At 38.0% G+C, this 57,671-nt stretch carries 59 protein-coding genes and 1 pseudogene (1 of these 60 running past the window's edge); 11 read left to right on the forward strand and 49 right to left on the reverse strand.

The window, feature by feature from the left end; all coding sequences use genetic code 11:
* Positions 1-6: 6 nt before the first annotated feature.
* Positions 7-1,718, reverse strand: a pseudogene (locus N178_RS16980) (high affinity choline transporter 1).
* 630 nt (positions 1,719-2,348) lie between these two features.
* Between N178_RS16980 and betB the strand changes: the two are divergent.
* Entirely contained in the window at positions 2,349-3,836 is a 1,488-nt protein-coding gene (gene betB / locus N178_RS16985; RefSeq protein WP_193377161.1) for a betaine-aldehyde dehydrogenase, read from the forward strand.
* A gap of 24 nt (positions 3,837-3,860) precedes the next feature.
* The gene (locus N178_RS16990; RefSeq protein ID WP_045293741.1) at positions 3,861-5,063 is read left to right on the forward strand and encodes an iron-containing alcohol dehydrogenase; all 1,203 of its coding nucleotides are present in this window, start codon (positions 3,861-3,863) and stop codon (positions 5,061-5,063) included.
* Between the two features lie 42 nt (positions 5,064-5,105).
* Here N178_RS16990 and cudC read toward each other — a convergent pair whose 3' ends face one another.
* The 15 genes from cudC to N178_RS17065 form a co-directional block, all read right to left on the reverse strand.
* Complete coding sequence (gene cudC / locus N178_RS16995; protein ID WP_045293743.1) at positions 5,106-5,660, reverse strand: choline uptake/conversion transcriptional regulator CudC; 555 nt, start codon at positions 5,658-5,660, stop codon at positions 5,106-5,108.
* 226 nt (positions 5,661-5,886) lie between these two features.
* The gene (gene csrA / locus N178_RS17000; protein WP_029714345.1) at positions 5,887-6,117 is read right to left on the reverse strand and encodes a carbon storage regulator CsrA; all 231 of its coding nucleotides are present in this window, start codon (positions 6,115-6,117) and stop codon (positions 5,887-5,889) included.
* 24 nt (positions 6,118-6,141) lie between these two features.
* A complete protein-coding gene (gene fliW / locus N178_RS17005; RefSeq protein WP_045293745.1) occupies positions 6,142-6,564 on the reverse strand; it encodes a flagellar assembly protein FliW in 423 nt (140 codons plus the stop codon).
* Positions 6,565-6,643: 79 nt separating this feature from the next.
* Positions 6,644-7,525 carry a flagellar hook-associated protein FlgL gene (gene flgL / locus N178_RS17010; protein WP_045293746.1) on the reverse strand — a complete coding sequence of 294 codons (882 nt, stop codon included), beginning with the start codon at positions 7,523-7,525 and terminating at the stop codon, positions 6,644-6,646.
* A 2-nt stretch (positions 7,526-7,527) separates the two neighbouring features.
* Positions 7,528-9,039 (reverse strand): flagellar hook-associated protein FlgK, encoded by a 1,512-nt coding sequence (gene flgK / locus N178_RS17015; protein ID WP_045293748.1) that lies wholly within the window; start codon positions 9,037-9,039, stop codon positions 7,528-7,530.
* 18 nt (positions 9,040-9,057) lie between these two features.
* Complete coding sequence (locus N178_RS17020; RefSeq protein ID WP_237758516.1) at positions 9,058-9,519, reverse strand: flagellar protein FlgN; 462 nt, start codon at positions 9,517-9,519, stop codon at positions 9,058-9,060.
* Between the two features lie 21 nt (positions 9,520-9,540).
* Complete coding sequence (gene flgM / locus N178_RS17025; RefSeq protein WP_014457790.1) at positions 9,541-9,795, reverse strand: flagellar biosynthesis anti-sigma factor FlgM; 255 nt, start codon at positions 9,793-9,795, stop codon at positions 9,541-9,543.
* Positions 9,796-9,954: 159 nt separating this feature from the next.
* Entirely contained in the window at positions 9,955-10,368 is a 414-nt protein-coding gene (locus tag N178_RS17030; protein ID WP_045293751.1) for a TIGR03826 family flagellar region protein, read from the reverse strand.
* A 61-nt stretch (positions 10,369-10,429) separates the two neighbouring features.
* Positions 10,430-11,122 (reverse strand): ComF family protein, encoded by a 693-nt coding sequence (locus N178_RS17035; RefSeq protein ID WP_152640858.1) that lies wholly within the window; start codon positions 11,120-11,122, stop codon positions 10,430-10,432.
* Positions 11,119-12,627 (reverse strand): ATP-dependent helicase ComFA, encoded by a 1,509-nt coding sequence (locus N178_RS17040; protein ID WP_152640859.1) that lies wholly within the window; start codon positions 12,625-12,627, stop codon positions 11,119-11,121. Before N178_RS17040 ends, N178_RS17035 begins: the two co-directional genes overlap by 4 nt.
* Before the next feature lie 80 nt (positions 12,628-12,707).
* The gene (locus N178_RS17045; protein ID WP_045293755.1) at positions 12,708-13,553 is read right to left on the reverse strand and encodes a DegV family protein; all 846 of its coding nucleotides are present in this window, start codon (positions 13,551-13,553) and stop codon (positions 12,708-12,710) included.
* 106 nt (positions 13,554-13,659) lie between these two features.
* On the reverse strand, positions 13,660-14,097 hold the full coding sequence (locus tag N178_RS17050) for a YaaR family protein (protein WP_045293757.1): 438 nt from the start codon (positions 14,095-14,097) through the stop codon (positions 13,660-13,662).
* A gap of 120 nt (positions 14,098-14,217) precedes the next feature.
* Entirely contained in the window at positions 14,218-14,649 is a 432-nt protein-coding gene (gene fliS / locus N178_RS17055; RefSeq protein ID WP_080890212.1) for a flagellar export chaperone FliS, read from the reverse strand.
* 417 nt (positions 14,650-15,066) lie between these two features.
* Positions 15,067-15,750 (reverse strand): response regulator, encoded by a 684-nt coding sequence (locus N178_RS17060; protein ID WP_013059772.1) that lies wholly within the window; start codon positions 15,748-15,750, stop codon positions 15,067-15,069.
* Positions 15,751-15,827: 77 nt separating this feature from the next.
* Entirely contained in the window at positions 15,828-16,976 is a 1,149-nt protein-coding gene (locus N178_RS17065; RefSeq protein ID WP_013059773.1) for a sensor histidine kinase, read from the reverse strand.
* Positions 16,977-17,415: 439 nt separating this feature from the next.
* Between N178_RS17065 and N178_RS17070 the strand changes: the two genes are divergently transcribed.
* Together N178_RS17070 and N178_RS17075 are read left to right on the forward strand one after the other, a co-directional pair.
* The gene (locus N178_RS17070; protein ID WP_045293759.1) at positions 17,416-18,051 is read left to right on the forward strand and encodes a YigZ family protein; all 636 of its coding nucleotides are present in this window, start codon (positions 17,416-17,418) and stop codon (positions 18,049-18,051) included.
* A 195-nt stretch (positions 18,052-18,246) separates the two neighbouring features.
* Positions 18,247-19,245 (forward strand): LCP family protein, encoded by a 999-nt coding sequence (locus N178_RS17075; protein WP_045293761.1) that lies wholly within the window; start codon positions 18,247-18,249, stop codon positions 19,243-19,245.
* Between the two features lie 39 nt (positions 19,246-19,284).
* Here the strand turns inward: N178_RS17075 and N178_RS17080 are convergent, their stop codons facing one another.
* Entirely contained in the window at positions 19,285-20,337 is a 1,053-nt protein-coding gene (locus N178_RS17080; protein ID WP_013059776.1) for a glycosyltransferase family 4 protein, read from the reverse strand.
* A gap of 630 nt (positions 20,338-20,967) precedes the next feature.
* Between N178_RS17080 and N178_RS17085 the strand changes: the two genes are divergently transcribed.
* On the forward strand, positions 20,968-21,492 hold the full coding sequence (locus tag N178_RS17085; RefSeq protein WP_045293763.1) for an NfeD family membrane protein: 525 nt from the start codon (positions 20,968-20,970) through the stop codon (positions 21,490-21,492).
* Positions 21,493-21,521: 29 nt separating this feature from the next.
* Positions 21,522-23,051: a flotillin family protein gene (locus N178_RS17090; protein ID WP_045293765.1), complete on the forward strand. Its 1,530-nt coding sequence runs from the start codon at positions 21,522-21,524 to the stop codon at positions 23,049-23,051.
* 36 nt (positions 23,052-23,087) lie between these two features.
* Here N178_RS17090 and N178_RS17095 read toward each other — a convergent pair whose 3' ends face one another.
* From N178_RS17095 to galU, 3 genes are all read right to left on the reverse strand, one after another.
* Positions 23,088-23,795: a WecB/TagA/CpsF family glycosyltransferase gene (locus tag N178_RS17095; protein ID WP_045293767.1), complete on the reverse strand. Its 708-nt coding sequence runs from the start codon at positions 23,793-23,795 to the stop codon at positions 23,088-23,090.
* 67 nt (positions 23,796-23,862) lie between these two features.
* On the reverse strand, positions 23,863-25,146 hold the full coding sequence (locus N178_RS17100) for a nucleotide sugar dehydrogenase (RefSeq protein WP_045293769.1): 1,284 nt from the start codon (positions 25,144-25,146) through the stop codon (positions 23,863-23,865).
* 246 nt (positions 25,147-25,392) lie between these two features.
* Positions 25,393-26,277: a UTP--glucose-1-phosphate uridylyltransferase GalU gene (gene galU / locus N178_RS17105; protein WP_028412001.1), complete on the reverse strand. Its 885-nt coding sequence runs from the start codon at positions 26,275-26,277 to the stop codon at positions 25,393-25,395.
* 241 nt (positions 26,278-26,518) lie between these two features.
* On the opposite strand from galU, the gene N178_RS17110 reads away from it, so the two are divergent.
* From N178_RS17110 to N178_RS17120, 3 genes are all read left to right on the forward strand, one after another.
* Positions 26,519-28,081 (forward strand): hypothetical protein, encoded by a 1,563-nt coding sequence (locus N178_RS17110; RefSeq protein WP_045293771.1) that lies wholly within the window; start codon positions 26,519-26,521, stop codon positions 28,079-28,081.
* Entirely contained in the window at positions 28,074-30,704 is a 2,631-nt protein-coding gene (locus tag N178_RS17115) for a DEAD/DEAH box helicase (protein WP_045293772.1), read from the forward strand. Before N178_RS17110 ends, N178_RS17115 begins: the two co-directional genes overlap by 8 nt.
* A 297-nt stretch (positions 30,705-31,001) precedes the next feature.
* Positions 31,002-32,048 (forward strand): C40 family peptidase, encoded by a 1,047-nt coding sequence (locus N178_RS17120; RefSeq protein WP_045293773.1) that lies wholly within the window; start codon positions 31,002-31,004, stop codon positions 32,046-32,048.
* Between the two features lie 484 nt (positions 32,049-32,532).
* Here the strand turns inward: N178_RS17120 and ssb are convergent, their stop codons facing one another.
* The gene (gene ssb, locus N178_RS17125; RefSeq protein ID WP_045293774.1) at positions 32,533-32,895 is read right to left on the reverse strand and encodes a single-stranded DNA-binding protein; all 363 of its coding nucleotides are present in this window, start codon (positions 32,893-32,895) and stop codon (positions 32,533-32,535) included.
* A 96-nt stretch (positions 32,896-32,991) separates the two neighbouring features.
* On the opposite strand from ssb, the gene N178_RS17130 reads away from it, so the two are divergent.
* The gene (locus N178_RS17130; protein WP_045293775.1) at positions 32,992-33,429 is read left to right on the forward strand and encodes a YwpF-like family protein; all 438 of its coding nucleotides are present in this window, start codon (positions 32,992-32,994) and stop codon (positions 33,427-33,429) included.
* 523 nt (positions 33,430-33,952) lie between these two features.
* Positions 33,953-34,375 carry a helix-turn-helix domain-containing protein gene (locus N178_RS17135; RefSeq protein WP_045293776.1) on the forward strand — a complete coding sequence of 141 codons (423 nt, stop codon included), beginning with the start codon at positions 33,953-33,955 and terminating at the stop codon, positions 34,373-34,375.
* A 28-nt stretch (positions 34,376-34,403) separates the two neighbouring features.
* On the opposite strand, the gene fabZ is transcribed toward N178_RS17135, so the two are convergent.
* From fabZ to N178_RS17270, 28 genes are all read right to left on the reverse strand, one after another.
* Positions 34,404-34,838 carry a 3-hydroxyacyl-ACP dehydratase FabZ gene (gene fabZ / locus N178_RS17140; protein WP_013059788.1) on the reverse strand — a complete coding sequence of 145 codons (435 nt, stop codon included), beginning with the start codon at positions 34,836-34,838 and terminating at the stop codon, positions 34,404-34,406.
* 83 nt (positions 34,839-34,921) lie between these two features.
* Positions 34,922-35,743 (reverse strand): flagellar hook-basal body protein, encoded by an 822-nt coding sequence (locus N178_RS17145; protein ID WP_045293777.1) that lies wholly within the window; start codon positions 35,741-35,743, stop codon positions 34,922-34,924.
* A 23-nt stretch (positions 35,744-35,766) separates the two neighbouring features.
* Positions 35,767-36,591 (reverse strand): flagellar hook-basal body protein, encoded by an 825-nt coding sequence (locus tag N178_RS17150; protein ID WP_045293778.1) that lies wholly within the window; start codon positions 36,589-36,591, stop codon positions 35,767-35,769.
* Positions 36,592-36,705: 114 nt separating this feature from the next.
* Positions 36,706-37,707, reverse strand: a complete 1,002-nt coding sequence (gene mreB, locus N178_RS17155; protein ID WP_045293779.1) for a rod shape-determining protein — start codon at positions 37,705-37,707, stop codon at positions 36,706-36,708.
* Between the two features lie 187 nt (positions 37,708-37,894).
* Complete coding sequence (spoIIID, locus tag N178_RS17160; protein WP_013059792.1) at positions 37,895-38,158, reverse strand: sporulation transcriptional regulator SpoIIID; 264 nt, start codon at positions 38,156-38,158, stop codon at positions 37,895-37,897.
* Between the two features lie 275 nt (positions 38,159-38,433).
* The gene (locus tag N178_RS17165) at positions 38,434-39,264 is read right to left on the reverse strand and encodes a stage II sporulation protein SpoIIQ (RefSeq protein ID WP_045293780.1); all 831 of its coding nucleotides are present in this window, start codon (positions 39,262-39,264) and stop codon (positions 38,434-38,436) included.
* A 161-nt stretch (positions 39,265-39,425) separates the two neighbouring features.
* Entirely contained in the window at positions 39,426-40,448 is a 1,023-nt protein-coding gene (gene spoIID / locus N178_RS17170; protein WP_045293781.1) for a stage II sporulation protein D, read from the reverse strand.
* A 161-nt stretch (positions 40,449-40,609) separates the two neighbouring features.
* On the reverse strand, positions 40,610-41,914 hold the full coding sequence (gene murA / locus N178_RS17175) for a UDP-N-acetylglucosamine 1-carboxyvinyltransferase (RefSeq protein WP_028411990.1): 1,305 nt from the start codon (positions 41,912-41,914) through the stop codon (positions 40,610-40,612).
* A gap of 31 nt (positions 41,915-41,945) precedes the next feature.
* On the reverse strand, positions 41,946-42,281 hold the full coding sequence (locus N178_RS27615) for a YwmB family TATA-box binding protein (RefSeq protein WP_237758512.1): 336 nt from the start codon (positions 42,279-42,281) through the stop codon (positions 41,946-41,948).
* The gene (locus N178_RS27620) at positions 42,278-42,685 is read right to left on the reverse strand and encodes a hypothetical protein (protein WP_237758513.1); all 408 of its coding nucleotides are present in this window, start codon (positions 42,683-42,685) and stop codon (positions 42,278-42,280) included. The genes N178_RS27615 and N178_RS27620 overlap by 4 nt, the downstream gene beginning before the upstream one ends.
* A 160-nt stretch (positions 42,686-42,845) precedes the next feature.
* A complete protein-coding gene (locus N178_RS17185) occupies positions 42,846-43,082 on the reverse strand; it encodes a DUF1146 family protein (protein ID WP_013059797.1) in 237 nt (78 codons plus the stop codon).
* A gap of 275 nt (positions 43,083-43,357) precedes the next feature.
* A complete protein-coding gene (locus N178_RS17190; protein ID WP_045293782.1) occupies positions 43,358-43,762 on the reverse strand; it encodes a F0F1 ATP synthase subunit epsilon in 405 nt (134 codons plus the stop codon).
* A gap of 26 nt (positions 43,763-43,788) precedes the next feature.
* Positions 43,789-45,210 (reverse strand): F0F1 ATP synthase subunit beta, encoded by a 1,422-nt coding sequence (gene atpD, locus N178_RS17195; RefSeq protein ID WP_013059799.1) that lies wholly within the window; start codon positions 45,208-45,210, stop codon positions 43,789-43,791.
* Positions 45,211-45,246: 36 nt separating this feature from the next.
* Positions 45,247-46,104 (reverse strand): F0F1 ATP synthase subunit gamma, encoded by an 858-nt coding sequence (locus tag N178_RS17200; protein WP_013059800.1) that lies wholly within the window; start codon positions 46,102-46,104, stop codon positions 45,247-45,249.
* A gap of 105 nt (positions 46,105-46,209) precedes the next feature.
* Positions 46,210-47,718: a F0F1 ATP synthase subunit alpha gene (gene atpA / locus N178_RS17205; protein ID WP_045293783.1), complete on the reverse strand. Its 1,509-nt coding sequence runs from the start codon at positions 47,716-47,718 to the stop codon at positions 46,210-46,212.
* A 15-nt stretch (positions 47,719-47,733) separates the two neighbouring features.
* Positions 47,734-48,279 carry a F0F1 ATP synthase subunit delta gene (locus N178_RS17210; RefSeq protein ID WP_028411987.1) on the reverse strand — a complete coding sequence of 182 codons (546 nt, stop codon included), beginning with the start codon at positions 48,277-48,279 and terminating at the stop codon, positions 47,734-47,736.
* A complete protein-coding gene (locus N178_RS17215) occupies positions 48,276-48,794 on the reverse strand; it encodes a F0F1 ATP synthase subunit B (protein WP_013085463.1) in 519 nt (172 codons plus the stop codon). The genes N178_RS17210 and N178_RS17215 overlap by 4 nt, the downstream gene beginning before the upstream one ends.
* A gap of 102 nt (positions 48,795-48,896) precedes the next feature.
* The gene (gene atpE, locus N178_RS17220; RefSeq protein WP_013059804.1) at positions 48,897-49,109 is read right to left on the reverse strand and encodes a F0F1 ATP synthase subunit C; all 213 of its coding nucleotides are present in this window, start codon (positions 49,107-49,109) and stop codon (positions 48,897-48,899) included.
* A 90-nt stretch (positions 49,110-49,199) separates the two neighbouring features.
* A complete protein-coding gene (atpB, locus tag N178_RS17225; RefSeq protein WP_013059805.1) occupies positions 49,200-49,910 on the reverse strand; it encodes a F0F1 ATP synthase subunit A in 711 nt (236 codons plus the stop codon).
* A gap of 18 nt (positions 49,911-49,928) precedes the next feature.
* Positions 49,929-50,300 (reverse strand): ATP synthase subunit I, encoded by a 372-nt coding sequence (locus N178_RS17230; protein ID WP_013059806.1) that lies wholly within the window; start codon positions 50,298-50,300, stop codon positions 49,929-49,931.
* 6 nt (positions 50,301-50,306) lie between these two features.
* Positions 50,307-50,528, reverse strand: coding sequence for an AtpZ/AtpI family protein (locus tag N178_RS17235; RefSeq protein ID WP_013085464.1), 222 nt, complete (start codon positions 50,526-50,528; stop codon positions 50,307-50,309).
* Positions 50,529-50,826: 298 nt separating this feature from the next.
* The gene (locus N178_RS17240; protein ID WP_045293784.1) at positions 50,827-53,019 is read right to left on the reverse strand and encodes a S8 family serine peptidase; all 2,193 of its coding nucleotides are present in this window, start codon (positions 53,017-53,019) and stop codon (positions 50,827-50,829) included.
* Positions 53,020-53,086: 67 nt separating this feature from the next.
* Entirely contained in the window at positions 53,087-54,238 is a 1,152-nt protein-coding gene (gene wecB, locus N178_RS17245; protein ID WP_045293785.1) for a non-hydrolyzing UDP-N-acetylglucosamine 2-epimerase, read from the reverse strand.
* A 22-nt stretch (positions 54,239-54,260) separates the two neighbouring features.
* Positions 54,261-54,890 carry a uracil phosphoribosyltransferase gene (gene upp / locus N178_RS17250; protein WP_013059810.1) on the reverse strand — a complete coding sequence of 210 codons (630 nt, stop codon included), beginning with the start codon at positions 54,888-54,890 and terminating at the stop codon, positions 54,261-54,263.
* Positions 54,891-55,104: 214 nt separating this feature from the next.
* Complete coding sequence (locus tag N178_RS17255; RefSeq protein ID WP_013059811.1) at positions 55,105-56,349, reverse strand: serine hydroxymethyltransferase; 1,245 nt, start codon at positions 56,347-56,349, stop codon at positions 55,105-55,107.
* A gap of 117 nt (positions 56,350-56,466) precedes the next feature.
* The gene (locus tag N178_RS17260; protein ID WP_045293786.1) at positions 56,467-57,039 is read right to left on the reverse strand and encodes a TIGR01440 family protein; all 573 of its coding nucleotides are present in this window, start codon (positions 57,037-57,039) and stop codon (positions 56,467-56,469) included.
* Between the two features lie 14 nt (positions 57,040-57,053).
* Entirely contained in the window at positions 57,054-57,515 is a 462-nt protein-coding gene (gene rpiB, locus N178_RS17265; protein ID WP_045293787.1) for a ribose 5-phosphate isomerase B, read from the reverse strand.
* 80 nt (positions 57,516-57,595) lie between these two features.
* Positions 57,596-57,671: the 3' end of a low molecular weight protein arginine phosphatase gene (locus tag N178_RS17270; protein ID WP_045293788.1), read on the reverse strand. The gene runs 353 nt beyond the window's last position; the window shows 76 of its 429 coding nt (coding positions 354-429); the start codon falls outside the window, past its right edge; the stop codon is at positions 57,596-57,598.

Consider the following 57,671-nt stretch of genomic DNA (forward strand, 5'->3'; position numbering starts at 1 on the left):
TTTTGATTATTTCTCAACCGATATGTCACGATGAAGATTTCGAAGCGGCTGAGGAGGGCAAATACGTCGCGTTGCGTAAGAAACAATAAAAATAGTTAACAACCCGCCTACCATCGCAAATGTACGAAATGGAAACATGACCACCCCGTCTTCTATCATCGGATACGGAAGCAGCGCTTTTAAATGAAGCAGCGGTTCCCCTCCACCGATTCGAAGAACAAGAGACACAATGAACCCAGCCAAAGATCCGTACCAGTTCGCTCCTTTAAAGAACAAAGCGCAAACCAACTGTGGAAAAAGAATACAATACACTAGGTCCCCTGATAAATACCATAAGGAGTAGACACTCTCAGAGTTTAAAGCAATTAAAGTTGCTCCGGTTCCAATAATAATGATAGAACGTTTAATAACTTTATCTAACTGCGCCTGTGTCGCATTTGGTTTTACAATCGGACGATACACGTTCCAAGCTGCCATTCCCGAAGCTGAAAGTAGCGAAGCCGCTACTGCAGCCATGACGGCAGCAGCTAGTCCTCCAAGCGCAATCGCTCCTACTAAATCAGGCGTTAGATATTTAAATACGTATGTTAAAATCATAGACGCGCTTTCAGGGCTTGACGCTCCAAATGAAGACCAGTCTGCACTATAACCAATCATTCCTATTAAAGTTGGAGGCAAGGCAGCTAGAGCGCAAAAAATGCCGGCTGTAATAGATAGCCACATTGCTGCTTTTTCATTTTTAGCAGATAACACGCGCTGAAAATAAATTTGCCATGGAATACCGCCAAAAATAAGTAAAAATGTGCTATCCCACCATTGCCAATATGTATTTCCCCATTTCGGATCTTCCCAGCCTTTTAGTGGAGGAAATAAATGAAGAGAACCAGCCATACCTTCTGAATAAGTAGAAAAAACGGCTCCCACCCCTCCCGTATTCGAAAATGCAAAAGGAAGCACCAGAAATAGTCCTAAAAACATAATAGAAAGCTGTAAGATATCGGTATGTGCTACTGCCCACAAGCCGCCAATCACGGTGTATGCAATGGCAATAAGTGCGGAAAGAATGATGGAAATTGAAAAACTGAGGCCTAAAATCACACCGAATGTTGTTCCTAAAGCAGTTAAGATAGCTGCGCTCCAAAACAGCTCTCCTAGTATAGCTGGAAAATAAAGAACCGTAGCCATTTTCTTACCGAAACGAGATTCTAGAGGATCGAGCATTGTCATAAACTCAAACCTTCTCATCTTTCTAGCAAAAAAGATACCGCCTAAAATTAAGCTGATTGAATAACACCATGGCGCTTGCGTCCAAGTCAGCCCTGAGGAATAAACGGTTTCGGCCGTTCCAGCAATATACCCTCCACCTACCCAAGTAGCGGTCATTGTGAACATTGAAATCCATAGCGGCATAGATCTTCCCGCAACAAGCATATCATCTGATTTCCTTTTTTACTTGCAGCAGCTCGAGCACCAATAAAATAAATAACACCATACATAATGAACATTAAAATGAGGCCTGGCCAATAGAGATCTGGATTATAGAGAGAATAGATAAATGCGACAATCATAAAGATGGAAAATCCTATAATAGTTGTCCATAAGGGGGTTAGTAGACGGTTGTTCCTGTTTGATTTCCCTGAAAAGTCAGAAGTCTCATTCGACTTTTCAGGCCTGGCTTGTTGTGTGTCTGAACGAAATGGCTTTTTAGCATTTTGCATCGTCTCACATCCTTTAAATTGATAAAGAAATCTAAAGACATAATTGTCCTCTATTCCTTTTTCCTACCAGCATACAATTAAACCTAAAAATAGATTTTTTTAGAATAAACTATAAATAGTTGGATTATAAATACCAATACGAAGGGGAGAAATTGCGTTTATATAATTATATTAAAATAATTTAAATTGACTTATTTTATTATTTTGCTAAGAACTCATAATTGTTTTCATCTTCCCTCTAAACTCCTTTCTTAATTTCCACATTCAAAATCCTTTGTTTTTCAAGGTTTGTATGCAAGCAGATATCGTACTATGGTTAATATATCTGAATGTTTAGGATATTGTCAAAAAAGTTTAAGGGTTTTCATATAAAAAAAGAATAATATTCTCATAGCTTATACATAAAAAAACCTTTTGTATCAAGGGACATAGCAATCAGTATTTTTTAATTACTTTTTGTTAAATTTTTTCTTAATATCCGAATAATCAGCTCTTAATAGAGAAGAAGATTAATTTAAATTCAGAACATTTAAAGTTTTTTGATTTGACTAAATTAAATGGCCAATGCTATAATTTGAATTGTTAAGAACGTTAAATATAAATTTAACAAATTCTATTATTTGGAGGTCGATGCTATTGGAACAAACACTTACGCTTGAAAAAATGCACATAAACGGCCAATGGGTTGAAGCACGCAGCGGCGAGAAAAGAGAGATTATTAACCCCTTTAATCAGGAGGTTATCGCTGTTGTTACAGAAGGAAATCGTGCTGATGCCGTAGAAGCCATTGAATCAGCTAGAAAAGCTTTTGATGCAGGTGAATGGTCTAAATTTACAGCGGCCGAAAGAGGTTCTTTGCTATTTAAAGTAGCGGAAGAAATTCGCAATGATCGCGAGGAACTAGCAAAGCTTGAAACCTTAAATACCGGAAAAACCCTCGTTGAAAGCCTAGCAGACATGGATGGAATTGCTGACGTCTTTCAATACTATGCTGGATTAGCAGATAAAGATGGCGGACAGATGATTGAGTCACCTAATCCCGATTCTGTTAGCCGCGTTGTCCGCGAGCCTGTAGGCGTGTGCAGCCAAATTACTCCTTGGAATTACCCTTTATTGCAAGCCTCTTGGAAATTGGCTCCCGCACTTGCTGCTGGGAACACAATTGTTATTAAACCAAGCGAGATTACCCCTTTAACAACTATTCATATGATGAAAATTTTTGAAAGAGTTGGCTTTCCAGCAGGCGTCATTAACATTGTACTCGGCCCGGGTGCGACCGTTGGACAAGAAATGGCAGAAAGTCACTTAGTAGATTTAGTTTCCTTTACAGGTGGCGGTGTATCTGGACGTAAAGTCATGCAGGCTGCCGCAGGGAACTTTAAAAAAATCGCTCTTGAACTCGGTGGGAAAAATCCGAATATCGTCTTTGCTGACGCTGACTTTGACACTGCGGTTGACTATGCATTAAATGCGGTTTTCTTTCATGCTGGTCAAGTTTGTTCAGCTGGTGCGAGATTACTCGTTCAAGATGATATTCACGATAAATTTGTTTCAGCAGTTATTGAACAAGCCAAAAAAATTAAGCTAGGAGACGGTATGCACGAAGCCACTCAAATGGGACCCGTTATCTCAAAAGAACATCTAGCTAAAGTGGAACATTATATTGAGCTTGGGAAACAAGAAGGTGCTTCTCTTGTTTTAGGAGGCAAGCGTCCAACTCAGGACTCTTTACAAAAAGGCTTATTTATCGAACCAACTATTTTTACAAACTGTCATGGAGATATGAAGGTTGTCCAAGAAGAGTCATTCGGTCCGATTATGACAATTGAGCGCTTCAGCACTGAAGAAGAAGCAGTCGCACTTGCTAACGATACGATTTATGGATTAGCTGGAGCTGTTTGGACAAGTGATATGAATCGAGCTGAACGTGTAGTGAAAGCACTCCGTATGGGAACAACTTGGATTAACGATTATCATCCTTACTTCCCGCAGGCTCCTTGGGGAGGTTATAAGCAATCTGGGATTGGAAGAGAGCTTAGCCATATCGGTCTAGAAGAATATACGGAAATTAAACATATTTATACCAACACAAATCCACAGCCAATGCGCTGGTTTTAATAAAAATTAAGGGGGAATTTAAAGATGTTTATGCGATTTGAAAGAATGGAACGTTTAAAAAGTTTTGAGATGCCAACGGTTGTAAAACATGGAATTGGTGCTGTAAAACATACTGGAGAGGAAGTAAAAAACCTAGGTGTGTCTAAAGTTTTATTAGTAACAGATCCTGGTGTAAAAAAAGTAGGTTTAGCAGATCCTGTAATCGCTAGTTTAAAAGAAGCGGACGTAGACGTTATTCTATTTGACCAAGTAGAAGCCAACCCTTCTATTCACGTAGTAGCAGACGGCTCAAAAATGTACAAAGAAAATGGATGCAACGGACTAGTAGCTGTTGGAGGCGGAAGCTCAATGGATACGGCAAAAGCTATTGGTGTAGAAGTAGCTCATAATGCTCCCGTCTTAGATTATGAAGCAGCTGAAGGAAAAAAACCTTTAACAAAACGTATCCCTCCTTTAACAACAATCCCTACAACTGCGGGTACAGGAAGTGAAGTCACGCAATGGGCTGTCATTACGGATCCTGTTCGTGAGTTTAAATTTAATACAGGTGGACCTTTAATTGCTGCTCACTTAACAATTATTGATCCAGAACTGCACGTATCTATGCCTTCACATATTACGGCCGGTACAGGAATTGACGCATTAGCTCATGCAATTGAGTGTTATACATGCCACTTTGCGCAACCAATGACAGACTCTGTTGCTTTATTGGCTATTGAGTACGTTGGAAAATACTTACGACGTGCAGTTGCAAATGGACAGGATATCGAAGCACGCTATGGAATGGCGCATGCAGCTATGCTTGCTGGCCTTTCATATGGAAGTGAATCTGCAGGAGCAGCTCACGCGATGGCTCAAACATTAGGAGGCATTTATCCAATTGCCCATGGTCCTTGCGTAGCAGCAATGCTAGGTCCTGTAATGGAATATAACTGGATGGGTGAGCCTGAAAAATTTGCGCGCATAGCTCAAGCTTTAGGAGTTAATACACATGAATTAACGCTTGAAGAAGCAGCTCAAGCAGCTGTTCGTGAAGTATATCAATTAGTTAAAGATGTACAAATCCCTTCTTTAGAAGAACAAGGTGTTCCAAAAGAAGCGGTTTCTCGCTTAGCTCAAGAAGCATTTAATGATCCACAAACAGTTGGTAACCCTCGTGATTTAACTGTAAAAAGTTACGAATGGATTTATAACCGCTGTTTTGAAGCTGCACCATTAACCGTATAAAAATGATAAAAAGGCTGTTGATTTTTCAACAGCCTTTTTTATTTACTCTTTCGCTAATTCTTCATTTAAAATATCGATGATTCTTCGATCGTCAAAAACTTTTACTACTTTTTTTAAGAAATGATAATAATGTTTAGACTCTATAATCTGCGCTAAATTACGCTTTGCTTTTACTGCGATCTCCTCAGGTACATCTTTATCATTTAAAAGAGTCTGCAGCTTGTTTTCCGCTTCTTCGATTGCCTCTAAATTAACTGAAATTTCTCTTTGCCACTTCTTACAGAAAAATGAAAAAAAGGACTTAGAAAAATCTTTTTCTGCTTCATATAAGTCTTTTCGAACACCCTTTTTCCACACTTTGTGGACCATATCAATATTTTGCAGTGAACGAATAGATGTACTCATCGTTGGTTTACTCATACCTAATTCTTCACTCATTTGATCTAGTGTCACAGGTTCATCCATAAAATAAAGCATGCCATACAGCCTTCCTACTGAAGGTGTGACACCATATAAATCCATCGTATCAGCTAAAGCGCTGATAACCACATCTTCTGCTTCTTTTAATAAATCATGATACTCTTGAACATCACTCATTCACTCTTCTCCTCTTTTGTTAAATTTATTTGAATTATACTTAATAAATTTAATGATACACGATAAAAAGGAAAAAAACAGAAATTAAGTTCAATTTTTTGATAAAAAAGAAGCCTTCTCTTAAAGAGAAAGGCTTAAGACATAGTGGGGAATACTATATGTTTATCTTTCCCGATTTAGATATTATTTATACCGTATATTTTTGATTATTTTCAACCTAATCGTTTTATTTCTTTTTCGGTAATTGTTTCAGCATATCAATAGCATGTAATGTAATTTGAGAAGCACTTTTATTTTCGTTACGTATTTCTTCATAAATCTCTTGTCTATGAATATCTACAGACTTTGGAGCTTGAATTCCTAACTTTACTTGATCACCATTAACTGCAAGGACGGTCACTTCAATTTCATCACCTATTTTGATTGTTTCATGTAACTTTCGTGTTAAAACAAGCATGGACTCACTCCTTATCTATTCCTCTTACTCAAATAACCTGTGCTTCGTTTCGTAAGCTGTATTCATTAAAATCACTTGCTTAGCAAGCTGTTGCTTTGTATTAATAATAACAGGAGCCTGCAAATTAGCCGTTATCTTTTCCACAGAATCTGACATCGTAAGCAATACGTAAACAGCTGCATCTTCCGCTTGTTGTAATTGAAGCTTTTCGATTTCCTGAGGTTCTAGTTGGAAATCATAATCTAAAAAAAACTGAAATGGATCTGTGATAATAAAAGCTAATTCTTTGGTTTGAATAGACTGCAGAACTTGAAAAGCTTCGGCTTCCGGAAGTGGTAAAATAACAAATTCAGTTTCTTCCAAAAAACCTGGAATCCCTTGATTGAACGTCAGTGTTTGCTGATTATCTATTTCTATATCTCCATGATAGCTTGTGGAAATTTTCATCTCATCACACCTTTGCTAATTGATTTTTTTATTATCTTTTTTCATTGTAAAAAAGCCCCTTCTGTTTAGAAGGAGCTTTTTAACGCAAGAAATCTAGCAGCGTAGGCTGAATAATTTGAGCCCCTACTCCCAAAGCAGCACGATGCACGCTTTCTTGTACGGTTAAATCCGTAATGACTTTTTCAATATCTGCATCTTCATTATTTGAAAGCATCTTAGTAGCCGTAATCTCTTGTGAATCAAGGCGGTTTTCGATCAGCTCAAGCCGATTGCTCCTTGCTCCCAATTCAGATCGCTCCGCTAATAGCGTAGACAGCTGCGTGTCTACCTGTTTAGAAAGCTCTTTTAGTGAGTTTACATCGTTTTGTTCAAAAGCTGTTTGAACATTGTTCATTAAGTCGAATGCACCTTGTCCAAAAATGTTTTCAGGATGAATATTGACTCTCAGCTGGATACCTTTTGATACCTCAACCGAAAAAGGATCCAGGTTAATATTCGATTCTATCATACCGCTTGCATTCTCACTAATAGGCGGTGCTCCCACATTTACACCGTTAAAGATATAGTTTCCTGCCACCTGCGTATTGCCTACTTGCATATAATCCAGCTTTAACTGTTCAATTTCACGTGCAATCGCTTGGCGGTCATCACTTTCATTCGTACCGTTTAACCCTTGCACGACCAGCTCTTTAGTGCGCTGAAGAATGGAATTGACTTGTTCAAGTCCTGATTCTGAACTATCAAACCAAGACTGAGCTTCTGTTAAATTACGCTTATATTGATTTACTTCAGAAAGATTAGAACGATACGCCATTCCTTTCGTAGCCACTACCGGGTCATCCGAAGGACGAGTAATTTTCTTTCCCGTTGATAATTGGTTTTGAAGGGTTTCCAGCTTATTATAGCTATTGCTAATCTGTTTTAACGAATTAGCCGCTAACATTCCTTGTGTGACACGCATCTTTACCTTCCTCCAGTTCCAAGACCATTTACAATTTTATCAAGCATTTCATCAATCATAGTCACCATACGGGCACTAGCGTTATATGCATGCTGAAACTGAATCATATTGGTCATCTCTTCATCTAATGAAACTGCACTGGTAGACTGGCGCCTTTGCTCCACAGCTCCTTGGAGAGTTTCTGAATTACTTTTTAAGCGGTTGGCTTGTTGGGCATCTACTGACATTTGGCCAATAACAGATTGATAAAAGCCGTCTAGGGAAACAGCTTGATTCCCGGAATTAATAAGCACCTTTTGACGAAATTGAGACAATAGGTGAGCATTTTGCCCATCTCCTTGGCGATCAGTTCCAGCAGCACCAGAAGCAGCAGCAATATTGTTCGTGTTTTGTTTAATTTTATCAGCAATAACAATTCCAGTTGCAGCCCCTTCTTTCTGAAAAATCTCATTAAAAAAGGACACACCATTATCACCATCTAGCGTGATACCTTGTTGGTGCTTATCATTAAACCAGTTCACAAATTCATATGCCATTTCATCTAAATCATCAATCATTGAAGCGTAAACACCTGTTTTATCACCACTATTATCTATATATCCAGAAGCCTCAATTAACCCTTTAAGTTTTCCTTTAGGAAATGACTCAGGATTCCGTATCTCATCCCCTATATGAATTTCCGTCACATAGGAATCTTGATTTGTTGTCAAACTGATGGCATTTACTTGATGAGTTTTCCCATCTAAAAGAGTAATAGGCCCTTGAGACGTTTGAAGCTGAACCGTTACCACTCCTTCTGACGTTGCAGAAGCGTTCCCGCTGCTTTTTGTATACTCTAAAGAAACCGGCATAAATTTAGAAATTTCATCTAGCAGCCGATCTCTTTCATCGTACAAATCATTAGGCAAATAGCCATTCGGTTCTACGTTTTGTATTTGTTGGTTTACATTATTTATTTGCTCTAGCACCGAATTCACTTGTGTTACGGCTACGTCACGCTCGTTTTGTAAATCACCTTGAATCGTTTTTAAAGAAGTAGATAAATAAGAGAAAGTATCACCTACTGCTTCAGCTCGTTCAATCATAACAGACCTGGCTCCTGCTTCTGAAGGATGTGAAGCTACATCTTGAATGGACTCAAAGAATTGATTAAAAACAGCTGAAAGTCCATCTTCAGTAGGTTCATTCATAATTTCTTCCATTTTTTCAAGAGCACCAGCGCGTGCATCCCAATACCCTACTTTAATGGTTTCATCTCGATACTGGGTATCTAAAAATGTATCACGTATTCGCTCTACCGTGCTGGCTTCTACTCCCATTCCTATTTGACCCGCAGCTCCAGTCTGATTCATCCCTGGGGCTGGATAGGCTGGGAACGTTTCTAAACTTACTCGCTGACGCGTATAGCCCGGCGTATTTGCATTAGATACGTTATGGCCAATCGTGTAAAGAGCCGCTTGTTGGGCATCCATTCCTCGTTTAGCCACCTGCAAACCATGAAATGTTGAACTCATTCTGCTTTCCTCCGTTCTTTATGCCTTCGAATTAAAAATAGAGTTGGACTGAAACGATCTATTATTTGTTTTTGTGTAATTGAACGAATCCTCTCGTTTCGATGGAACAAGAAGGTCTAGTTCGGTATGAATCAGCTGCAAAGACTGTGTGAGCAGCTGATTGTTCAAGTCATTTGCATACTTTATATCTTGAATTATATCTATTAGCTGTTTTTGAAAGGGTATCAAGATGGAGTATTCAGAGAATGAGCCTGCTATTTCTTCAATGGAGCGAGCAGCATGTCCGCTTTTTTCCATCGCTTCTATACGTTTTGTTTCCAGTGCAGAAATAGCAGCTATATGAGATTGCTCTTTTTGCAAAGAAGCCGTCAATGCCCTTACATCTTGTTTAATAATAAAATTCGTTTTCTCTTTAACAATGACAGACAAACTTTTGTGAAGCGTTACTTGTTTTTCTAGTATCGTTTGAATTTCTCGCACGTTCAATCAATGTCAGTCCTTTTATTTTTTATAGAAATCTACAATACTTTTAGCAATTTCTTTTCCGTTAATTTCGTATGTTCCGCTGTTAATTTGCTGTTTTAGTTTCTCCAATTTTTCAAGTCTTTCTGGAGATGGTTCATTTCCCTGAAGTTTCTTCGCCTCAGATGAAATATGAATCTGATCTTGTGGATTCTTTTTAGAGACCTGTTCTGTTTTTTCTGATTGTTTTTTGTACGGATTTATTCCAAATAAGTTCGATGGGTTAATCTTCATCTCTCTCACCTCTTTTTATATTTGTATCCGTTATCTCTATTCATTATATCGGAATTTCCACCTAAACCTTTAGCATCGCCAAGGAAGTTGAGACCATTTTCACATTCCACCTTAAACATAGGTCTATAGATAGAGAACCTGCAAACACTCAGCACACTTTTACTCTTTTTTCCTTTCATTAGAACGATAGGTGGGACGCGTCGGCTCTTCATTTGAACGAATGATCTCACGATTATGCTTGTCTAACCCATGTTTAATTTCTTGAGAACATGAATGGCAAAGTTTCCCTTCCCGAATCTGAGCGTTGCATTGCATGCATGGATAGCTTATATTTGGAAAATTAGTTAGCACTAAGCGACCTTGTCGAATAAATTGATGAATTAACGAATCTGAAACGCCCGTTTCTTTCATCACTTCGTAAGTTGTTGCTGTACGATTTGCTCTTTTCTTCAAGAATGAAGAGACACGTTGAAATAGAGCTTCTTCTTTGTCAAAACATGATTTACATATGTTTATTGATCCCATTTTTACAAATAAATTACCGCATTCCCTGCAATTATCTAACGTTCCCATATTCGAAACTCCTCATTTGTTTTTTATTTTACTATCGGTCAAAGTTTTAAATTATACATCTTCATGCACGAATTAAAGTGAGCGAACGAACTGAACGTGCCCCAGCTTCCTGCAAACACTTTGCCGCTTGGCGCACGGTTGCTCCTGTTGTATAAATGTCATCAATCAAGAGAAATTCTTGATTCGTAACCATTGAGGAATTCACCACTTTAAATTCCGGTCTTTCTGCCAGCCGACTTCGCCTATTTTTCTTTGATTGCTTTGTTCCTGAACAGCGAACAAGCGGCATTTCTATATTGTCACTGATCAGTTCAGCTAGTGCTAAAGATTGGTTAAACCCTCTTTCGTATAATCTCTCGTCCGTTAAAGGTATAGGAACTAGTATAGCTTTTGGATTACATTCTTTTTTATAGAACTTATACCACTGCTCCTTGAATGCTTGGATAATTTCATAGTCTCCTTGAAATTTAAAACGTTCTATTATACTTTGCATAAAATTGCTGTACGTATAAAGAGAACGGTTAAAAAAAGAACCATCATTCCATTTCTGACAGTCCTTACATGTGTCTAGCTCATAATGAGAAGGAGCCAGGTCTGCAAGAGAGCGGCCGCACCCCCTGCAAATGCTGCTGGTGATGATGGGACATCTTTGCAAGCAAACAGTACAAATCCTATCCGTTGAAGAAGGTTTTAACAATGATCTCCAATCGAAAGAAGAAACAAGGGGTTCAAAACAAATCAGACATATTGTCATCGATCAATCAGCCCTTCCTTATAAGCTAGAGCATTCATATATTCAATATGTCCTTTTGCTTTTCGCATAGACAGAGATTGTCCATAATGAAAAAAGATCACGTCTCCCGCTGGAAATTGTGCACTCCTCCCTACTCTTCCTGAAATCTGCACAAGAGCACTTTCAGTAAAAATCGTTTCTTCTGCTCCCAATACTGCAACATCTATGTTGGGAACCGTTACGCCTCGCTCTAATATTGTTGTCGTTACTAAAATAACTAGCTGTCCTTCTCTAAATTTCATTACTTTTTCTTTTCGCTGGGAATCTTCAGCATGGACACCGTCTACCTTTTCGGTCAGCTTTCGAATCATGTCTGTGATCGGAGCAATCCACTTAATTTGCGGGACGAAGACAAAGCATTGTTTCCCTTCGTCTATTCTTTTTTTCAGCCATTTCTCAACATTAGCAGGTAAGGTATCTGTTTTTATTTTTTTCTTCCAATTGCCACACCATTCAAACCGAGGAACAGGAATAAGCATGCGGTGATAGCGGGCTGGAATTTTAACTACTTGTTTTCTTCCTTGCTCAACGTCTTTTTTTAATGATTCACTTGGAGTCGCTGTTAAATAAATCTTTGACGCAGCGTGTTTAGCTGCTTTTGCAACAGCATAGTGCAGCATAGGCTCTGTTGAATACGGAAATGCATCTACTTCGTCAATAATCAGCACATCGAACGCTTGATAATAATGCAGAAGTTGATGAGTGGTGGAAATAATAAGAGAGGATTCATGAAAACGGTCTTCGCTGCCTCCATACATAGCCAGCACAGCCATATCCGGAAATGCCGATTGAATTCTTGGCTTTAACTCAATAACTACGTCTGTTCTTGGAGTAGCAATACAGACTTTCTTTCCGCTGTTCAGCGCTGATTCAATACCTTTAAATAAAATTTCCGTTTTTCCTGCTCCGCAAACAGCCCAAATTAACAGCTCTTCATCCTTTTTTATAGCTTGAATGAGTTCATTTGAAGCACGTTCTTGAGCTTTAGACAGCGTTCCTTCCCAATTCATCACGCTGCTTTTTGGCAGGACATTCCTTTCTGGTCCTTCCCAGTTTATAAAGGGTGTGCACTCACTTACTTTGCCCATTACAATACACGCTCGGCAATAGCAGCACTCCTGGTGACATCTACTGCATGGAAATGAAGCAAAATAAAAGGGGCTATCACTTCCACACCGGTTGCATTTATATCCGTTTTCTTTCTGGGTAAGTGCTTTTTGATAGGAAATATATCCGTTTAGATAATGTTCATGAATAAGAGATAAAGGATAGGGAGTCCGAGTTAGTAGAAGCTGCTTTCCGCTTAGAGAGCGCTGAAGATCTAAAGAGTAGGGGTATGAAGGATTTAAAGGTGGAGTTCTCCACGTATCGATTTTTGAGAGTGGAAAAGCAGCTGGGCCAGGTACTTGAACGGGATCTAGCAATTCTTGTTTAACAGTAAAAAGCATATCTTCATTCCTTTCCATGTTTATCGTACACATCTATATACGCAAAAAAAGGTGTTTTTTCCTGCAAAAAAAACCAAATCAAATGATTTGGTTTTCGATTACTTTTTATACCAGCCTATACCGATGGCACCTTCACCTAAATGCGTGCCAATGACAGCGCCAAAATAAGAAAGGCTCCATTCAATATGAGGATATTCTTGTTCTAAGTCTCGTTGAATTTCTTTTGCTTCATTTTCACGATTAGAATGAATAACTACAGCTTTCATAGGTACGTTTTCTTTTGCATCTTCATCAAGAAGCTCGGTAATTCGTTTTAATGCTCGCTTACGCGTACGAATTTTTTCAAACGGAACAATTTTTTTAGATTCAAAATGGAGCACGGGCTTTACTTGAAGCAGACTTCCGATAATAGCCTGAGCTGCATTTAGGCGACCTCCGCGTTGTAAATGCGATAGATCATCTACCATGAAATACGCATGCATTGATAGTTTCATCTCTTCGAAACGCGCAATGATTTCGTCAGGATGTTTATTTAAGCGGACCATCTCGGCTCCTTCAATCGCATAAAAGCCTTGAACCATACAGCTGATCTCTGAATCAAATACGTGCACGTCAAAGTCTTCTACCATGCTACCTGCCGTCAAAGCACCCTGGTACGTTCCGCTAATTCCACTAGATAACGTAATAACGATAGCTGCATCGAAGTGATCTCGTTTTAACTGTTCAAACAACTCTACAAATTCTCCGATAGCAGGCTGAGAAGTGGTTGGAAGATTTTTTGCTTCTTTAATTTTTTCAAAATATTGATCTGCGGTCATATCTACTTCTTCACGATATGTTTCTTCACCAAAAATAACGCTTAGCGGTACCATATGTATATGATAGTTTGATCGAATTTCCTCTGATATATAGGCGGTACTATCTGTAATAATTGCTGTTTTCATAAGATAGGGATCCATCCTTTGTTATATAAAATAATTTCACTCTATTCTACAACATTTAGGATTAAAATGCATGTAACGAGAGGTTTACCTATTAGTAAAAGCTCACTCACGTATACATATTAATTAACAAACCTTGGATTTCTCCAACCCGCTTGAGTAAATTTAAACTGTCTTTTTCTTTTTGAAGGATATCATTTGTCAAGTCAACTAGTTTCATATCTACTTCTTTCACTAACTTATATATTTTAGTCGTTCCTCTATGATTAAATCCTCTTTCTTCATGCAGTTCAAAACCATTTTTAACGACTTCGTTCATAAACTGCTTCACAAGTGTCTTGTATTTTCGCAAGGAATCAATAGTGTTACTTTTTACTAACTGCTTTCCCTGTTCTTCAATTTTATTTATTACTTGAGTTAAATGTTCATAGGTCAGTTCTTTTTGTTTCTTTACCATTACTCCTGTAAATGAAGCCGAACTACTTACTTCTTTTTCTCTAATGAGATTCACGGAAGAAGAAAGACCGTTAATTCGCTGTAACTCCACTATGTACCTCTCCTTTCTCTGTTAGTATACACTCCATTGCGTTTAGACTTTTAGATGTGCTAGCTTGATTAGCTGAAAAGTTTCGAGAGGCATCTGATGCGTGGATATGATGATTATCCTTTAGCTAAGAGTGATACTTATGTGCTGTTCATAAGAAGACAGCTTGCTTTTTCGGGGCGAAGAGGTAACTTTAGGCGTCGCTTTTAACACTTCATTCCAAGCGTTAGAAAGCTTCTTCATCACTTGTTGAACTTCACATAAAATAAACGTATCTTTTTTAAAATTAGCCATAATTAATCGCTCAGACATATAGTTGTAAAGGGTATCTAACTGCTCTGCAATAATACCTACTTGATATGTTAAGCCAATTCCTAGCCGATATAAAATATCGTTGCACTGTTTAATTTTTTCATTCGCTGTAAAATAATCGCTGTGGTGAATTGCTATTACAGCTTCATCAATATTTTGAATAAATTTTTCATACATCATAGCTGTTAGCTCTTGCGGAGATTTATGATAAATTAATTCTTCCGTTATAAAATTCAGCTTCATCACCTTCTTGCCTTATTTAAATCAGTTTTCTATTTGTTTCACTCTAACTTTTAAATTTTTAAAGGGTACCAGTTGAGGTTTGAATAAATTCTTCTACAACCTCATATGTATCTGAATGTATTGAAGACCTTCCTTTACAAGAGCTTGCATCAAATTGATGAACATTGTTTTGAGGTATGGATGCTTTCGTCGAAAGTTGTAGGATCCTTAAGATTTCCTTTATCCTTAAGCGAAGTTGAAAGACGAGTAAATGCGCAAAGGTATCATCCATCGCCTTCCTAAAAGATATCTTCTTCCCTTAACTTATCGGTTGTTTCCCTCTCTCATTACACATGACTTTTTACCCACAATTTCAAAAAAAGTTATAAAAAGAAAAAAAAAGTCCGATATACCTAGTGGTATATCAGACTTTTGAACTTATCTTACTTCTACCCAGCCGTTTTTGATTGCCACAACAACAGCTTGAGTACGATCATTTACATTCATTTTTTGCAAAATATTACTCACATGGTTTTTAACGGTTTTTTCACTAATATATAATGCTTCTCCGATTCCTCGGTTACTTTTACCATCAGCCAACAGTTGTAGCACTTCGCACTCACGACGTGTTAACAAATGTAGCGGACGGCGAATCTCAATTGGTTCGTGCGGATAAGAAGACGATTGCCCTTGAGCTGCCAGTCGACGGTACTCTTTTACTAAACTATGCGTTACTTTCGGGTGTAAATATGAACCACCTTCTGCAACTACTTTCACTGCCTCAATTAACGCATCCGCATCCATTTCTTTTAGCAGATAGCCTCGTGCACCTGTTTGTAAGGCATGAGTTACATATGTCTCATCATCATGGATAGATAAGATAATAACTTTAGCGTCCGGATTTACTTCTACAAGCTTTTTCGTAGCTTCTACACCATTCACAGCCGGCATGTTAATATCCATGATTACAACATCAGGTTGATGTTCTTCTACAAGGTCAATAACTTCGCTACCGTCGTCACCTTCTGCAACTACTTCAAAATCTTTTTCGAAATCTAAAATTCTTTTTACTCCTTCACGGAATAATTGGTGATCGTCGATTATGATAATTCTTGTCTGCATGTTTGATTCCTCCCCAAATCGAACAACAAATGTTTTACTCTATATTGACCCCTATTTATATACATATCTCTGCCTTTTTAAGCGGCTATAATCGGTACTTTAATCATAACAAGCGTGCCTTGATTAATTTTCGAATGAACAGAAATAGTCCCATCTAACAAATCAACACGCTCTTTCATTCCTATTAAGCCGAACGAATTCTCTTTTTTCTCTTCTTGATTAAAACCACAGCCGTCATCTTTGACCAGCAAAATAGCGTGTTCATTGTTGAACTCTATCTTCACTTGGATTTCCGTTGCGTCTGCATGTTTTAATGCGTTCGTTACAGCTTCTTGCACTAGACGAAACAGTGCTACTTCTAATTTTGAAGCAGTTCGCTTCTCTTGTCCAATGGAAATAAACGTAATCCGAGGCTTGCCTTCATTATAATCTTCAATTGTATCAAGATATTTACGCAGCGTCGGAATTAGACCTAAGTCGTCAAGTGCCATCGGTCTTAAATCATATATAATTCGACGCACTTCGTATAGGGCAGAACGAACCATTTTTCGTAAATCTCGAATTTCTTCCATTGCTTCTTTTGCACTACGTTCCCGGTAAATTCGGTCAATTAATTCCGATCTCATCATAACATTTGCAAGCATTTGAGCTGGGCCGTCATGAATCTCTCTGGACAAACGTTTCCGTTCCTCTTCCTGAGCTTCAATAATCCGAAAGCCAAAATACTCTTTTTGAATAGCATCTTCTACTATTTCCCCTACTTGTTTTAAATCACTTGTTAAATAATTTAACACAACGGAAATTTGACCTACTAGGTGATCTGCACGTTTAATCGTTTCTTCCAATGTAAGCAAGCGTCTTTCTAGTTCATCTCGACGATTACGCAGCTGATATTCGCTTTGCTGATTCATCAGCAGCTTGGTTTGTAATTCATGTGCTTTTTCATAAGCATCTTTTACTTCAGGCTCTGAATAAATTTGAAAATGTCGGCTCACATCAGACAAACGCTTTCGAGCCAACCTTGCCTGAGTTTCCAATTTATCGCCTTGCTCTATCGTCTCAAGAACTTTTCCTTTTAACACTTCTAACTCTTCTTTAATTTGCTGATATTCTTGTCTGGCATCTTCAGAAAGACGATAGACTTCATTTTTACTATCTCCTACTGTGCCAATAATCTTCTCAAAAATTTCATCAAGTGCCTTGCTTGTTAATTTATGTTTCGACATTTACTCACCCCAAACTATACTCACATTCGGAGAAATGTCTATACGTTCATGCTATATATAGTATTCGTATGACCTATCTGAATTGTGAGGATAAGATCCATATTTTCTCCCTATCTGACTTTTTATATCCAAAAAGTAACGGTTGTTTTTAGTACCCTCAAACTCGACATCAATCGACGCTTGACTCGCGTTATTTGAATAGATTACCACTTACGCTCACTCTTCAACAGTGACTAACTGCCTGTTTAAATCATTTCATTATTTAGCTATACAAGCCTGCACACTGCTTTATTATAACGTATATTCTGTATGGCTTGTTTAAGTGATGTTGAATTTGATTAATTGATGTCTTTTCATAAACATTTTATACTAATAGCAAGTAAACAGTACGTAAATACCCGTTTTTCTTCTATTTATAACGCTAAGGAGGATTTTTTGATTGTTATCACAATATTATACCGTAAAACAAGAAGGTTCACATGAAATCACTATTCAAAAATCTAGATTCATTTGTCATATGAAACGTGTAGCAACTGAGGAAGAAGCTCAGCAATTTATTCAAGACATTAAAAAACAGCACTGGAATGCTACTCATAACTGTTCAGCTTACCTAATTGGAGAACGGGATCAATTTCAAAAAGCAAACGATGATGGAGAACCCAGTGGAACAGCAGGCGTACCGATGTTAGAAGTGCTTAAAAAGAGAGGCTTAAAAGATACGGTGGTCGTCGTTACGCGCTATTTCGGAGGCATTAAATTGGGCGCAGGTGGCTTGGTGCGCGCGTATGGAAAATCCGTTTCCGAAGCGTTAAATGAATTAGGTACAGTCAAACGAACTCTCATGGCGGTTATGCATACAACCGTCGACTATACATGGCTTGGAAAATTAGAAAATGAGCTTCGCAGTTCCGTTTATCTATTAAAAGAAATCCACTACGCAGACATGGTAGAGATTGAAACATTTGTAGAGGAATCTCAAACAGAAGCATTTACTGAATGGATGACCGAGCTAACAAACGGCCAAGCAGATATTCGAGCAGGTGAGACGACCTATTTAGAAGAAGATGTAGAATGAATTATTTACTCTTATTAAAAAACATTGTACAATTGATAAATAGCGCAACTATTCTGATGGTTGCGCTACTTGTCAATGAGTAAAAACCTCGTAAAGACGCATAGCTTTGACGAGTTTGATTCATACATTCCAATTTATAACACATACTAAGTGTCACAATAAGTGTTCGAATATACGAATAAAAGGAGAAACCGTATGGCTCAATATAGACGTTTTCAAAAAAGAGTAAACAAACGGAAAAGAAAACGAAGGCTTTTTACATTTTTTCTGTTACCTATCCTTATTTTAGGGCTTTCTGCAACCGCTTATGGCTCTTATTTATTTGTTAAAGCTAAAACAGTAGCTTCTGATTCTTATGAAGGACTTGGAGAACGCGATAACTCTCCTATGCGTGATCGTAAAATCGATCCCAAAAAAGATGATATATCCATTTTATTTATGGGTGTAGATGATAGTGAAACCCGGAAGTTCGGAAAATCAGCCCGTACAGATGCTTTGATTTTGGCGACCTTTAACGAAACAAATAAAACCGTAAAGCTTGTAAGCATACCTCGAGATTCGCGGGTTTATATACCTGAAGTGAACAAAAAAGATAAAATTACGCATGCGCATGCGTACGGAGGTCCAAAAGCAACTGTAGAAACGGTAGAACAGCTGTTTAATGTCCCTGTTGATTACTATGTTAAAGTGAATTTTAAAGCTTTCACAGACATTGTAGACTCACTTGGGGGAATCGATTTTGATGTACCTTATGCGATGAGTGAAAAGGACTCAAAAGATCGTCATAATGCTATTGTCTTAAAACCAGGAAACCAACATTTAAATGGCGAAGAAGCGCTAGCTGTTGCTCGAACACGAAAACAAGACAACGATATTGAGCGAGGAAAAAGACAACAGCAGTTGATCGAAGCCATGATTAAAAAAGCTGCTTCCATTGGATCACTAAATAAATATGGCAATCTTATTGAAGCTGTTGGCGATAATATGAAAACGAATTTAATGTTCGGTGAAATGCTTTCATTTTATGATTATGCTTCGAAAAAAGTAGACATCGAAACCATTAACTTAGACGGCAGCGATGAAAAAATTAACGGCGTTTACTACTTCAAACTAGACAATGATTCAGTGGAAAAAGTAAGTGAAAAGCTCCGCAAGCATTTAGGCATTGAATCAACTTCAGATACAACAGAATAATTAAAAAGACCTCTTGGATATCCAAGAGGTCTTTTTTTATTAGTTTTTTAAACGTAGCCCACGAACCATATTAAGGATCGGCCTGTATGTCTTATCAACTAGCCCTATCTTTTCAACGATAATTTCAATCGCTACAAGGAGGATAGCTAGTACAAGAAAAGAACCCCACATTGTTTGTACCTTTGAGAAGATAACTGCCGCTAAACCAAATATCGCACTCATTCCATAAATAATTAAAACCGTTTGTCTATGGCTGTACCCTAAGCGCAACAAGCAATGATGCAAATGAGATTTATCAGGAGCCGATAGCGGTTGATTTTTTACGATTCGGCGAATAATAGCAAAGAACGTATCTGAAATTGGTACCCCTAAAATAATAACTGGAACAATAAAGGAAATAACCGCTACATTTTTAAATCCTAACAGAGACAATACAGAAATCATATAGCCTAAAAATAGTGCTCCTGTATCGCCCATGAAAATCTTAGCGGGGTGAAAGTTGTAAAACAAAAATCCGAGCGTACTTCCCAATACGATGAAACCCATGCTTGTCACAAACACATTGCCCATCATAATAGCCATACCCGAGATGGTAATCAATACAATAGAGGAAACGCCGGCAGCTAATCCATCCAATCCATCAATTAAATTAATAGCATTGGTAATTCCTACAATCCATAATACCGTAATTGGAATACTTAACATTCCGAATTCTAATTTTCCGCCAAACGGCAAGTTAATGAAGTCAATTTGGACTCCACCGTATACAACAACAATTAATGTCGCTACTAGCTGACCGCCTAATTTGATTTTAGCGGATAGCTCAATCATATCATCTAAGACACCGGTAATGATGATAATGATGCTTCCGATTAAAATCGGCAGCGCATATTTACTGTCAGGCTGTAAAACGAGGTATCCAATAAGAAAACTAAAAAATATCGCCAAACCTCCAAGGCGAGGCATAATTTTTTGATGAACTTTTCGTTGATTTGGTTTATCCGTTGCACCTATTTTAAACGCCAGCTTCTTAACCAGCGGAGTGATCAGAATAGATGTAATAAAACAAATAAACAAGGTCAAATATAGCATGGAGACCCTCCTCAGGTTTATGTTAACCAAAACCATAAAAAATGTATCCAACTTTATATAATTGGATAGTATTTCAAATTGCGTATAACAATAATTACTTACTTATTCCCAAAATGGATTATATCACAATGATTCTACTACTTAAATAGAAATTTATTCTCAAAAATTAGCACATTTACAAACTATTAATAGAAAGGAACTGTATTTTTTGGTGTATAAACAGCTGATTTACTTTATTCTTATGCGGTTATTTTATGTAGAACATTTTCTTTACTATATTTTATTAAAATATAAGCGAACTCCCCCCTTTTCGTCTAATTTATTCGTCATCTTTAACTCTTTTTCCTTTTTATTAAGCATATTTAAACCTTTATTTTTATTTCACATAGCCCCACTCATTATATGAACAAACTTTTGGCCTATGCATGTCCACTACTTCAAACCGCATTCCCTGAATCGTTGTCCTTATCTTATATCATTTAAAAGTTAAAATATAGTGAAATGGATAGAGATAAAATTAAACAAAAAAAAGGAATTTAATCAAAAAAATGAAACTTTTTTCAATACGGTTCGTAATACATAGTAGAAACAGCATCAATCATCTTACATAAAGGGGGTGTTGAATGAACTATGCTCGGTCTATCTGTTCAAACAGTGTATTTGTATGGATTAATTATCTGCGGAAGTCTAACCTTCTTATACATTTTATTTAGCGATTTATTAGATGGATTATCTGAAGCGACACCTTTTTTTAACCCCACTCTTCTTTTTTCTTTTTTAACATTCTTTAGTGCCAGTGGATATTTGTTCACCTATACGTCATTGCAAAATTATTGGATTATTTCGATTTCCGCTCTTATTGCCCTTCTACTCGTTATTTTGCTCAACGTTTTCGTATTGATTCCTTTATCATCGGCTGAAGAGTCTCTTGCTTTTACTGAAGATTCGTTAAAAGGAAGACTTGGTACCATTATTACTTCCGTTCCTGCAGATGGTTATGGAGAAGTATTTATCGAAGGGGTTAGCGGCACGATCTCCAAACCCGCTGCCAGCTTTAAAAACACTGCTATACCTTTAGGCAGCAAAGTGCTTGTGGTAGATATACAAAGGGGCAACGCACTCGTTGTGATTTATGAAGAAGTTATGACCAATTAATCATTATAAATAGCATTAGGGGGAGTTTTATGTTTTCAATACCTATATTAGCTGTCGTTGGAATTGTTGTTTTTTTATTAATTGCGCTGATTGCCGTATTTATTACAAAATACCGTACAGCAGGTCCAGATGAAGCGTTAATTGTAACAGGGAGCTATCTGGGAAATAAAAACGTGCACGTCGATGAATCCGGAAACCGGATTAAAATTGTTCGCGGCGGCGGTACGTTTGTTCTGCCAGTTTTTCAACAGGCTGAGCCTCTGAGCTTGCTATCAAGCAAACTGGAAGTGTCTACACCTGAAGTATATACAGAACAAGGTGTTCCTGTTATGGCTGATGGGGTATCAATCATCAAAATTGGAGGTTCTATTTCAGAAATTGCAACGGCCGCTGAGCAGTTTTTGGGCAAAGCAAAAGAAGATCGTGAAACCGAAGCTAGAGAAGTCTTAGAAGGTCACCTTCGCTCGATTCTTGGTTCTATGACGGTAGAAGAAATTTATAAAAACCGTGAAAAATTCTCTCAAGAAGTACAGCGCGTAGCTTCACAAGACCTAGCTAAAATGGGATTAATTATTGTATCGTTTACAATTAAAGACGTTCGGGATAAGAACGGCTATCTAGAATCGCTAGGGAAACCTCGTATTGCTCAAGTTAAGCGAGATGCTGATATTGCAACAGCGGAAGCTGAAAAAGAAACAAGAATCAAGCGTGCTGAAGCTCATAAAGATGCCCAAAAAGCGGAGCTCGAGCGAAATACAGAAATCGCGGAAGCTGAAAAAATGAATCAGTTAAAAACCGCTGAATATCGTCGCGAACAAGATATTGCCAAAGCTCGTGCTGACCAAGCATATGATCTAGAAACAGCCCGCGCGAAACAAGATGTAACAGAACAAGAAATGCAAATTCGCATTATTGAACGTCAGAAACAAATTGAATTGGAAGAAAAAGAAATTCTTCGTCGTGAGCGTCAATACGATTCTGAAGTAAAAAAGAAAGCAGATGCAGATCGTTACTCTGTTGAGCAATCCGCAGAAGCTGAAAAAGCAAAACAGCTTGCTGAAGCAGACGCCAACAAATATCGAATTGAAGCAATGGCTAAAGCTGAAGCTGAACGCGTTCGAATTGATGGGTTAGCAAAAGCTGATGCTCAGCGCGCCCAAGGTGAATCTGAAGCTGAGATTATCCGCTTAAAAGGTTTAGCTGAAGCAGAAGCTAAACAAAAAGTAGCTGAAGCATTCGAGCAGTTCGGTCAAGCGGCTATTTTAGATATGATTATCAAAATGCTTCCTGAATATGCAAAACAAGTTGCAAGTCCTTTAGCAAATATTGATAAAATTACGGTTGTGGATACAGGAAGCAACGGTGAAAACAGCGGAGCTAATAAAGTGACTGGCTATGCAACAAACTTAATGTCTTCTCTTCAAGAATCTCTGAAAGCATCCTCAGGTATAGATGTGAAGGAATTGATTGAGAACTTTTCTGGAAAAGGAAATGTGCGACAAAGCTTGCACGAACTAACGGATGAAATCAAGCAACAAAACAAAAAAGAAGATATCTAAAAATAAAAAGCATGCGGATATAATCCGCATGCTTTTTTAACCTCTTAACACTCGAAGAAGAAACCTAGGTAATTCTAACTGACGCTTCCATCTCCATGGTTCTTTTAACAATCGATAAAGCCACTCTAAACCAAACTTTTGAAAAACAGCAGGTGCTCGGTTCAATCGTCCTGAAATAACATCGAACGAACCTCCTACGCCTTGATAAACAGAAGGATTAAGTTTTTCTTTATGAGCAATAATCCAATTTTCTTGGGCTGGACTGCCTAAAGCCACAAAAACAATTTCTGCTCCTGAATCATTAATCGTATGTTCAATGACTGCTTCATTTTTTTCATAGCCATTTAATGTTCCAACAATTAAAATCCCTGGAAACATCTCTTCCAACTTAGCTTTGGCTTCATCTGCAATTCCAGGCTTGGCTCCGTATAAAAAAATTCTTTTACCATTATTCGTTGCTTCTTTACACAGCTTCAGCATCATATCAATACCCGTTACACGCTCACGAATACGTCCCTTTTTGAGCTTTGAAGCTAAAATCACACCGATTCCATCTGGAATTTGATAAGTCGCCTGATTTAATAGTGACTTCAATTCCCTGTCTTCTTGTGCTTTCATAATCTTTTCAGGGTTGATTGCTACAATAAATGATTTTCGGCCTTTATCTATATCCTGAAGTAACTTTACCGCTAGCTCATCGTACGTGTCGCTACAAACGTCTATTCCTAAGATGTTTTCCTTCATTAAATCACCCGTATGTTGATTTTTTTAGTTTTTTACAAACGAAAGACAGGCTGTTCAGCCCGTCTTTTTATAAAGTAGAAACTTTTGAATCACCAAGTAACACTACGTCAAAGCCTGCTGCTTTCCATTGATCACGCTGAATGCAGTTTTTCGTATCAAAAATAATCTTTGTACGCATATGATTTTCAACAGATGATGGAAGAAGCTCTTTGAACTCATTATGATCTGTTAAAATAAGAATCACATCCGCATGTGCAACAGCTTCATCCAAACTTTGCGTCTGACGTTCGATTTTATTCTCTTTGATATGAGGATCAAATGCTGTGTAATCAACGCCCAGCTTTTCTAAATGATGAAGTACATCTGTTGATGGACTTTCACGCATATCGTCAATATTTCCTTTAAAAGCTAAACCTAAAACAGCTACACGTCCATGTTGAATGCCCTTTTCATCTAGTAGGCTTTTCGTTTTCAATGCTGTATATTCAGGCATTGAATCATTTGTATGACGAGAAAGAGAAATAATTTTTGCCAGTTCGGGCTGAAGCTCCGTTAAGAACCAAGGGTCAACAGCAATACAGTGACCGCCTACACCAGGACCTGGTAAATGAATGTTTACACGTGGATGATAGTTCGCTAACTTAATCGCTTCCCACGCATTTACACCAATTTTCTCACTAATTTTCGCCAGTTCATTGGCAAACGCAATGTTCACATCACGATATGTGTTTTCGATTACTTTCACCATTTCAGCTGTTGTAGCATCCGTTACGTGAATATTTCCTTTTACAAATGTTTTATAAAGCTCAACAGTCAAACGACTAGACTCTTCGTTAATACCACCGACAATACGGTCATTATTTACTAGTTCCTCAAATACTTTTCCTGGAATAACGCGTTCCGGTGAATGAGAAACAAATAACTCACTGCCTAATTCTAAACCAGTTTCTCTTAGCACAGGTAGCATCACATCTTCTACTGTACGGGGAGGAACTGTGGATTCTAAAATAACTAAATTTCCTTTACGAACGTAAGGAACAATGGATTTTGTCGCTTCTCGAACATAGTTCAAGTTTGCCGTTTTATCTTCATTAATTGGTGATGGTACAGCAATAATAAAAATATCCGCCTCTTCAGCTGTTGTGCCTACCGTGAAGTGGCCGTTGTCAACCGCTGATTCTAAACGTTCTTGTAAGCCGTTTTCTTCTATATGAAGTTGCTTATTTTTAATTAATTCTACTGCTTTTTCATTTACGTCAACACCATGTACATATAAGCCGTGATTGGCAAACATAACAGCTGTCGGTAAACCTATATATCCTAAACCAACTATACACAATTTCTTTGTCATTGCAGAAAATCTCCTTTATATGACATGCTTAATAAATAAAACCTATCTGATATTATATCGAAAAATGTCATTTCATGATAGCATTTATATAAAAACATGAAATAATTTCTTTTACTTATTATTATGTAACATTTTATGAGAATTCATCAATAAACGATATAACCATCTTTTGTACAACGGGCTCTAACCCAAAAGAACTATTGAAAATCTCCATGATTCCCAATAGTTCCCCTAGTAAATCTATTTTTACATATGCCCTTCTTTTTCGACAATTTCTCTAAAATAGCTCACTAACTCTTCTCGCAGCGGTTCTCTTTGTAAGGCTAAATCAATTGTTGCTTTAATGAATCCAAATTTATCTCCAACATCATAACGTTTTCCTTCGAAATAATAAGCAAGAACACGTTGAAATTCATTCAGACGTAAAATAGCATCTGTTAATTGAATTTCTCCTCCTGCACCAATTTCTTCTCTGCTTAAGATATCAAAAATTTCCGGTGTTAAAATATAGCGCCCCATAATTGCATAGCCTGAAGGGGCATCTTCTGGATTCGGTTTTTCAACGAGCGTTTCTACGTCTAATAATCCTTTTTCAAGAGGCTCTCCTTTAGGACCTACAATTCCGTACTTTGAGGTTTCTTTCCTAGGCACCTCCTGTACACCAACTACAGCGCATTCATATTTTTCGTATACGTCCATTAACTGTTTCAAACAAGGTGTTTCTGATTGAACTACATCATCGCCTAGCATAACAGCAAAAGGTTCATCTCCGATAAAACTTCTGGCACAGTGAATGGCATGACCTAATCCTTTAGGTTCTTTTTGACGAATGTAGTGAACATTAGCCAAATTCGAAATCCCCTGCACTTCTTCAAGCATGTCCCACTTTTCCTTTGCAGCTAATGTTTCTTCTAACTCATATGATTTATCAAAATGGTCCTCAATTGCTCGTTTTCCGCGACCGCTTACAATTAAAATATCTTCAATACCTGATGCTACTGCTTCTTCCACAATGTATTGAATCGTTGGTTTATCTACAATTGGCAGCATTTCTTTAGGCTGTGCTTTTGTAGCCGGCAAAAAGCGTGTCCCTAATCCAGCTGCTGGAATAATAGCTTTACGAATTTTCACTTACTTTTCCTCCTGTCAATGTCAATCGTGCTTATTGGTTATAGTATAGTAAGTCTTCGATTGAGTATGTACACAAAGTCATGTTGAATCCATTTCTTTTTATAAAGAGTCATGTTGGATTCTGCTTTATCATAACAAAAGATTTTGTATAATTCTATTTTTATCATTTATAATGAAAAGAAAATTAATCACTTATAAATATAATTTTATGTTCCACTTATGTATAGAAAGGAATGGGATTATGAGTTCGTTTTCAGATCACTTACAGCACCAATTTATACATCATTTCCCGTACAGTGATGCACGCTATCGCACGAATGCCCAAGCAGGACTAGACCTTTACCGCACCCATTCATTCTTCATTTTGCACAATGATGAACAGATATTAAACGTTAAAATCGATTCGTTTTATGTTGAACTAAACAAGCAGACGCTCCCTGAAAGTACCTGTTCTTGTCAGCATCGCGGATTTTGTGAACACTGCTTTGCAGCGTTTTTTTATATGTATTCATTAATAGAACCGCTTTCGCCCCTATTCAAAGAATGGCGAAACCATGAAAAGGCAGCTTTGACTATGCTATCTGCCAAACAAGTGTTAAAAAAGCCAAAGGCAACTTTCCAAGAGTGGAAACAAACTTTTGAAGAGCAGTATACGCTTTTTATGCAGGGGCGAAACGAAAATGACCGTTCCATTTATCATGAATATTATCAATATTATTACCGTGCCTTAGTCAAAAAGGCTCCTGAGCATCCATTGCTTTATGCTCTATTTTGTATGTATGGAGCGGTTCATTCATTCAATAAACTATCAGCTCAATTACAGACTCATCTGCTTTCTACTAATATTGAGGAATCATTTGTATATAGTCACGTATACAAAATAACAAATGAAATTTATGCTACCGCTGATTCATTAAAGCAAACGAAATACGATCGGGATGCATTATCTATTATAGAAGACAGCATTCCATACATCCGAGAATTATTGCATAAAGATATGCCTTTACAATATGAGCGTATTGAAATTTATCGCGTTATTTGGCAAAAAGTCTTCACGTTAGAAAGATGGCGAAAAAATGAGGAACGCGAATTAAAAGCCCAGCATGGTTCTTTCATAAATAATACAGCTCTTTCCTATCTTTTATTTCTTCAAGGAAAAGATAGAGAAGCAAAAGAACGTTTGAGCGATGAAACATTACAAATGATTCCCTATCTTATCCCTTGGTTAAATGATTTATTGCACGAAAAAGAAACTGACCGCTTTGCTCAGTGGGGATTTTATATAATGGCCTATATAGGAGATTACGTCCGCACCGTTCCGACTACTTATCAAGGAAGCCGAAACATGGTATCCATGATTGCAAATTTATTTCAGCACTATAAAGACTTAACGAACGATCAAACTTTGTATACCGAAGCATTACAAACGTTACTTCCCTATAGTTTTATTGAGTATAGTGAGTTTTTGTATGCTTCTGACCAATTGAAAAAGTGGGTTGAATTACAGGTGCTTCTTCAGTATGACAGCATCAAATATGACGAGCCAACGATAGAAGCCTTAAAACAAAAAGATGAAAAGCTGGTTATCCCTCTTTATCATCACATGATTTCAAAGCTGATTTATGAAAAAAAGAAAAGCAGTTATCAAGAAGCCTATATCTACTTACAAGAATTAAAGAGACTTTATCTACAAATGAATCGCTCTCTACTATGGGAACATTATATAGAAGAATTAACGATAAAAACAAAAAAACAGCGCGCATTTCAACAACTATTAGAAAAAGGAGATTTACTGAATGTTTGATTTGTTTCACTTAACACTTGAAGTCGAACCTGTACACGATGACTTTTTCCTCTACTGTGTATCACCTAGCGGCCAAATTTTGCTCCCTGATACATGGAAAGATGCGCTGTTTCTATGGCATGAACAGACCTACTATGGAAGCGAAATTACACCGGTTGAGATTAATGGAAAAAAAGGAATTCTTCTTTCTCCATGGCAAATGTTCACTTTCATACAGTCACCTATTCAACAGCATGTGTTGAAACCGGCTTTGTCCGCTTCAGCAGAAGCTTATCAGCAAATTGCAGTCGATATGACAAAAAGGATTATCCAAGGGAAATTTCATTCTCTTCCTTTTAAAAAGCAAATGACTGGCTCGCTTTCACAGGCTGCTGAACAAGAGTGGAGAGCACAAATTAAAGAGAGCCTATTAAAAAAAGAAGGAAAAGACTTTTTAATAAGCATAGAAGGCGAGAGCTATAATCCTCCCTTTGATCTTTCGCTGCGTATTATAGAGCCAACGACTGATGGAGATGTATGGACGGCTGAAACATTCGTGATTCCCCATGATGAAGCCAAAGAACCTTTTATACTGGAAAGAAATCTTCCCAAAGAGTGGCATCACTACGAATCATATATCGCTTACGAACACGAACGATGGAAAGCGTTGGCTCCTACTTTATACCAAAAAGGAGCGTTTATTCAGTCTGTCCTAACAGATGAGGAAGTATGGGAATTTCTAACTCAAGATAGTGCAGCATTGATCAAACAAGGTGTCTCTATCCATTTGCCAAGCTGGTGGGAATCATTAAAAAAAGCCACTATAAAAGTATCTGGCGCCATTGAAAGTACTTCATCCGCATTATTTGGTAAACAAGCTATCAGCAGCTTCCGCTGGTCATTTTCTATTGGCGATCAAACTTTCTCAGAAGAAGAGTTTAGGAAATTAGTCGAACAAAAGCGCCGATTATTATCTATTAACGGCCAGTGGATTCGACTGGATTCTAGATTAATTAAACAAGCGCAGAAAATTGTTAAAGAAGCTAGTAAAAAAGGCGTCTCAATTCATGAAATTTTAAAAACGAAGCTAACCTACATGGCAGACAGTAAAACTGATGAAGAAGAGGTAAAAGTTGAGTTCCAACTCCCGGCTTCTTTTCAATCATTTATTACATCTTTAACGGATTTAGAACGGCTGCCAGAAGTGCTGCCTCCTTTGACATTTAAAGGTGCACTAAGACCTTATCAGCAGCAAGGTGTAAATTGGCTTATGTTTCTGAGAAAGTTTAACTTAGGAGGATGTCTAGCAGATGATATGGGACTAGGCAAAACCATTCAACTAATTAGTTATTTAACAAACATTCATCAGGCACATAGCTTTCCTTCTCTCATCATCTGTCCAACTTCTTTAATCGGAAACTGGGAAAAAGAATTCCAGAAGTTCGCCCCTTCTCTTCGTGTTCATGTTCATTACGGGACAAAAAGAGCCAGCGGAGATGCATTTGAGAAGATATGTGAAAGCACTGACGTTGTGATCACAACGTATCAAGTTGCTCTTTTAGATCTCGAATTGTTGAAAGGGTTTATGTGGAACAGCATTTCCTTAGACGAAGCCCAACATGTTAAGAATCCGCAGACTAAACAGGCAAGAGCCATCCGGCAGCTGCAAGGAAGACACAAAATTGCGCTAACTGGAACTCCCATTGAAAACCGTCTGCTGGAACTATGGTCATTATTTGAATTCATCAATCCTGGTTACTTAGGAACAATCAATTCATTTAAAAATCGATTTGTAGCCGGCATTGAAAAAGGAGAGAAACCTGAACGAACTGTTGAGCTTAAAGCTCTCATTCAGCCTTTCTTATTGAGAAGAACAAAACAAGATAAAAACATCGCCCGCTCACTGCCTGATAAACAAGAACAAAAAGAATATATCCCGCTGACAGCGGAACAGGCTTCACTTTACCAGGAGCTAGTTCAAGAAATGCTTCAAGAAACAGAGGTAAAAACAGGATTTGAACGAAAAGGACTGATTTTGCAAACACTAAATAAGCTAAAATTATTATGCAATCATCCCGCTCTGTACTTAAAGGAAAGTGCAGCAAAACAAACGGTACGGCGATCTCATAAAAATGAAAAAATTATTGAACTCGTAGAGAGCATTCGCACACAGCAAGAAAGCTGTTTAATCTTTACTCAGTATATTGAAACAGGACTCATGCTGCAAAGAACCTTAGAAAAAGAAATCAACGAGCCAGTTTTATTCCTTCACGGAAGTTTGTCAAAAGAACAAAGAGATGAAATGGTTGCCCAATTTCAAGCAAGGAAAAAAGCCATCTTTATCCTTTCTCTTCGCGCAGGTGGAACTGGATTGAATTTAACGGCTGCAAATCACGTTATTCATTTTGACCGATGGTGGAACCCGGCCGTTGAAAACCAAGCAACCGATCGGGCCCATCGAATTGGTCAGAAGAAATTTGTTCATGTTCATAAATTTATTACAAGAGGAACGATTGAAGAAAAAATTGATGAAGTGATCAATCAAAAACAACTTCTAAACAATGAACTCATCCAAGGAGATCAATGGGTCACAGAACTTTCGAATAAAGAGCTACAAGAGCTTCTTGCTTACAGAAATGAATAAGAAAAATTATAAAATGTGTTACACCGTTACCAAAAAGAGGACTTTTTTACTTGTCCTCTTTTTTTATTAGATCATTCGACACAAAAAAATAAGTGCAAATCGTTCTTCAACTACTGATAAAGATACAAAAAACGCGATAAATATCGTTTTTTGAATAAAAAGGTATTTTTATAGCGAAAAAGACCCTTTACTTTCTCTTTAAATTCCAGCATATTTATACATATAATATTTTTGTAATTTAATAGACATATTGGAAAAATAAACACGAAACATTTACATAATTAGGGGGATTTATTAATGAAAAAAAGGCAGCTCGCTTTATCTCTAGGGGCCATTGTTGGCGGAACATTCTTATATCAAGCTTCAGCTGAAGCATCTGCTTCAACTGTTCAAGTGAAAGCTGGAGATACACTTTGGTCATTATCTACCAAATATCATACAACGGTAGAAGCTTTAAAAAGCGTAAATAAGTTATCTTCAAATACAATTCGTATAGGACAAACGTTATCGATTCCTTCTGCTTCAACCTCTCAACCATCTAATAAGGAAGAAAAGCCTTCAGCTCCTGCTACTGGTTCAACCTATAAAGTTCAAAGCGGCGATACCCTTTGGAAAGTGGCTACTCGTTTTAATATGAGCGTAGAAGAATTAAAACGTTTGAACGCTCTTTCTTCCAACATCATTTATATTAACCAAACGTTAAAAGTAAATGGAAGCACCAGCGCATCGACTCCAACTACGAGTAAACCAGCAGAAACTCCTTCTAAGGATGCAAACGGAACTTACAAAGTTCAGCGTGGAGATAGCCTGTCTAAAATAGCTTCGGCATTCCGCATGAGCGTCAGCGAATTAAAACAAATAAACGGATTAACGTCTAATACGATTTATGTAAATCAACAATTAAAGGTATCAAAAAGCAGCCAAACAACTACGCCGACAACAAAACCAAGTACATCTACACCTTCAACTTCTACTGGAACATTAAATGTATCTCAAATGATTTCAGATGCAAAACGTTATATAGGTGTTCCTTACAAATGGGGTGGCACAACTCCTTCTGGTTTTGACTGCAGCGGATTCATTTATTACGTAACGAAACAACAAATTTCTACAACGCGCTATACGACGGCTGGTTATTGGAGTGTATCAACACCCGTAAGTAATCCACAGCCTGGAGACTTAGTGTTTTTTAATACATATTCTAGCGGTCCTACACATATGGGCATTTACCTTGGTAATCGCCAATTTATTCATGCTGGATCTTCTACAGGTGTAACCATTGCAAGCTTAGATAACAGCTACTGGAGCAAACGCTACTTAGGTGCAAAAAGATTTGCTAAATAACTGATAGAAGCTGAGACAAAAGTATGTTAGTTGAAGGAAGATCCGAACGAGTTTGATTCTTGGTGGAAAATCAAACTCGTTCGGATCTTTTCAATGGTAGGGTGGACGCAGGTTTCATATATGTAGGTGCTTCTAGCTGCTGAGTGGAGGGTAAGGCTCATCGGCCGCTCGCGGAAAGCAAAGACTTGCACGGAAATCAACAGCGGTGTAACAAGTCATCCATACCAGCTTATTTATCCCGTTTGTTTGTCTTTAGATTGCATTGATTCAGTTATGCCTCAACCTCTTATATACAGCAAAAAAACCGTTAAATGATTTAACGGCTGAAATAGAGGAATCGTTCGGGGATAGTGAATACTTTAATTTTCTCTCTTGAGAACATAGAAAGAGCCTTGCTCTTAAAGAGGATCTATCTTCCATTACGATAGATAAGGGGAATTAAAACCTTAGCTGAACTAACCACCCCCTTTCATACTAGATAACTTTATTCTTCTTGTTGATTTAAACCAAATGAAGAAGAATCGGATGGCTTTCCACTTAAAAATTTAACCGCATCAGCCACAACGTCGGTCATATATACTCGTTGCTGAAGATTATTTTCAAATGTGCGCGTTTGTACACGCCCTACCACACCTACAACCGCTCCTTTATCACAGTAAGCAGCTGTATTTTCTGCATTTTTTCTCCACAGAGTAATGTTGACAAAATCAGCATCATATTCACCTTCAACATTTCGAAACGTTCGATTAATTGCTAAAGTAATAGTAGATACTGCAATCCCTTCATGGGTATATCGAAGCTCCGGTTTTTTTGTCAGTCTTCCTACAAGAACAATATGGTTAATCATAGTCTACCACTCCAACTGATTGAATAATGGGAATCTTTAAGCTCATTCATGTTATAATATGGATAACCTACTATTTACGCAAAGGAGGAAACATCAATGAAAACATTTAAACTTGTGTCATTTCAATTGGTTGATGATCAAGAAAAGCGTCAGTCTGTCTCACTAACCAACGGCCTTATTATTAATAAAGAAGACGGCGAAAATAACTGGATTTTAGAAGCAGTTATTGATAAGAAATGGTACGATGAATTTCATGTTTTGTTGAAAAATAAACAAAAAGTGACGGTAGAAGCCAAAATTACGAAAGAAACAAATGATCCGGCTACCTTTATGGCTACCGTGGCTTCTATTACTTCAATTGGTGAAAATCGTATTAGTTTGTTGATGAAAGGTGTTTTAAAAGAACGGAGACTTCATTATGCTGAAATGCTCTTAGAGGATTTAATTAACCAAGGGTTATCAGGTCAAGATTTACTTCAACAGTTCAAACTGCAGCTTCGAAACAGACCGGTAAAAAGTACATCTAAAAAATAAGTCAATTCATCTCAAGGTGTCTGGATTTAAAAAAGAGGATTATTGTTTGCGGCCTTTTTCGTTGGTCCATGAGAAGGGTAAAGAAAAGAGAACTCACTGGAGAGGTACCTTTCTTTTTTTCCTAAAAATAAATGAGCACAACTAGAACGTTTGAAGCGATTATCTCTTATGCGAGCGCCTTGCCTTTTCAAATAAAAATTTGTCATTTTTTCACTCCTTTTTTCTTTGTAATTCGTATATTAATGCATTTTTCCCCGTTATTCAACCATTTTTTTCAATATACCGAACAAAAAATAGGATTTTTTTACTATAAAAATCTCTATTTTTGTTCTTTTTTTTATATTCATACAGAAAAATGAATCTTTTTAGAGAAAAAAAGAGATAAAAACAGGTTTTATTCCCTTTATTGCAGAAGATAAAGTGTATATGTTTCATATTGTGCGATTTTGGCATATTAGAAAGAATATGAACTAGATTCGAACAATAAGACATATACTTATCTTTACGAAATTAGGTGATGCATATGAAGGGTTTTGGAGAAAGAATTAAGCATTTCAGACTAAAAAGAGGGTTTTCACAAGAAGAATTAGCAAGCCAATTAAATGTTTCGCGTACAACTATTTCGAAATGGGAATGTTCGAAGCAAACACCTTCCATTTTTGACTTTCTATCTTTATGTAGTTGTTTTCAAGTTACGCTAGACCAACTTATTGAGCCTTCCTCTTACAAACAAGATCATTTACATGATTTCCAACTTCTTTACTTAACAAGAAAACGTGAATCTGATTCACGCGACGACGCAATTTTAAAACTCATAGATAAACAGCCCTCATTGAAAAATTTGCTCTTACAATTTTCATCTCTGTCACCAGCTCTTCAAAAAGAGTTGCTAACGGATATTATACCTTTATTAAAGAAACTTTTTTCTGCTTTGCAGCGCCAATAAAAAAAGCTGCATCAGCAGCTCTTATGTACTATTCTTTTTTATCGCCTAAAGCGAACATAATATCTGTTTCGCAGACTAACTCTCCATCTACAGTTGCGATACCTTTTCCTTTGCCAATAGATCCACGCGCACGTACAATTTCCACCTCTAAACGCAGTTGATCACCAGGTCTTACTTGCTTTTTAAAACGGCAGTTGTCAATGCCTGCAAAAAATGCTAAACGTCCTTGGTTTTCTTCTTTTTTCAGCATAGCTACTGCTCCTACCTGAGCCAAAGCTTCTACAATTAAAACCCCTGGCATCACAGGATAGTCAGGGAAATGCCCGTTAAAAAATTCTTCATTGGCAGATACGTTTTTTAAACCAACTGCTTTTTTTCCCTCTTCCACTTCTAAAATACGATCGACCAATAAAAATGGATATCGGTGTGGAATAATTTCTTTAATTTGTTCAATATCAAGCATAAATAAGTCTCCTTTCAAACCGCATGTAACATACGATACTATTATCAATATACAGAATGCTCAATTGAGAAGCAACTACTTGCTTAAGCTCTGATTCCATTCACCAAGCCCATCATTTGGTCTGCAATTGAAATAGAGCGGGAATTAAACTGATACGCACGTTGAGCAATGGACATATCAGTGAGTTCCTTGCTCAAATCTACATTTGACTGTTCCAATTTCCCTTGCTCTACGCCTGCTGTGTCACGAGCTTTTCCAATCAAATCTGTAAACATATTCGGTTGGTTCATCCCTGCTGAAAAGGCAAATAAATTTTCTCCTTTAGCTTCTAGCATCTGCGGCTTTTGAACATTTGTTAACCCAAGGGTAAATTGTTCAACACCCGTGTTCGTAGTAACCGTTATCGTTCCACTTCCATCAATTTGTATATCTTTGAACGCGTTACTAAAAATAATAGCTTGGCCATTTTCACCCAGCACATCCTGTTCAGACCCGTTTACTAATTTAACATTGTTCGGGCCTTCAGGGCTAAGGTGAAATGAACCATCTCGCGTATATTGTACAGGCTGTTGGGAATCGTTTACGGCAACTTGAAAATAAACGTTTGGATTCGATGCAGCTACATCTAATAGTTTATCTGTATTCTCAAAAGCACCTTGCGTCATATTCAAGCTCGTTTGGTCTAAATAAGCGCCTGTGCCTTGCCGAATTCCGGCTGGTGTAAGCCGCTTTTCTGTTCCCTTATCTTCTTGATTGTTTACTTGTTGATACAGCATATCATTAAATGAAGTATCTCTCGATTTATATCCTGTCGTATTTGTATTAGATAGATTATGACTAATGACATCAAGCTGCTGCTGCAGCTGTCCCATCGTATTGGCGGCTGTTATCATTGTACGGTTCATTCTACTCATCTCCCCTGTTGCTTTTAGCGCACGCGTCCAATTTCATTTGCCGCTTTATCCATGCTTCTATCGTAAGCTTGCATTATTTTTTGGTTTGCTTCAAAAGCTCTGTAAGCCGTTAGTAAATCAGTCATACTTTGAGCAGCATCTACATTGGAACGTTCAACAAATCCTTGCTTTAACTGATAAGAAATTCCTGGATTATTCCTTACTGAAGACAATGGCTGATTGTTCAACGTTTCATACAATCCATTCCCTGCCTTTTTAATCGTTTGTAAATCACTAGCATAAGCAATACCGATTTGTGCAACCTGCTGATTATTTTCCGTTACGTTACCTTGTGAATCTACTATAAAATTTTCACTTTTCAGTTGAATTGGCTGATTATTTGTATTTAATACATAAGCTCCGGTAGACGTAGTTAAAAACCCTTCTTGATCTAATGTAAAATTACTGTTTCTTGTATATTGAGGCGTATTATTAGGGCTTTTTACCACAAAAAATAGTCCGCCCTCTTTTGTAGGCATATGTTGCTCCATCAATGCAATATCAGTTGATTGAGACGTTTGCTGAAGATCACCTTGTGTAAAATTTGGAACTGTTTCTTGCATATACACACCCGTATTAATCGTACCTATGTCCTTTTTGTTCTGAACAGAGATGTTACGGTCAGTGGGTAAATCTTCAGATTCCATTCGCTGCAGTAACATCTCAGGAAATGCCTTTAACGTACCTTGATCTGCTTTAAATCCTGGCGTATTAGCATTCGCTATGTTATTCGTTAATAAGTCAGTTTGACGCTGCTGAGACAGCATACCCGCTGCTGCCGTGTAAAACCCTTTAAACATACTTCATCCTCCTTACAAGTAAACGTTGTTCATTATAGCCGGCTGACAGAGTATAATAGATAAAAGAAGAGACTCCTCTGTATGAAACGAGCCAATAGAGGAGTCTTCATTTATTTAAACAATATTGCGACGAGATAGTTTATCAATATTATCGAGCATAATACCTGTTCCAACAGCTACACAACCCATTGGATTTTCTGCAATTAGCACAGGCACCTTTAATTCTTCCGCTAACAGCTGATCCATACCGTGAAGCAGTGCTCCACCCCCAGTTAAAATAACGCCTCTGTCTATAATATCGGCAGAAAGTTCGGGAGGTGTACGCTCTAATACACTTTTCGAAGCTTGTACAATGACGCTGACAGACTCTCTAAGTGCCTCCTCTACTTCTTCAGAATAAACAGTAACCGTACGAGGTAGGCCTGAAACCATGTCTCGCCCTCGAATGTCCAATTCTTCATTACGAGCTTTAGGAAACACCGTACCAATTTTCACTTTAATTTCTTCTGCTGTACGCTCTCCAATTAAGAGCTTGTATTTTTGCTTAATATACTGCAAAATTTCGGCATCAAAACGATCACCAGCCATCTTAATAGAGGCTGCTGTTACGATATCGCCCATTGAAAGGACAGCCACATCAGTTGTACCTCCACCAATATCTACGACCATGTTTCCGCTCGGCTGAAAGATATCCATTCCAGCGCCAATAGCCGCGACTTTTGGTTCTTCTTCCAAATAAATGGTTTTTCCACCGCTCTTTTCAGCGGCTTCGCGAATTGCTTTTTGTTCAACAGAGGTAATATTCGTTGGACAACAAATTAGAATGCGAGGCTTGGATAAAAAACCTTTTACATTTAATTTGTTAATAAAGTGTTTGAGCATAGACTCTGTAATTTCGAAGTCAGCAATAACACCATCTTTTAAGGGACGAATGGCAATAATATTACCGGGCGTTCTTCCTACCATACGTCTCGCTTCTTCTCCTACTGCTAGCACTCTATTTGTATTTTTATCAATCGCCACAACAGACGGTTCATTTAACACAATTCCTTTGCCTTTAACGTGAATTAAGACGTTAGCTGTACCTAAATCGATACCAATGTCTTTTGCTAACATACCTTAAATCCTCCTTCTATTTACATATCTTTGCATGATAACCATTCTTTTTTCCTAATTTACTATTTTATCACAATTTGTATATGTATGTTGTTATTAGCAAAAATATTTATTATATACCTATTTTATCCAAAAAAATAAAATGCCCTATACTACCTCTATAAAAAAGGCAATATTGGGCATTCTTTTACTTTACAGTTTCTTCTTCCTTTTTGTACTTTAATTTTGTTGCTTCTCCTCCACGCAAATGCCGAATAGATTTATGGTAATCAAGAATTTCTTTTACTTCATTTGCTAATTCAGGATTTATTTCTGGTAGACGCTCTGTTAAATCTTTATGGACAGTACTTTTCGAAACGCCAAATTCTTTCGCAATTACACGAACTGTTTTCTTTGTTTCTACAATATACTTTCCAATCTTGATAGTTCTCTCTTTGATGTAATCGTGCACACTACTCGCCCTCCCCAAATTGGATATGAGAAGTATCCAAGGGAATGTATATATTATCCCTTTTCTAACATTCTCTTTATAGGTTTGTAACAGTTTATTAGCTTGTGTGCAGATATATGCTAGAAAAGTCAGTAAGGACAAGTGATTTCTTATATTTTTTTGAAAATTTAGTGTTTTTTATTTACTTTTTTAACATAATGCATCTCATTTTAGAAAAATTCATAAAAAAAGAAGCTCGGTTTTATCCAGCTTCTTTTCGTATTTATAGCCTTGCCTTATGCATTTGGTTTAGACGTATCTGTTGAAGGTTGTTTTGAATCTTTATCTTCTTTAGTCTTTTCATCAGATGATTTTTCGCTATCCTTTGATTCTTCAGAAGAAGAATCGTCTTTTGGTTCTGTCACTTCAGCTGCTTTGACTTCTTTGATAGAACTAACAGATTTTCCAAAATAACTGCTTGGATTAATTGCTACACCATCTTTACGAACTTCAAAGTGCACATGTGTTTTTGCTTCTTGATTATATAAGCTTTTTCCAGCTTTTGCGATCGTTTGGCCTTGTTTAACAATATCTCCTACTTCTACATCGGCTTTCTCAAGAGATTGATACTGTGTTACTAAACCATCTTTGTGATCAATTTCTACTACATAACCTAGTAAAGGATCTTTTGTTGCTTTTGTTACTGTACCGCTAGCTGCTGCTACAACATCAAATGATTTATCTCCCTTAACAGCTAAGTCAACACCTGTGTTTGGATGATACGTATTGTTGTAGAAAACTAGTGCTTCTTCTTGTTGTTTTTCAGATGCTTGATCGTCGTAGAAAGGCTTTTTCACGATAGCTGATGCTTCACTAGCAACTGGCATTTTTAAATTTTCAAGCGAGGCATTTACCTCTACAGCTTCGTCTCGATAAGCCGTACCGTCTTGGCTATAGCCGCTTTTGTCTTCTTTGCTAATATCATTTCCATTAGCTTGAAACCAAAGGACTGCTGTAAGAATAATTGCTGCACTCGCTAAATAGATAGCCGGGAACACCCAACGCTTTCTAACTAATTTTTGAACTTTCGATTTTGGAGAAGTACGTTTCTTTTCTTCCTCTCTCATATATCATCACCTCAGCAATCAGTCTGAACACAATTGAATGAATATATACACAGCGATAAAAAATTTTTTCGATTATTTTTCAACAGATGAATCTAAAATATACATTTTATTTAAAAAAAGTGAAAAACATAAAAAAAGACCCTGCTATAAGGGTCTTTAAATTAGCGTTTAGCTGTCAATTGTGCAACAAACTGATCGTTAGGGGTAATCGCAACACCTGTATAATAATGAGTAACAATATCTTTATACGTTTTTCCTTCTAGTGCCATACCATTTGCTCCGTACTGACTCATCCCAATACCATGCCCATATCCTTTTGTGTTGATGACAATATCATTACCTTTTTTTGTCCAATGAAAGTCGGCTGACGATAAACCCAATTTTTCCCGAACATCTTTTCCCGACAGTTCTTTACCGTTTATCTTTACGTAATCTACGCGCTGCCCGGGCGTTCTAGAGACGATTTCACCTACTGATCCACTGTTTGTTAATTTCACTCCAAGCCTCTGTTCAAAGCTAGCAACAGACATTACTTTCTGATTTGTAAATTCAGGAGACTTTTTATCCCATGGACTAGCTACACTTTTTAGATAAGGAATAGAATTCTTCCAATACGCTTCTGAATTTTCAGTGTAACCATTGCTGGTAGAAAAGAACGTAGCATTAATTGGCTTATTTTTATACGTAAGAATTTGACCTTGGGTGTCCTTCACTGCTTCTTGAATTTTTTTGATTTTCCAATCATAGTCTTTGTTCCATCTGCTTCTTAGCTCATCTTTATTTAAATATACTTGGTACTCTACGGTATCAGTCACATCCGCTCCTTGGGGAAGATGACTATTTCCATTCATCATAGTTTGCACAATATAGGTTCTGGCTGCCAAACTTTGAGCCTTAAGTGCTTCAAGTTCAAAAGTAGCAGGCATTTCAGCTGCTACTACCCCGACAAGATAGTCTTCGAGCGGCAGTTTTTCTACTTTTTTCGTTTCCGTACGATAAACATTGACGTCAAGAGGAGACGCTGTCACTTTTTGTAGTTTTTCGTTTTTTGGGGTCTGTTTGACATTTTCATGTAGCTTTCCATCTGTCTTTTCAGTAAAAGGAACAACGAGAAGGGTTGGGATGAGTAACACAACGAAAAAAAAGATGACTCCTAGTACGACGATTGGCTTTGCTTGTTTCATGAACGCCTAGCCTCCATATCTATTATTTTGACAAGGAAAACCTATATCCCTATATTCCATATGTATGGAGATGGACAACCTTTTATGACAGCAAACCGGCCATAAGGGTCGTCCAACGACAAAAAAAGCATCTCGCTACGAGATGCTTTTTTATGACATATTTACTTGACGTCTGAAGCCTGTTGAGTTTGTTCTACTTGCTTTGTTTCGTCATTTACACGTTCAATATCAGCGCCTAAAGCGGCTAATTTATTGTGGAAATTCACATAACCACGATCAAGGTGTTTTAATTCCGTTACACGCGTATAGCCATCTGCTACAAGTCCTGCTAATGTTAACGCTGCTGCTGCACGAAGATCTGTTGCTGCTACTTCAGCGCCTTGTAGTTGAGAAGGTCCGTTAATAATAACAGAGCGTCCTTCAATTTTAATATCAGCGTTCATGCGGCGAAACTCTTCTACGTGCATAAAGCGGTTTTCAAAAACTGTTTCTGTAATCATACTTGTGCCTTCTGCTGCTAATAATAATGCCATCATTTGAGATTGCATATCCGTAGGGAACCCTGGATGAGGCATTGTTTTAATATCTACTGATTTTAGCTTTTCAGGTCCTACAACACGTAAGCCGTCGCCTTCTTCAGTAATTTCAACACCCATTTCTTCCATTTTAGCAACAAGTGAACTGATGTGCTCTGCTACTGCACCGCGTACAAGTACGTTTCCACCTGTAATAGCTGCTGCTACCATGAATGTTCCAGCTTCGATGCGATCTGGAATAATTGCATGTTCTGCACCATATAATTTATTAACACCTTCAATACGGATCGTACCAGTTCCTGCACCGCGAACTTTAGCGCCCATTGCGTTTAAGAAGTTTGCTAAGTCGACAATCTCAGGTTCTTTTGCTACGTTTTCCATAATTGTAGTGCCTTCCGCTAATGCTGCTGCCATCATAATATTTTCTGTGGCACCTACACTTGGGAAGTCCAAATAAATTTTAGCACCTTTTAATCGGCCTTCAACTTTTGCATCAATAAAACCATTTCCTACTTGAACCTTAGCACCCATTGCTTCAAAGCCTTTAAGATGCTGATCAATCGGTCTTGATCCAATCGCACATCCACCAGGTAAAGCTACACGAGCCTCACCCATACGCGCTAATAAAGGACCCATTACAAGTACTGAAGCGCGCATTTTTCTTACATATTCAAAAGGTGCATCTGTTTTTAACTCTCTTGATGCATCTACAACTACACGATTTGTTTCAAAATCTACTTCTGCATTCAGATGTCTTAAAACTTCGCCAATCGTAAATACATCGGAGAGAGCTGGTACATCATTTAGAATTGTTTTTCCTTCACTAGCTAATAAGGTTGCAGTGATAATAGGTAAAACGGCGTTTTTTGCTCCTTCAACTTTAACTGTACCGCTTAATCTATTTCCACCGCGGACGATGATTTTTTCCAAGGTATTCCCCTCCGCGTCCATTTTCTCTATATTAATATTCAGACGTAATGATAGGTGTGCCAACAACTATGGTTGTTTGACCGCCCATTCTTGTCTTGCGTAATGCAATTTGTAAGTTCATTTCCTGCTTTTTCGTTTGAAGAGCTTCTTTCCACAGTCCAGTATATGCTGAAACAGAGGTAAATGACTCTTCCACTAGAGATTCCACTGGTTTAGCATTGAAAGCTCGTAATAGGTCTTGAATTTCAACAGACAAAACACTTTCCATCTTATCATTGATTTCCCCCGTTGCACAAGAGAAAATTATGGGTTCTGATAGGAAAATTTTTTCATAATTTGTCTGAAATACATTTTGAAAATGGGTCATATTTTTTCTTTTAAACCTTGTCCCGTTACATGATACGATATGTACGCATTGCTGTGTTCATCGATCGCATAAGTTAACAGAATGACTTCGTTCACATCTTCACTTTTGCGTGTACCTATTGCTTTCCATAGGTCTCTTTCCCTCTTCACTTCCCATTTAAAACCTCTAAAATTACTTTTGATACTTTTAGCTTGCGAATAAAAGGTTTTTTGGTCAGTAACAGCTTTTACTTCTTCTCTTGCATACAACGATACTTCCGTTAACGAAACATGCTGCTTATTTAAGGTGTGAACAATCTTCTCAATAGTAGTTTCATTGTTTTGGGCATTGCTCACATAACTTCCATGATATACGAATAAACCAGTAATGAAAATAGCCAAAAAGACACTAATTTTTTTAAACATTTCGCCACTCCCTCTCCGTACTCATCAGTCTTTCCAGAAGGCGATGATGCATACATGAAAAGGGTCGTCATATTTAGACATAGCGACATACATTAGCGTATAAATTCGTATATCTTCAATGAATGGACGTCTATTTTATCATAGACTCATAGCTTGCCAATCATTGAAAAAATGAGGGAATGCGCTGTGACCAAAATAAATAATCCAAAAAGAAATTACTTACTGTTGATGAAATCGTAATGGTCAATAAAATAAGCATTAATTTTGCTTGAAACACATGATTAGGTTTCATCAGCTTTTCAATTTGAAAGCCTTGCAAAGCATACCAAGTAATCACAATAAAAATCAAATGTGAAATCATGGTTAGTAACGTTTGCTGCTCAATTCCTCCAAACAATAAAAGCACTCCTTTTAAACACCATATGAAAAGAAGAGACGATCATCGTCTCTTCTTTTCATATTAAAGCACACTTATGCAAATTCGTAAACGGTAACATGAAAAACATTTATTTTATTCCCTATTTTAAGATCCTTTTCCATTATTAGGAGAAATAAAGAAGATGGATACGTTTAGTTAAATGAAATATGTAATCATAGACGAATGCTATTTACTCTTCCTCTTTTATATAATAGAGCAAAAAAGCCCTCTCATTCGTTTGAGAGGGCTTTTTTTTAGAACTTACGTTGACTAATATCTAAACGATTGACTGCGCGTTTTAAGGCAATTTCAGCACGCTTAACATCAACGTCGTCTTGTTTGCTATCAAGGCGCATTTCAGCGCGCTTTCTCGCTTCTTCTGCACGAGCTACGTCAATCTCTTCAGCTGTTTCAGCAGCCTGTGCAAGAATTGTTACTTTGTCAGGTCTTACTTCAAGAAATCCTCCGCTAACAGCCACAAGTTCTGTACTGCTTGCTTTCTTCAAGCGGACGGCTCCAATTTGTAAAGGAGCAACCATCGGAATATGGCCATGTAAAATACCAAGCTCACCGCTCTGTGCTCGGGTACTTACCATTTCCACTTCTGATTCGTAAACTGGGCCATCAGGAGTCACTACACTGACATGGATTGTCTTCATTTAAAAAACCTCCTATGTCCCTTAAATTAAACTTCTACTCCCATACGTTTCGCATTTTCAATAACTTCTTCAATGCGACCAACTAAACGGAATGCATCTTCAGGTAAATGATCGTATTTACCTTCTAAGATCTCTTTAAATCCTTTAACAGTTTCTTTTACAGGAACATAAGAACCTTTTTGACCTGTAAATTGTTCTGCTACGTGGAAGTTTTGAGACAAGAAGAATTGAACGCGACGAGCACGTTGTACAACAAGTTTATCTTCATCAGATAACTCATCCATACCTAGGATTGCAATGATATCTTGTAACTCTTTATAACGCTGTAACGTTTGTTGAACTTGACGCGCAATTGCATAATGCTCTTCTCCAACAATTTCAGGAGATAAAGCACGAGATGTAGATGCTAATGGATCTACCGCAGGGTAAATACCCATCTCTGATAATTTACGCTCTAAGTTTGTTGTTGCATCTAAGTGAGCAAATGTTGTCGCTGGAGCTGGATCCGTATAGTCATCGGCTGGTACGTAAATCGCTTGAATCGATGTTACAGAACCTACGCTTGTTGACGTGATACGCTCTTGAAGCTGACCCATTTCCGTCGCTAATGTTGGCTGATAACCTACTGCTGATGGCATACGGCCAAGTAATGCCGATACTTCTGAACCCGCTTGTGTGAAACGGAAGATATTATCGATAAAGAATAATACGTCTTGACCTTGTTCGTCACGGAAATATTCTGCCATTGTTAATCCTGTTAATGCAACACGCTGACGTGCACCAGGCGGCTCATTCATTTGTCCAAATACCATAGCCGTCTTCTTAATAACACCAGAATCTGTCATTTCATGGTATAAGTCATTACCTTCACGTGTACGCTCACCTACACCAGCGAATACCGAAATACCGCCGTGCTCTTGAGCAATGTTATTGATTAACTCTTGAATTAATACTGTTTTACCTACACCGGCACCACCGAATAGACCGATTTTTCCACCTTTAATGTAAGGAGCTAATAAGTCTACTACTTTAATACCTGTTTCAAGAATTTCAGCTTGTGTAGATAGATTTTCGAACTTTGGTGCTTGACGGTGGATCGGATCACGACGTGCACCTGCATCGATTGGGGCGTCTAAGTCGATTTTTTCACCTAATACGTTAAATACACGACCTAACGTAACGTCACCAACTGGTACTGAGATTGCTGCACCTGTATCTTCTACTTCTAATCCACGAACTAAGCCGTCAGTGGATGACATTGCTACTGTACGAACTGTGTTATCACCTAAGTGAATCGCAACTTCTAATGTTAATTCGATTGCAACTTCACTTGCACTGCTCGGTTTATGTGAAATTTTAAGGGCGTTATAAATTGCCGGAAGGTGTCCGTTGTCAAACTTTACGTCTACAACTGGACCCATGATTTGAGTAACGCGTCCTTTTGTCATCGTGTTCCCTCCTAACTTGCTTTTCCATTAAACTTTCTATTCTAACGCTGCCGCTCCGCCAACAATTTCCGTAATTTCCTGGGTAATTGCCGCTTGACGTGCACGGTTATATGACAATGTAAGATTATTGATAAGATCTTTTGCGTTGTCTGTTGCACTTTTCATCGCTGTCATACGAGCAGCATGCTCACTTGCTTTTCCATCAAGCAGGCCACCGTAAATTAAACTCTCTGCATACTGAGGAAGTAGTACTTCTAAAATCTCTTCTTGTGATGGTTCAAATTCATAACCAACAAGTTTACCAGAAGGTTGAAGATCTGTTAGAGGCAATAGCTTCTTCTCCGTCACTTCTTGTGAAATCGTATTGATAAAGTGATTGTAGTATAAGTAAAGTTCATCAAATGTACCGTCCGCAAACATTTGAACTGTTTGTGAAGCAATCCCTTGAATGTCAGCAAAAGCTGGCTGATCTGCTAAGCCTGTGATTTCAAGCAAAACCGGAATACCGCGTTTTACGAAGAAATCTCTCCCTACTCGTCCAATTGCAATCACACCGTATTCATCAGGTGATTGATGGCGTTCTTCAATAGCTTGAGATACTTTTCGCAAAATATTACTGTTATATGCTCCTGCTAGACCGCGATCTGAAGTGATTACGATATAACCAGTTTTCTTCACGCTGCGTGCAGTTAACATTGGATGTGAAGCGCCTCTGCTGCCTAGGGCTACGCTTGAGACTACCTCTTGAATTTTTTCCATATATGGAACAAACGATTTTGCATTTTGTTCCGCTCTATTCAGCTTTGCAGCTGAAACCATTTCCATTGCTTTCGTAATCTGGCTCGTTTTTTTCGTCGATGTGATTCGAGTTTGTATATCACGTAATGATGCCAAAGGTTTCACCACCTTGTTTTAGAAGATCACGTGGTATGAAAGGTGAACATTTGTTCACCTTCACCTTATTGAAAGATTGTCTTAACATACCATGCTGACAATATATTATTCAGATGCAATAAATGTTTTCTTGAATTCTTCAAGTGCTGATTCGAATACGCCAGCTTCAGGAAGGCCGCCAGTTGCACGGATTGATTCAAGTACTTCTTTACGGTTTGATTCTAACCATGTTAAGTACTCGTCTTCAAAGCGTGTAATATCTGATACTGGAACATCATCTAAGAAGCCTTTTGTTAATGCGTAAAGCACAGCTACTTGTTTTTCTACACGAAGCGGTTTGTGTAAACCTTGTTTTAAGATTTCAACTGTACGCGCTCCTCGATTTAATTTTGCTTGAGTTGCTTGGTCAAGATCAGAACCGAACTGAGCAAACGATTCAAGCTCACGATAAGATGCAAGGTCTAGACGCAGTGTACCTGCTACCTTTTTCATCGCTTTAATTTGTGCAGATCCCCCTACACGTGATACAGAAAGACCAGCATTAATCGCAGGACGTACGCCTGAGAAGAATAGATCTGACTGTAAGAAAATTTGTCCGTCTGTAATCGAAATTACGTTCGTTGGGATATAAGCAGATACGTCTCCTGCTTGCGTTTCAATAAATGGAAGAGCTGTTAATGAACCTCCGCCTTTTGCGTCCGATAACTTTGCCGCACGCTCTAATAAACGAGAGTGCAGATAGAATACATCCCCTGGATACGCTTCACGACCTGGAGGACGGCGTAATAGTAATGAAAGTTCACGATAAGCTGATGCTTGTTTTGTTAAATCATCGTAAATAACAAGTACGTGCTTACCGTTATACATAAACTCTTCACCCATTGTTACTCCAGCGTATGGTGCTAAGAATAATAGTGGAGCTGGTTGTGAAGCTGATGCTGTTACAACGATTGTGTAATCTAGAGCACCGTGTTTACGTAATGTCTCTACTACGTTACGAACTGTTGATTCTTTTTGGCCAATCGCTACATAGATACATACCATATCTTGATCTTTTTGGTTTAAGATTGTATCGATTGCTACCGATGTTTTACCCGTTTGACGGTCACCGATAATTAACTCACGCTGTCCACGACCGATCGGCACAAGTGCGTCAATCGCCTTGATACCTGTTTGAAGCGGCTCATGTACTGATTTACGATCCATAACGCCAGGTGCAGCACCTTCAATTGGACGTGTTTTTGTTGTTTCTACTGGGCCTAAGCCGTCTACTGGCTGACCTAATGAGTTAACAACACGACCGATTAACTGCTCTCCTACTGGAACTTCCATGATGCGTCCTGTACGGCGAACTTCGTCACCTTCACGAATTTCCGTATATGGTCCTAAAATAATGATACCTACATTGTTTTCTTCTAAGTTTTGTGCCATTCCCATGACACCATTTGAAAATTCAACCAGTTCTCCAGCCATGACATTGTCGAGGCCATGAGCACGTGCGATACCATCCCCAACTTGGATAACAGTACCTACATCACTCACTTTAATCTCAGACTGATAGTTTTCAATTTGCTGCTTGATCAGCGCACTAATTTCTTCAGCTTTGATGCTCATGAATTTCACCCCTATCTACGATCTGTGTGCAAGAAGTCCTCGGTGGATCGTTTCTAATTTGCTGCTAATGCTGCCATCATAGATACGATTACCAATGCGAAGCTTCACGCCGCCGATTAGGCTTTTATCTACTACATTTGAAATATTTAACGTATGTTTTCCAACTTTTGAAGCAAATGATTGCGAGATTGCTCTTTTCTCATCTGCGCTTAAAGGTTTGACAGAATAAACAGTTGCATCTGCCACGCCACGTACTTCGTTCGCTAGGAAACGATACTCTTGTACCATTTGGCTAACAATTTGAATGCGGTGACGCTCTAATAATAGAAGAACCGTATGTTGAACAGTTGGTGAAAGTTCAGCAAATGCCTCACTTACAAACTGTTTTTTTCGCTCAATTGTAATTTTTGGATGAGTTAATACATCCATTAATTCAGGTGTTTTAGCAAACACCTCTTCAACGATTTGTAGCTGGTCTTGCATTTCATCGATCATCTGTTTTTCTGTTGCTAATTGAAAAAGAGCTAGTGCATAGCGCTTGGCTACAGCTGGTTGACTCATCGTACATCCCCTACTTCTTGGATATATTCATGAATTAACTTCTCTTGATCTTGTTCAGAAAGTTCTTTTTCAATAACTTTCGACGCAATTAAAACAGATAATGAAGCAACTTGCTCACGTAACGCAGCAACTGCTTGATCTTTTTGCTGTTCGATTTCTTGTTTTGCTGCAGCTTTTAGACGCTCAGACTCTTCGCGTGCTGCCGCAATGATTTCTTCTTTTTTATCTTCTGCAGACTTTCTAGCGTTTTCCATCATTACTTGCACTTCTTGACGAGATTGCTTTAAGATTTCACGCTGCTCTTCAACAAGCTTCTTCGCTTCCTCATTTTGCTTTTCTGCTTCATCAATCTCACCGGCAATATGCTCTTCACGTTTTTTCATGATTCCCATTACAGGACCAAACGCGAATTTTTGAAGTAACGCAAGTAGGATAAGGAACATCACTAATTGGAAAAGAATATCTCCACCATTAATGCCTGCTGCTCCTAACACAAACATGTTCGACACGGCCATGTTCACTCCCTTCAGAGACTCCACATATATAATTTACTTCTTAAAGACATAAAGTAATGGCGAAGGTTCTTTTGAATGATCTTCGCCACATGTAACACATTATTATTTACCTTGTACCATGAATGCAATAACTACGGCGATAATTGGAAGCGCCTCAACTAAGGCAACCCCAACGAACATCATTGAAGTTAATGTACCACGTGCTTCTGGTTGGCGAGCTGTGCCTTCAATCGTCTTAGAAACGATAAGACCGTTACCAATACCAGCACCTAGTGCCGCTAAACCAATCGCAATTGCAGATGCTATTAAACCCATTTTATAAAGTCCTCCCTTAATATATATGATTTTGTTTAACTAAGTTTTGTTTTGTCCAAATTGGGTATTACTTGAACAAAGCTTTATAAATTAATGGTCGCTACTCACTTTGTGAGATAAATAAACCATCGTTAACATTGTGAAAATGAAGGCCTGAATTGCGCCTACAAAAATACTGAATCCTTGCCATAAAAGCATTGGGATAGCAGCTCCAATTGTACCTAGGAAGCCTGTTGTTGCTAAACCAGCTAGCAAGCTTAACAAAATTTCCCCAGCATAAATATTACCGTAAAGACGAAGGCCAAGCGTTAACGTATTGGCAAACTCCTCGATAATCTTAAGCGGGAATAAAAATGCCATTGGCTTGAAGTAATCTTTCGTGTATGCAGAGAAACCTCGCATTTTAATACCATAATAATGTGATAGTACAACTACCATAACGGCTAACGTCAGCGTAATTGCTGGATCAGCGGTTGGCGATTTCCACCATAAGTTATGGTCAATCACGATGGCAAATGGAAGACCCAACATATTTGACACAAAAATGTACATAAGTAAAGTTACACCTAGCGTCAAAAAGCGGCCACCTGTTTTCCAATCCATATTGCTATTAACGAGTCCTTTAACAAAATCTAAGACCCATTCAATAAAGTTTTGTGCACCGCTTGGCTTCATAGCAAGAGTACGAGTACATAAAACTGCAATTAAGAATACAATAACAGAAGCTACGGTAACCATAAGCAAGTTACTTTGACTAAAAGTAAGGCCTAGAAACTCTATAGTTGGTGATTCATGACCCAACTGTGTTCACCTCTCTTTCTATCTTCTACGCATATTTTGAACAACTAAATCTATGATAATGACAACATAATACGTCATTAATCCCACAACTACACTAATAATATGAAAGGTTTTTGGATAAGAGATGGTAATCACAACTGCGAGAGCAGCTGTTGCAAATCTTACAACAGTCCCAATTGAACGAGGCTTTTTCCCCTCATCCAACGCCTGTCCAAACTGCTCAAACTTTCTTACTAAGTTCCACAAATTATACAAACTCAGGGCGGTTCCTAAAATTAAACCTGCAAAAACAGCCTTATAACTTGTAAATCCCCAGCCGAGAACGTATAATGCTAACAAATACAATATGTATGAACGAAGTCTTGGAAAAACGTGCTGCAAATCCTGCATGAATTATTAATCTCCTGAAAAAAAATGGTGGACTGTTCGCAGCATCATAAAAACACCTGCTGCTAGCCCTGAAAGAAGGCCTAAAATCAAAAATAGTGGTTCGGTGTCAAGCCATTGATCAGCCCATCTTCCAGAGAATAAGCCAATTAAGACTGAACCTGCTAACTGTGATAGAATGATTGACACTAATGCCATCGCTTGCAAAGGATGACGGTTGCGATCTTTCATAAACTCATACCCCTTTTGCAAAATTTTCTTTTTTCCGAATTCTCTATCGTTTTCATAGCTCAATATATGATAGGAAGGCAAAAAAAATTGACTAAAAAAGGTAAAAACAGCTAATAAAATGCGCAGAAATATCAACGGTTTTCACAGGTTGAAAACCTTATCATTTATATTCCCTGTAAGCATACAATAGCGTATATTTAATGTCAATGTGTTTAAGCTAAAAACTTCACAATCTCTTCTTATTGTTCACATTTCTGCCACACATAAAACCTCTTTAAATGAAAACATTTAAAGAGGTTCATTCAATCGTTATTGTACTGTGTACAACCTGCTCTTGTCTATGCTTTTTCACAAATGCAAATATTTGGTACACTCCCGGTACAAGCGATTCATCAATCGTTATTTTTCGCTTTCTCATGCCTCTTTCTACATCCACGTCAACATCTAAATACGATACAAACTGTAAAGACTGCTTATCAAAAAGAGCGACGCCTAACTGATCTGCTCCTTCAGGCAAAAACAGTTCATAGCTATACGTATTTTTCTCTTTTTCCGCTGCTACTTGCAATCCCATGACACGAGGATAATCTGGAATGCTAATCATGTACATATAAGGAAGCGAAAATGTTTCACGTGAATCATTTATTTCCAAATATCCGTCATATATACCTTTATTTTTAAAACGGGGCTGCACCGATAAAGTGACAGCTATCTCTTTTGTCTGATGGGGTAGCACCGTGACGGGTAATGGAACATCCCAGTTCACTCCTTCATCCCTTTTCGGAACGTTTAAACGGTACGTTTTTGCTTTATCAGACTGGTTATCAATTTTAAAAGATAAAACTTTCTTTGATGGACGCGTAAAAATACCAAAAGATAAAGAAGATGGATAAAATAAAGATTCTGCTGTGACGGCTTTTGCTATTTGAATTCTTCCCGCTCCTTGTTCATATACGCGATACGTTTGACCGTTTAGCTGCTGCATTACTTTACTGGTGTTCATCAATGAAGCTTTGACTTGTTCAGGAGACCATTTAGGGTGAGCTTGTAAAATCAGCGCACATGCTCCAGCTACATGGGGCGCAGCCATACTTGTGCCATGCATGCGTTCATACCCTCCAGGAACTGTACTATTAATGAAGTAACCTGGTGCGACGACGTCTGGTTTGATTCCCCAAGTAGTCGTTACAGGCCCTCTTGAACTGAAAGATGTGAGCAAGTCTTGCACCACTTGCTGGCCAGTGCGTAAGTACGGTTGTTGAGACTCTATATATTGACTAATGGTATCACCGCTTTTTTTACTTACCCATATCACTGGAATATTTACTGACTCTTTTAGTTTACCGATTATACTTCTTTCGGTCGGACTATATAAAATAACGGCTTTTGCTCCCGCCTGTTCAGCTTGTTTAATCTTTTTTTCAACCGCATTTCCCTCTGTTTTTAGCAAAATGACGTTACCTAACGCATGCTTTTGCTCTTTAGAGTATTGTTCATTTATTACACGCAGCGTTTGATTAAACGTCCATGGGCGCGACCCTTCTACCGGCGCCATCATAATTTTTTCTTTATTAAATCCGATTGTTAGAAATTGAACTGTTGTCGGGGAAACAGAAGCGCCAACCGAAATAGCTTTTCCCGCTGTACCTGGAGAACCCACGGTCCATAAACCTGGACCTGAATTGCCGCTAGATGTAACCGTTACAATTCCTTTTTCAACAGCTCGATCTAACGCTAAGCTTGTTGGTAAATCGGGGCCATTCACATCATTTCCTAATGATAAATTAATAATATCTACATCATCTTGAATTGCTTTTTCGATAGCTAGAATAACACTTTCAGACGTTCCAGCTCCCCCAGGTCCAAGAGCTCGGTATGCGTAGATTTCCGCTTGGGGTGCTACGCCTTTAATATTCCCATTCGCTGCAATAATACCAGCTACATGAGTACCGTGCAGAGTCGGTTCTCCTTGCTCACGAGTGGTTTCCATCGGTTCATAATCTTCATCTATTACATCGTACCCTCCTCTGTAGGTTTGTTTTAAATCAGGGTGAGAATAATCAACCCCCGTATCGATAACGCCTACTTTGATCCCTTTTCCTGTTAAGCGCTGATTATGAGTATCAAATAAGCCTCTTACCTGTTCTGAACCAATGAACGTTACGCTATTTTCTTCTGTAACCTGATAGTTTTTAATAGAATGTGAACTAATAATAGATGGATTCCCGGATATTTTTTTCAAATCCGAGATGGAGCCGTTTAATGAAAGTCCTGTAAATACCGTGTGAAATTCGCTCTTAATCTTTATATTAGGATAATTTTTTTGTAGCTGACTTTTAAATTTCGTGAATTTTTCTTTTTCAATCATCACAATGATTGATTTTTTCTGATGATTCATTTCTTGTTTTATAGAAGGAAATATTGGATTGAGCGACATTTGCCCTCCCCCACTTCCCAATATAAAGCTAATCATTAACCATTTAATCCACATAAAAAAACACCTCTCACACTATCGTGTCTCAAAGAGACACTTTTCATGTGAAAGGTGTTTAGAAATCTTACGAAAGCGGATTAAAAGCTTCCGGTTTGTTTTCACGGCGGTTGAAATAGTAGCTAATAGCATCACAAATGCGTTTAGAAGCTAAACCGTCTCCGTAAGGATTCGATGCTTGTGACATTTGCTTATATACGTCTTCATCTATTAACAGCTCTTTTGCTAGCGTATAAATCGTTTCTTCTTCCGTGCCTGCTAGTTTGAGCGTTCCTGCTTCAATTCCTTCCGGTCGCTCTGTTGTATCGCGAAGTACCAATACAGGTACGCCTAATGAAGGCGCTTCTTCTTGAACACCGCCCGAATCTGTCAAAATAATATGAGCGCGCTCAGCGAAGTTATGGAAGTCAATTACATCTAACGGTTCAATTAAATGAATGCGCGGGTCATTTCCTAAGATGTCATTTGCTGTTTCTCTAACTACTGGATTCAAATGAACAGGATACACAACTTGCACATTTTCATGTTCATCCACAATACGTTTAACAGCACGGAACATATTTTTCATTGGTTCGCCTAAATTTTCGCGGCGATGTGCCGTTAACAAAATAAGACGATCATCTCCCAATTTCGTTAACACTTCATGCTCATATGTCTCTTTTACTGTTGTTTTCAACGCATCGATAGCTGTGTTACCAGTGACAAAGATTCGCTCTTCTTTTTTGTTTTCCGCTTGCAAATTAGCTGCAGACTTATCTGTTGGAGCAAAGTGCAAATCAGCGAGAACACCTGTAAGCTGACGGTTCATTTCTTCCGGATATGGAGAATATTTATTCCATGTGCGCAAACCTGCTTCAACATGCCCGACCTGAATTTGATTATAAAAAGCTGCTAGCCCAGCAATAAACGTCGTAGTTGTATCACCGTGTACAAGTACGATGTCCGGCTTTACTTTTTTCATTACGTCGTCCAAGCCTTCTAATCCTCTAGTCGTTACGTCCATAAGAGTTTGGCGATCCTTCATAATGTTCAGGTCATAGTCAGGCTGAATGTCAAAGATGCTCAATACTTGGTCTAACATTTCACGGTGCTGAGCCGTTACTGTAACAATTGCTTGGAACTCTTCTGGTCGCTTTTTAAGCTCTAATACTAGAGGAGCCATTTTAATTGCTTCTGGTCTTGTCCCGAATATCGTCATTACTTTAATTGGCTGCTTCATGTTCATCACCCAAATCTACAAATTATTTTGTACCGAATAAACGATCCCCTGCATCACCTAAACCTGGAACAATATATCCATGGTCATTTAATTTTTCATCTAATGCTGCAATGTAAATATCTACGTCAGGGTGTGCTTCTTTTACAATTTCCACGCCTTCAGGAGCAGCAATTAAACACATAAATTTAATGTTTTTAGCGCCTCTTTTTTTCAGAGAGTTGATTGCTTCTACAGCTGACCCTCCTGTTGCAAGCATAGGATCTACTACAATAAAGTCACGCTCTTCTACATCATTAGGTAGCTTTACATAATATTCAACAGGCTGTAATGTTTCTGGATCACGATATAAGCCAACGTGTCCAACTTTAGCAGCTGGCATTAGTTTTAAAAATCCATCTACCATGCCGATACCAGCACGAAGAATTGGAACGATACCAAGCTTTTTCCCTGCAATAACTTTTGACTTTGTTTTGCAAACCGGTGTTTCAATTTCAACATCTTCTAGCGGTAAATCACGTGTCGCTTCAAAAGCCATTAAGCTTGCCACTTCATCAACTAATTCACGAAACTCTTTCGTTCCCGTTTTTACATCGCGTATGTAAGTTAATTTGTGTTGAATAAGCGGGTGATCAAATACGTATACTTTGCCCATTGATATCTCTCCTTATATATAAAGATGTACACATTAAAATACCATTCAACGAATTGAATGGTACGTACTAGTAAAAACATATCTCTTGCTAATTAAATTTATACATTGCATTCATTTTACAGAAAAAAGTTTTTGAGTTCAAGCATTATTCAAAAAATGATTGAATTGCTACCACTTTCTCCATAAAAAAAACAGGCACAAAGGCCTGTCTCTCTTAAAGTGATTTATACATTTCAAACTTGCTTGTTAAAGCTTCAACGCGTGTTTTAGCTTCAGCTAGTTTTTCTTCATCTTCAATATTTTTAAGCGTTAATCCAATGATAGAAGCAATTTCATCCATCTCTTCTAAGCCAAATCCGCGAGTTGTAACCGCAGCTGTACCAATACGGATACCGCTTGTTACAAATGGGCTTTGCTCATCATAAGGAATTGTATTTTTGTTTGTTGTAATACCTACATCATCAAGCGCTTTTTCAGCTACTTTACCTGTCAAATTCATTGAGCTTACGTCGATTAACACAAGGTGATTGTCTGTTCCTTCAGATACAAGAGCAAATCCTTCTTTCTTTAATCCTTCTGCTAAACGATTAGCATTGTCGATGATATTTTGAGCATAGTGCTTAAACTCATCTTGTAATGCTTCACCAAATGCTACTGCTTTTGCAGCGATAACGTGCATCAATGGACCACCTTGAATACCAGGGAAGATTGACTTATCAATCTTTTTCGCAAATTCTTCTTTACATAAAATCATACCGCCGCGTGGTCCGCGTAGTGTTTTATGTGTTGTAGTTGTAACGAAATGAGCATGTGGCACAGGATTTTGATGAAGCCCTGCAGCTACTAGACCAGCAATGTGAGCCATGTCTACCATTAAATAAGCGCCTACTTCATCAGCGATTTCACGGAAACGCTTGAAGTCAATTGCGCGTGGATATGCGCTTGCACCAGCCACAATTAATTTTGGTTTGTGCGTACGAGCTTTTTCTAATACGTCGTCGTAATTAATACGATGTGTTTCACGATCTACACCATATTCGATGAAATTGTACTGAACACCACTAAAGTTAACAGGACTTCCGTGCGTTAAGTGACCGCCGTGCGATAAATTCATACCTAGTACTGTGTCTCCAGCTTCTAAAACAGTGAAGTATACAGCCATGTTTGCTTGTGCACCTGAGTGAGGTTGAACGTTCACATGCTCTGCTCCGAAAATTTCTTTTGCACGATCACGAGCTAAGTCTTCTACTACGTCCACGTGTTCACAACCGCCGTAGTAACGTTTAGCTGGATAGCCTTCAGCATATTTATTTGTTAAAACTGAACCTTGTGCTTCCATTACCGCTGTTGTTACAAAGTTTTCTGAAGCAATTAGCTCAATCTTAGTACGTTGTCTTTGTAATTCATCCTTGATCGCATTATAAACTGCTGGATCTTGTTGCATTAGTTGTTTCTCCATCAAAATCCTCTCCTCATTTCGTATTCGCAATGTTCGTTATTTGTTAATTCAACTACATTGTAACATGATTTATTTAGAATAAAAAAGAAAAAATGTGTATTATTTTAATATATTTAATTACGAAAGTTCGTAAAACGCTCTCATTCCACCAATTAGTTTCGGACGCGTCTTTGCTAAAGTAACATGAGCGTGTCCAACTGCGTTCAACGTACAACGAACGGGTACTGCGACATGCTTTAAATGCATACCAATGAATGTATCTCCCATATCAATCCCAGCATCAGCTTTAATAAACTCTACTAAAACAGGATCTTTAAGCTTGCCATAGGCCTGTGTAGCCATCGCTCCACCTGCTTTATGAATAGGAACAACACTAACGATTTCTAACCGCTCTTTACGAGCTAATTCTCTTTCTACTACCAGTGCTCGATTAAGATGTTCACAGCATTGAAATGCTAAGTGGACACCCGTTTCCTTTCGAAAATCTGCTAGTGTATCAAAGATCATTTCTGCGACTTCCATTGCGCCGGCGGTTCCTATTTTTTCACCAATTACCTCGCTTGTACTGCATCCAATGACAAGTGTATGTTCTGAAGATAACTGCACTTGTGCTGAAAAATCAGATAAAACTGTTTCCAACTGCTCTTTCCATTTCGTAAGTTCAGACACGTTTTTCTTCCTTTCTTTCATTGAATACGTTCACATTATACCGTTACTGTTGCATCGTTTTGCTGCTCATACTGTTTAATTTTATTGACGCGATTTTCATGTCGTCCGCCTTCAAATTCTGTCATTAACCAAATTTTCGCAATTTCACGTGCAAGTCCCGGCCCAATGACGCGTTCGCCCATTGCTAAAATGTTGCTATCATTGTGTTCTCTTGTGGCTTTTGCACTGAACGTATCATGCACGAGAGCGCAGCGAATTCCCTTTACTTTATTAGCTGCTATGCTCATACCGATGCCTGTTCCACAAATAAGAATGCCACGACTTACTTCTTGGCTCGCCACTTTTTGAGCAACAGGAAGTGCATAATCCGGATAGTCTACAGACGCTGAGCATTCACACCCTAAATCCACATATTCAATATTTAATTCTTTCATTAAAGAGATAATTTCCTGTCGTAAATTTATACCACCGTGGTCAGATGCAATAGCTACTTTCATCTTTGTTTCCTCCTCATACATACCTTCGTCTTCTATTAAATTTTTGTTCATTTTAAGTCTGCAAAAATTTATGGGACCTTTTATAATTTGTCGACTATTTTGTTAATCATACGCTCTAACTCTTCTAAAGTCTGTTCGTAAGTCTGTAATGATCCG

The sequence above is a fragment of the Priestia aryabhattai B8W22 genome, from assembly GCF_000956595.1.
Taxonomy (GTDB): Bacteria; Bacillota; Bacilli; order Bacillales; family Bacillaceae_H; genus Priestia; species Priestia aryabhattai.

What these genes read in the sequence shown, in the direction of transcription:
- betB (WP_193377161.1), top strand. Translation starts at nt 2,349, where the DNA reads ATGCTATTGGAACAAACACTTACGCTTGAAAAAATGCACATAAACGGC.
- N178_RS16990 (WP_045293741.1), top strand. Translation starts at nt 3,861, where the DNA reads ATGTTTATGCGATTTGAAAGAATGGAACGTTTAAAAAGTTTTGAGATG.
- cudC (WP_045293743.1), bottom strand. Translation starts at nt 5,660, where the DNA reads ATGAGTGATGTTCAAGAGTATCATGATTTATTAAAAGAAGCAGAAGAT.
- csrA (WP_029714345.1), bottom strand. Translation starts at nt 6,117, where the DNA reads ATGCTTGTTTTAACACGAAAGTTACATGAAACAATCAAAATAGGTGAT.
- fliW (WP_045293745.1), bottom strand. Translation starts at nt 6,564, where the DNA reads ATGAAAATTTCCACAAGCTATCATGGAGATATAGAAATAGATAATCAG.
- flgL (WP_045293746.1), bottom strand. Translation starts at nt 7,525, where the DNA reads ATGCGTGTCACACAAGGAATGTTAGCGGCTAATTCGTTAAAACAGATT.
- flgK (WP_045293748.1), bottom strand. Translation starts at nt 9,039, where the DNA reads ATGAGTTCAACATTTCATGGTTTGCAGGTGGCTAAACGAGGAATGGAT.
- flgM (WP_014457790.1), bottom strand. Translation starts at nt 9,795, where the DNA reads ATGAAGATTAACCCATCGAACTTATTTGGAATAAATCCGTACAAAAAA.
- N178_RS17030 (WP_045293751.1), bottom strand. Translation starts at nt 10,368, where the DNA reads ATGGGAACGTTAGATAATTGCAGGGAATGCGGTAATTTATTTGTAAAA.
- N178_RS17035 (WP_152640858.1), bottom strand. Translation starts at nt 11,122, where the DNA reads ATGACAATATGTCTGATTTGTTTTGAACCCCTTGTTTCTTCTTTCGAT.
- N178_RS17040 (WP_152640859.1), bottom strand. Translation starts at nt 12,627, where the DNA reads ATGGAAAGGAATGAAGATATGCTTTTTACTGTTAAACAAGAATTGCTA.
- N178_RS17045 (WP_045293755.1), bottom strand. Translation starts at nt 13,553, where the DNA reads ATGAAAACAGCAATTATTACAGATAGTACCGCCTATATATCAGAGGAA.
- fliS (WP_080890212.1), bottom strand. Translation starts at nt 14,649, where the DNA reads ATGAAGCTGAATTTTATAACGGAAGAATTAATTTATCATAAATCTCCG.
- N178_RS17060 (WP_013059772.1), bottom strand. Translation starts at nt 15,750, where the DNA reads ATGCAGACAAGAATTATCATAATCGACGATCACCAATTATTCCGTGAA.
- N178_RS17065 (WP_013059773.1), bottom strand. Translation starts at nt 16,976, where the DNA reads ATGTCGAAACATAAATTAACAAGCAAGGCACTTGATGAAATTTTTGAG.
- N178_RS17075 (WP_045293761.1), top strand. Translation starts at nt 18,247, where the DNA reads ATGGCTCAATATAGACGTTTTCAAAAAAGAGTAAACAAACGGAAAAGA.
- N178_RS17080 (WP_013059776.1), bottom strand. Translation starts at nt 20,337, where the DNA reads ATGCTATATTTGACCTTGTTTATTTGTTTTATTACATCTATTCTGATC.
- N178_RS17085 (WP_045293763.1), top strand. Translation starts at nt 20,968, where the DNA reads ATGCTCGGTCTATCTGTTCAAACAGTGTATTTGTATGGATTAATTATC.
- N178_RS17090 (WP_045293765.1), top strand. Translation starts at nt 21,522, where the DNA reads ATGTTTTCAATACCTATATTAGCTGTCGTTGGAATTGTTGTTTTTTTA.
- N178_RS17095 (WP_045293767.1), bottom strand. Translation starts at nt 23,795, where the DNA reads ATGAAGGAAAACATCTTAGGAATAGACGTTTGTAGCGACACGTACGAT.
- N178_RS17100 (WP_045293769.1), bottom strand. Translation starts at nt 25,146, where the DNA reads ATGACAAAGAAATTGTGTATAGTTGGTTTAGGATATATAGGTTTACCG.
- N178_RS17110 (WP_045293771.1), top strand. Translation starts at nt 26,519, where the DNA reads ATGAGTTCGTTTTCAGATCACTTACAGCACCAATTTATACATCATTTC.
- N178_RS17115 (WP_045293772.1), top strand. Translation starts at nt 28,074, where the DNA reads ATGTTTGATTTGTTTCACTTAACACTTGAAGTCGAACCTGTACACGAT.
- N178_RS17120 (WP_045293773.1), top strand. Translation starts at nt 31,002, where the DNA reads ATGAAAAAAAGGCAGCTCGCTTTATCTCTAGGGGCCATTGTTGGCGGA.
- ssb (WP_045293774.1), bottom strand. Translation starts at nt 32,895, where the DNA reads ATGATTAACCATATTGTTCTTGTAGGAAGACTGACAAAAAAACCGGAG.
- N178_RS17130 (WP_045293775.1), top strand. Translation starts at nt 32,992, where the DNA reads ATGAAAACATTTAAACTTGTGTCATTTCAATTGGTTGATGATCAAGAA.
- N178_RS17135 (WP_045293776.1), top strand. Translation starts at nt 33,953, where the DNA reads ATGAAGGGTTTTGGAGAAAGAATTAAGCATTTCAGACTAAAAAGAGGG.
- fabZ (WP_013059788.1), bottom strand. Translation starts at nt 34,838, where the DNA reads ATGCTTGATATTGAACAAATTAAAGAAATTATTCCACACCGATATCCA.
- N178_RS17145 (WP_045293777.1), bottom strand. Translation starts at nt 35,743, where the DNA reads ATGAACCGTACAATGATAACAGCCGCCAATACGATGGGACAGCTGCAG.
- N178_RS17150 (WP_045293778.1), bottom strand. Translation starts at nt 36,591, where the DNA reads ATGTTTAAAGGGTTTTACACGGCAGCAGCGGGTATGCTGTCTCAGCAG.
- mreB (WP_045293779.1), bottom strand. Translation starts at nt 37,707, where the DNA reads ATGTTAGCAAAAGACATTGGTATCGATTTAGGTACAGCTAACGTCTTA.
- N178_RS17165 (WP_045293780.1), bottom strand. Translation starts at nt 39,264, where the DNA reads ATGAGAGAGGAAGAAAAGAAACGTACTTCTCCAAAATCGAAAGTTCAA.
- spoIID (WP_045293781.1), bottom strand. Translation starts at nt 40,448, where the DNA reads ATGAAACAAGCAAAGCCAATCGTCGTACTAGGAGTCATCTTTTTTTTC.
- N178_RS27615 (WP_237758512.1), bottom strand. Translation starts at nt 42,281, where the DNA reads ATGACCCATTTTCAAAATGTATTTCAGACAAATTATGAAAAAATTTTC.
- N178_RS27620 (WP_237758513.1), bottom strand. Translation starts at nt 42,685, where the DNA reads ATGTTTAAAAAAATTAGTGTCTTTTTGGCTATTTTCATTACTGGTTTA.
- N178_RS17190 (WP_045293782.1), bottom strand. Translation starts at nt 43,762, where the DNA reads ATGAAGACAATCCATGTCAGTGTAGTGACTCCTGATGGCCCAGTTTAC.
- atpD (WP_013059799.1), bottom strand. Translation starts at nt 45,210, where the DNA reads ATGACAAAAGGACGCGTTACTCAAATCATGGGTCCAGTTGTAGACGTA.
- atpA (WP_045293783.1), bottom strand. Translation starts at nt 47,718, where the DNA reads ATGAGCATCAAAGCTGAAGAAATTAGTGCGCTGATCAAGCAGCAAATT.
- N178_RS17210 (WP_028411987.1), bottom strand. Translation starts at nt 48,279, where the DNA reads ATGAGTCAACCAGCTGTAGCCAAGCGCTATGCACTAGCTCTTTTTCAA.
- N178_RS17215 (WP_013085463.1), bottom strand. Translation starts at nt 48,794, where the DNA reads ATGGCCGTGTCGAACATGTTTGTGTTAGGAGCAGCAGGCATTAATGGT.
- atpE (WP_013059804.1), bottom strand. Translation starts at nt 49,109, where the DNA reads ATGGGTTTAATAGCATCTGCAATTGCGATTGGTTTAGCGGCACTAGGT.
- N178_RS17230 (WP_013059806.1), bottom strand. Translation starts at nt 50,300, where the DNA reads ATGCAGGATTTGCAGCACGTTTTTCCAAGACTTCGTTCATACATATTG.
- N178_RS17235 (WP_013085464.1), bottom strand. Translation starts at nt 50,528, where the DNA reads ATGAAAGATCGCAACCGTCATCCTTTGCAAGCGATGGCATTAGTGTCA.
- N178_RS17240 (WP_045293784.1), bottom strand. Translation starts at nt 53,019, where the DNA reads ATGTGGATTAAATGGTTAATGATTAGCTTTATATTGGGAAGTGGGGGA.
- wecB (WP_045293785.1), bottom strand. Translation starts at nt 54,238, where the DNA reads ATGAAGCAGCCAATTAAAGTAATGACGATATTCGGGACAAGACCAGAA.
- upp (WP_013059810.1), bottom strand. Translation starts at nt 54,890, where the DNA reads ATGGGCAAAGTATACGTATTTGATCACCCGCTTATTCAACACAAATTA.
- N178_RS17255 (WP_013059811.1), bottom strand. Translation starts at nt 56,349, where the DNA reads ATGGAGAAACAACTAATGCAACAAGATCCAGCAGTTTATAATGCGATC.
- N178_RS17260 (WP_045293786.1), bottom strand. Translation starts at nt 57,039, where the DNA reads ATGAAAGAAAGGAAGAAAAACGTGTCTGAACTTACGAAATGGAAAGAG.
- rpiB (WP_045293787.1), bottom strand. Translation starts at nt 57,515, where the DNA reads ATGAAAGTAGCTATTGCATCTGACCACGGTGGTATAAATTTACGACAG.